At 55.0% G+C, this 57671-nt stretch carries 56 protein-coding genes (1 of these 56 only partly in view); 15 read left to right on the top strand and 41 right to left on the bottom strand.

Translation table 11 applies throughout. The features are described from left to right. The 3 genes in view from glpA to glpC are tightly spaced (each overlapping or abutting the next) and all read left to right on the top strand, a layout consistent with a single transcriptional unit that may run on beyond the window. A protein-coding gene (glpA, locus tag DFO56_RS13615) for an anaerobic glycerol-3-phosphate dehydrogenase subunit A (RefSeq protein WP_045514194.1) crosses the window boundary here: on the top strand, window positions 1–1191 show its 3' portion. It extends 432 nt beyond the left edge of the window; only the last 1191 of its 1623 coding nucleotides appear in the window; its start codon lies beyond the left edge, outside the window; it ends in the stop codon at window positions 1189–1191. Beyond that, window positions 1181–2437, top strand: a complete 1257-nt coding sequence (glpB, locus tag DFO56_RS13620; protein WP_045514196.1) for a glycerol-3-phosphate dehydrogenase subunit GlpB — start codon at window positions 1181–1183, stop codon at window positions 2435–2437. Before glpA ends, glpB begins: the two co-directional genes overlap by 11 nt. Next, window positions 2434–3624, top strand: a complete 1191-nt coding sequence (gene glpC, locus DFO56_RS13625) for an anaerobic glycerol-3-phosphate dehydrogenase subunit GlpC (RefSeq protein WP_045514198.1) — start codon at window positions 2434–2436, stop codon at window positions 3622–3624. Before glpB ends, glpC begins: the two co-directional genes overlap by 4 nt. A gap of 23 nt (window positions 3625–3647) precedes the next feature. Here the strand turns inward: glpC and DFO56_RS13630 are convergent, their stop codons facing one another. Continuing rightward, on the bottom strand, window positions 3648–4847 hold the full coding sequence (locus DFO56_RS13630; protein ID WP_020454508.1) for a nicotinamide mononucleotide deamidase-related protein YfaY: 1200 nt from the start codon (window positions 4845–4847) through the stop codon (window positions 3648–3650). Between the two features lie 93 nt (window positions 4848–4940). Further along, on the bottom strand, window positions 4941–5483 hold the full coding sequence (locus tag DFO56_RS13635) for a YfaZ family outer membrane protein (protein WP_045514200.1): 543 nt from the start codon (window positions 5481–5483) through the stop codon (window positions 4941–4943). Between the two features lie 172 nt (window positions 5484–5655). Here DFO56_RS13635 and nudI point away from each other — a divergent pair, with 172 nt between their 5' ends. Then, entirely contained in the window at window positions 5656–6081 is a 426-nt protein-coding gene (nudI, locus tag DFO56_RS13640) for a nucleoside triphosphatase NudI (RefSeq protein ID WP_045514202.1), read from the top strand. On the opposite strand, the gene menE is transcribed toward nudI, so the two are convergent. The 8 genes from menE to DFO56_RS13680 all read right to left on the bottom strand — a co-directional run bounded on the left by menE (window position 6078) and on the right by DFO56_RS13680 (window position 13973). Beyond that, entirely contained in the window at window positions 6078–7439 is a 1362-nt protein-coding gene (gene menE / locus DFO56_RS13645) for an o-succinylbenzoate--CoA ligase (protein WP_045514204.1), read from the bottom strand. The genes nudI and menE overlap by 4 nt on opposite strands. Further along, window positions 7436–8401 carry an o-succinylbenzoate synthase gene (gene menC / locus DFO56_RS13650; RefSeq protein ID WP_020454512.1) on the bottom strand — a complete coding sequence of 322 codons (966 nt, stop codon included), beginning with the start codon at window positions 8399–8401 and terminating at the stop codon, window positions 7436–7438. The genes menE and menC overlap by 4 nt, the downstream gene beginning before the upstream one ends. Next, window positions 8401–9258, bottom strand: a complete 858-nt coding sequence (menB, locus tag DFO56_RS13655) for a 1,4-dihydroxy-2-naphthoyl-CoA synthase (protein ID WP_045514207.1) — start codon at window positions 9256–9258, stop codon at window positions 8401–8403. The genes menC and menB overlap by 1 nt, the downstream gene beginning before the upstream one ends. Further along, a complete protein-coding gene (gene menH, locus DFO56_RS13660; RefSeq protein WP_045514210.1) occupies window positions 9255–10031 on the bottom strand; it encodes a 2-succinyl-6-hydroxy-2,4-cyclohexadiene-1-carboxylate synthase in 777 nt (258 codons plus the stop codon). The genes menB and menH overlap by 4 nt, the downstream gene beginning before the upstream one ends. After that, window positions 10028–11698, bottom strand: a complete 1671-nt coding sequence (gene menD / locus DFO56_RS13665) for a 2-succinyl-5-enolpyruvyl-6-hydroxy-3-cyclohexene-1-carboxylic-acid synthase (protein ID WP_020454515.1) — start codon at window positions 11696–11698, stop codon at window positions 10028–10030. Before menD ends, menH begins: the two co-directional genes overlap by 4 nt. A gap of 71 nt (window positions 11699–11769) precedes the next feature. Continuing rightward, on the bottom strand, window positions 11770–13065 hold the full coding sequence (gene menF, locus DFO56_RS13670; protein ID WP_045514213.1) for an isochorismate synthase MenF: 1296 nt from the start codon (window positions 13063–13065) through the stop codon (window positions 11770–11772). Window positions 13066–13152: 87 nt separating this feature from the next. After that, on the bottom strand, window positions 13153–13458 hold the full coding sequence (elaB, locus tag DFO56_RS13675; RefSeq protein WP_020454517.1) for a stress response protein ElaB: 306 nt from the start codon (window positions 13456–13458) through the stop codon (window positions 13153–13155). A 53-nt stretch (window positions 13459–13511) separates the two neighbouring features. Further along, the gene (locus tag DFO56_RS13680; protein WP_045514216.1) at window positions 13512–13973 is read right to left on the bottom strand and encodes a GNAT family N-acetyltransferase; all 462 of its coding nucleotides are present in this window, start codon (window positions 13971–13973) and stop codon (window positions 13512–13514) included. A gap of 62 nt (window positions 13974–14035) precedes the next feature. Between DFO56_RS13680 and rnz the strand changes: the two genes are divergently transcribed. Beyond that, complete coding sequence (gene rnz / locus DFO56_RS13685) at window positions 14036–14953, top strand: ribonuclease Z (protein ID WP_045514220.1); 918 nt, start codon at window positions 14036–14038, stop codon at window positions 14951–14953. 77 nt (window positions 14954–15030) lie between these two features. Next, window positions 15031–16056 carry a chemotaxis protein gene (locus DFO56_RS13690; protein WP_044489694.1) on the top strand — a complete coding sequence of 342 codons (1026 nt, stop codon included), beginning with the start codon at window positions 15031–15033 and terminating at the stop codon, window positions 16054–16056. A 74-nt stretch (window positions 16057–16130) separates the two neighbouring features. Here the strand turns inward: DFO56_RS13690 and nuoN are convergent, their stop codons facing one another. The 14 genes from nuoN to lrhA form a co-directional block, all read right to left on the bottom strand. Beyond that, window positions 16131–17588, bottom strand: a complete 1458-nt coding sequence (gene nuoN, locus DFO56_RS13695) for an NADH-quinone oxidoreductase subunit NuoN (protein WP_020454521.1) — start codon at window positions 17586–17588, stop codon at window positions 16131–16133. A 6-nt stretch (window positions 17589–17594) separates the two neighbouring features. Beyond that, on the bottom strand, window positions 17595–19124 hold the full coding sequence (nuoM, locus tag DFO56_RS13700; protein ID WP_045512990.1) for an NADH-quinone oxidoreductase subunit M: 1530 nt from the start codon (window positions 19122–19124) through the stop codon (window positions 17595–17597). A 235-nt stretch (window positions 19125–19359) separates the two neighbouring features. Then, window positions 19360–21201, bottom strand: coding sequence for an NADH-quinone oxidoreductase subunit L (gene nuoL, locus DFO56_RS13705; protein ID WP_020454523.1), 1842 nt, complete (start codon window positions 21199–21201; stop codon window positions 19360–19362). Next, window positions 21198–21500, bottom strand: coding sequence for an NADH-quinone oxidoreductase subunit NuoK (gene nuoK / locus DFO56_RS13710; protein ID WP_002463445.1), 303 nt, complete (start codon window positions 21498–21500; stop codon window positions 21198–21200). Before nuoK ends, nuoL begins: the two co-directional genes overlap by 4 nt. Further along, window positions 21497–22051: an NADH-quinone oxidoreductase subunit J gene (nuoJ, locus tag DFO56_RS13715; RefSeq protein WP_017458592.1), complete on the bottom strand. Its 555-nt coding sequence runs from the start codon at window positions 22049–22051 to the stop codon at window positions 21497–21499. Before nuoJ ends, nuoK begins: the two co-directional genes overlap by 4 nt. An 11-nt stretch (window positions 22052–22062) precedes the next feature. Further along, on the bottom strand, window positions 22063–22605 hold the full coding sequence (gene nuoI / locus DFO56_RS13720) for an NADH-quinone oxidoreductase subunit NuoI (protein WP_017458593.1): 543 nt from the start codon (window positions 22603–22605) through the stop codon (window positions 22063–22065). Window positions 22606–22619: 14 nt separating this feature from the next. Beyond that, window positions 22620–23597, bottom strand: a complete 978-nt coding sequence (gene nuoH, locus DFO56_RS13725) for an NADH-quinone oxidoreductase subunit NuoH (RefSeq protein ID WP_017458594.1) — start codon at window positions 23595–23597, stop codon at window positions 22620–22622. Beyond that, window positions 23594–26320, bottom strand: coding sequence for an NADH-quinone oxidoreductase subunit NuoG (nuoG, locus tag DFO56_RS13730; protein ID WP_020454524.1), 2727 nt, complete (start codon window positions 26318–26320; stop codon window positions 23594–23596). The genes nuoH and nuoG overlap by 4 nt, the downstream gene beginning before the upstream one ends. 89 nt (window positions 26321–26409) lie before the next feature. Beyond that, a complete protein-coding gene (gene nuoF, locus DFO56_RS13735) occupies window positions 26410–27747 on the bottom strand; it encodes an NADH-quinone oxidoreductase subunit NuoF (protein WP_020454525.1) in 1338 nt (445 codons plus the stop codon). Then, window positions 27744–28244, bottom strand: coding sequence for an NADH-quinone oxidoreductase subunit NuoE (gene nuoE / locus DFO56_RS13740; protein ID WP_017458597.1), 501 nt, complete (start codon window positions 28242–28244; stop codon window positions 27744–27746). The genes nuoF and nuoE overlap by 4 nt, the downstream gene beginning before the upstream one ends. 2 nt (window positions 28245–28246) lie before the next feature. After that, on the bottom strand, window positions 28247–30049 hold the full coding sequence (gene nuoC, locus DFO56_RS13745) for an NADH-quinone oxidoreductase subunit C/D (RefSeq protein ID WP_020454526.1): 1803 nt from the start codon (window positions 30047–30049) through the stop codon (window positions 28247–28249). Window positions 30050–30138: 89 nt separating this feature from the next. Further along, the gene (gene nuoB, locus DFO56_RS13750; RefSeq protein WP_007371088.1) at window positions 30139–30813 is read right to left on the bottom strand and encodes an NADH-quinone oxidoreductase subunit NuoB; all 675 of its coding nucleotides are present in this window, start codon (window positions 30811–30813) and stop codon (window positions 30139–30141) included. Between the two features lie 15 nt (window positions 30814–30828). Then, a complete protein-coding gene (nuoA, locus tag DFO56_RS13755) occupies window positions 30829–31272 on the bottom strand; it encodes an NADH-quinone oxidoreductase subunit NuoA (RefSeq protein WP_017458599.1) in 444 nt (147 codons plus the stop codon). A 625-nt stretch (window positions 31273–31897) separates the two neighbouring features. Next, window positions 31898–32836: a transcriptional regulator LrhA gene (lrhA, locus tag DFO56_RS13760; protein WP_045512998.1), complete on the bottom strand. Its 939-nt coding sequence runs from the start codon at window positions 32834–32836 to the stop codon at window positions 31898–31900. Window positions 32837–33783: 947 nt separating this feature from the next. On the opposite strand from lrhA, the gene DFO56_RS13765 reads away from it, so the two are divergent. Further along, window positions 33784–34998 (top strand): pyridoxal phosphate-dependent aminotransferase, encoded by a 1215-nt coding sequence (locus DFO56_RS13765; RefSeq protein ID WP_020454530.1) that lies wholly within the window; start codon window positions 33784–33786, stop codon window positions 34996–34998. Window positions 34999–35077: 79 nt separating this feature from the next. After that, entirely contained in the window at window positions 35078–35677 is a 600-nt protein-coding gene (gene yfbR, locus DFO56_RS13770) for a 5'-deoxynucleotidase (RefSeq protein ID WP_020454531.1), read from the top strand. A 31-nt stretch (window positions 35678–35708) separates the two neighbouring features. Here yfbR and DFO56_RS13775 read toward each other — a convergent pair whose 3' ends face one another. The 4 genes from DFO56_RS13775 to yfbV all read right to left on the bottom strand — a co-directional run bounded on the left by DFO56_RS13775 (window position 35709) and on the right by yfbV (window position 39409). Next, window positions 35709–37541, bottom strand: coding sequence for an SLC13 family permease (locus tag DFO56_RS13775; RefSeq protein WP_020454532.1), 1833 nt, complete (start codon window positions 37539–37541; stop codon window positions 35709–35711). A gap of 75 nt (window positions 37542–37616) precedes the next feature. Next, window positions 37617–38276 (bottom strand): sugar phosphatase, encoded by a 660-nt coding sequence (locus tag DFO56_RS13780; RefSeq protein WP_045513001.1) that lies wholly within the window; start codon window positions 38274–38276, stop codon window positions 37617–37619. A 10-nt stretch (window positions 38277–38286) separates the two neighbouring features. After that, complete coding sequence (locus tag DFO56_RS13785; protein ID WP_017458605.1) at window positions 38287–38781, bottom strand: YfbU family protein; 495 nt, start codon at window positions 38779–38781, stop codon at window positions 38287–38289. A 172-nt stretch (window positions 38782–38953) separates the two neighbouring features. Beyond that, the gene (gene yfbV / locus DFO56_RS13790; RefSeq protein ID WP_044489434.1) at window positions 38954–39409 is read right to left on the bottom strand and encodes a terminus macrodomain insulation protein YfbV; all 456 of its coding nucleotides are present in this window, start codon (window positions 39407–39409) and stop codon (window positions 38954–38956) included. A gap of 336 nt (window positions 39410–39745) precedes the next feature. On the opposite strand from yfbV, the gene ackA reads away from it, so the two are divergent. Together ackA and pta are read left to right on the top strand one after the other, a co-directional pair. After that, complete coding sequence (gene ackA / locus DFO56_RS13795; protein WP_020454536.1) at window positions 39746–40948, top strand: acetate kinase; 1203 nt, start codon at window positions 39746–39748, stop codon at window positions 40946–40948. A 78-nt stretch (window positions 40949–41026) separates the two neighbouring features. Beyond that, window positions 41027–43165, top strand: a complete 2139-nt coding sequence (gene pta / locus DFO56_RS13800; RefSeq protein ID WP_017458608.1) for a phosphate acetyltransferase — start codon at window positions 41027–41029, stop codon at window positions 43163–43165. Between the two features lie 62 nt (window positions 43166–43227). Here the strand turns inward: pta and DFO56_RS13805 are convergent, their stop codons facing one another. From DFO56_RS13805 to DFO56_RS13825, 5 genes are all read right to left on the bottom strand, one after another. Further along, window positions 43228–44181 (bottom strand): transketolase family protein, encoded by a 954-nt coding sequence (locus DFO56_RS13805; protein WP_045513014.1) that lies wholly within the window; start codon window positions 44179–44181, stop codon window positions 43228–43230. Continuing rightward, complete coding sequence (locus DFO56_RS13810; protein WP_020454538.1) at window positions 44174–45007, bottom strand: transketolase; 834 nt, start codon at window positions 45005–45007, stop codon at window positions 44174–44176. The genes DFO56_RS13805 and DFO56_RS13810 overlap by 8 nt, the downstream gene beginning before the upstream one ends. After that, window positions 45004–46395 (bottom strand): PTS ascorbate transporter subunit IIC, encoded by a 1392-nt coding sequence (locus DFO56_RS13815; protein WP_020454539.1) that lies wholly within the window; start codon window positions 46393–46395, stop codon window positions 45004–45006. The genes DFO56_RS13810 and DFO56_RS13815 overlap by 4 nt, the downstream gene beginning before the upstream one ends. A 52-nt stretch (window positions 46396–46447) precedes the next feature. Further along, the gene (locus DFO56_RS13820) at window positions 46448–46720 is read right to left on the bottom strand and encodes a PTS sugar transporter subunit IIB (RefSeq protein ID WP_020454540.1); all 273 of its coding nucleotides are present in this window, start codon (window positions 46718–46720) and stop codon (window positions 46448–46450) included. 81 nt (window positions 46721–46801) lie between these two features. Beyond that, window positions 46802–47245 (bottom strand): PTS sugar transporter subunit IIA, encoded by a 444-nt coding sequence (locus tag DFO56_RS13825; RefSeq protein WP_045513018.1) that lies wholly within the window; start codon window positions 47243–47245, stop codon window positions 46802–46804. 233 nt (window positions 47246–47478) lie between these two features. Between DFO56_RS13825 and DFO56_RS13830 the strand changes: the two genes are divergently transcribed. Further along, window positions 47479–48498 (top strand): LacI family DNA-binding transcriptional regulator, encoded by a 1020-nt coding sequence (locus DFO56_RS13830; RefSeq protein ID WP_020454542.1) that lies wholly within the window; start codon window positions 47479–47481, stop codon window positions 48496–48498. Here the strand turns inward: DFO56_RS13830 and yfcD are convergent, their stop codons facing one another. Genes yfcD through yfcF form a run of 3 tightly spaced genes read right to left on the bottom strand, consistent with a single transcriptional unit; the run spans window position 48499 to window position 50350 of the window. Then, window positions 48499–49044, bottom strand: coding sequence for an NUDIX hydrolase YfcD (gene yfcD, locus DFO56_RS13835; RefSeq protein ID WP_020454543.1), 546 nt, complete (start codon window positions 49042–49044; stop codon window positions 48499–48501). Window positions 49045–49098: 54 nt separating this feature from the next. After that, complete coding sequence (gene yfcE / locus DFO56_RS13840; RefSeq protein ID WP_045513021.1) at window positions 49099–49650, bottom strand: phosphodiesterase; 552 nt, start codon at window positions 49648–49650, stop codon at window positions 49099–49101. A 55-nt stretch (window positions 49651–49705) separates the two neighbouring features. Further along, the gene (gene yfcF / locus DFO56_RS13845) at window positions 49706–50350 is read right to left on the bottom strand and encodes a glutathione transferase (RefSeq protein WP_045513025.1); all 645 of its coding nucleotides are present in this window, start codon (window positions 50348–50350) and stop codon (window positions 49706–49708) included. A gap of 139 nt (window positions 50351–50489) precedes the next feature. On the opposite strand from yfcF, the gene yfcG reads away from it, so the two are divergent. The 4 genes from yfcG (at window position 50490) to DFO56_RS13865 (ending at window position 53314) form a co-directional block, all read left to right on the top strand. Further along, on the top strand, window positions 50490–51119 hold the full coding sequence (yfcG, locus tag DFO56_RS13850; protein ID WP_045513028.1) for a GSH-dependent disulfide bond oxidoreductase: 630 nt from the start codon (window positions 50490–50492) through the stop codon (window positions 51117–51119). Window positions 51120–51239: 120 nt separating this feature from the next. Continuing rightward, window positions 51240–52136 carry a TIGR01777 family oxidoreductase gene (locus DFO56_RS13855; protein ID WP_045513030.1) on the top strand — a complete coding sequence of 299 codons (897 nt, stop codon included), beginning with the start codon at window positions 51240–51242 and terminating at the stop codon, window positions 52134–52136. Window positions 52137–52204: 68 nt separating this feature from the next. Then, entirely contained in the window at window positions 52205–52696 is a 492-nt protein-coding gene (locus DFO56_RS13860; RefSeq protein WP_045513033.1) for a GNAT family N-acetyltransferase, read from the top strand. Window positions 52697–52747: 51 nt separating this feature from the next. Next, window positions 52748–53314, top strand: coding sequence for a hypothetical protein (locus tag DFO56_RS13865; RefSeq protein ID WP_045513038.1), 567 nt, complete (start codon window positions 52748–52750; stop codon window positions 53312–53314). Window positions 53315–53320: 6 nt separating this feature from the next. On the opposite strand, the gene hisP is transcribed toward DFO56_RS13865, so the two are convergent. From hisP to argT, 5 genes are all read right to left on the bottom strand, one after another. After that, window positions 53321–54094, bottom strand: a complete 774-nt coding sequence (hisP, locus tag DFO56_RS13870; RefSeq protein ID WP_017458616.1) for a histidine ABC transporter ATP-binding protein HisP — start codon at window positions 54092–54094, stop codon at window positions 53321–53323. 7 nt (window positions 54095–54101) lie between these two features. After that, window positions 54102–54818 carry an ABC transporter permease gene (locus DFO56_RS13875; RefSeq protein WP_020454550.1) on the bottom strand — a complete coding sequence of 239 codons (717 nt, stop codon included), beginning with the start codon at window positions 54816–54818 and terminating at the stop codon, window positions 54102–54104. Beyond that, window positions 54815–55501: a histidine ABC transporter permease HisQ gene (locus DFO56_RS13880; protein ID WP_045513041.1), complete on the bottom strand. Its 687-nt coding sequence runs from the start codon at window positions 55499–55501 to the stop codon at window positions 54815–54817. Before DFO56_RS13880 ends, DFO56_RS13875 begins: the two co-directional genes overlap by 4 nt. 83 nt (window positions 55502–55584) lie before the next feature. Next, window positions 55585–56367, bottom strand: a complete 783-nt coding sequence (hisJ, locus tag DFO56_RS13885) for a histidine ABC transporter substrate-binding protein HisJ (RefSeq protein WP_017458619.1) — start codon at window positions 56365–56367, stop codon at window positions 55585–55587. Window positions 56368–56633: 266 nt separating this feature from the next. After that, window positions 56634–57416: a lysine/arginine/ornithine ABC transporter substrate-binding protein ArgT gene (gene argT / locus DFO56_RS13890; protein ID WP_017458620.1), complete on the bottom strand. Its 783-nt coding sequence runs from the start codon at window positions 57414–57416 to the stop codon at window positions 56634–56636. Window positions 57417–57671 lie beyond the last annotated feature (255 nt).

The raw sequence follows: 57671 nt of genomic DNA on the forward strand, positions 1-57671 counted from the left end.
ACGGTTGATCCTTTCCGCCTCACCGCCAGCAATATGCTGGACGCGCGCGAGCACGGCGCCAAAATCCTCACCGGACATGAAGTGTGTGGCCTGATCCGCCATGGCGACAGGGTGAGCGGTGTGCGGCTTTATCATCCCGCCAGCGGCGAAACACAGGAGTTACATGCGCCTGTGGTGGTCAACGCCGCCGGGATTTGGGGCCAGCGTATCGCTGAATATGCCGATCTGAACATCCGCATGTTTCCGGCGAAAGGCGCGCTGCTGATCCTCGATCACCGCATTAACCAGCACGTCATCAACCGCTGCCGCAAACCCGCCGACGCCGATATTCTGGTGCCTGGCGACACGATTTCACTGATTGGCACCACCTCTACGCATATTGATTACGCCGATATCGATAACCTGCGCGTCACGCCTGACGAAGTGGATATTCTGCTGCGTGAAGGGGAAAAACTGGCACCGGTGATGGCGAAAACGCGCATTCTGCGTGCTTATGCCGGTGTGCGACCGCTGGTCGCCAGCGATGATGATCCGAGCGGGCGCAATGTCAGCCGGGGAATTGTGTTGCTGGACCACGCGCAGCGCGACGGACTGGAAGGGTTTATCACTATTACCGGCGGCAAACTGATGACTTACCGGCTGATGGCCGAATGGGCAACGGATGCCGTGTGTCGCAAGCTCAATCATCATGCCCCTTGCACCACCGCCACCGCGCCGCTGCCTGGCTCACGTGAGCCGACAGAACAGGCGCTCAAAAAAATCATTTCTCTGCCGACGCCGCTACGCGGTTCGGCGGTCTATCGCCATGGCGATCGCACGCCAGCCTGGCTTGGTAGTGACAGACATAACCGCAGCCTGGTTTGCGAATGTGAAGCCGTCACCGCCGGGGAAGTGCAGTACGCCGTCGAAAACCTCAATGTCCACTCGCTGCTGGATTTGCGCCGCCGCACACGCGTCGGGATGGGCACCTGCCAGGGCGAGCTATGCGCCTGTCGCGCCGCCGGGTTGCTTAACCGCATGCATGTCACGACCGAAAGTGAATCTCTGCATCAACTGGCCGGTTTTCTTAATGAACGCTGGAAAGGCGTTAAACCCGTTGCCTGGGGCGATGCGCTGCGTGAAAGCGAATTCACGCGCTGGGTTTATCAGGGGTTGTGCGGTCTGGAAAAGGAGGCGGAAGATGAGATTTGATACGGTCATTATCGGGGGCGGGCTGGCCGGTTTAGTCTGCGGGATCCGTCTTGCGCAGAGCGGCCAGCGCTGCGCCATTGTCAGCCGCGGACAGAGTGCTCTGAGCTTCTCTTCCGGCTCGCTGGATTTGCTTTCACACTTACCCGACGGCCAGCCCATCGATACGCTTGATAGCGCCATCGCGCACCTCCAACAGCACCATGCCAGTCATCCTTATGCCCGGCTCGGCGCAGACCAGGTTCGCCACTATGCACACCAGGCGCAAACGCTGCTGGCAGATTGCGGCCTGGCATTACAGGGCGATGTTGATACGCCGCACCAGCGCGTAACACCGCTTGGCACATTCCGCACCGCCTGGCTTAGCCCGCAGGAAGTGCCGGTAAAAACAGAAACCCACCAGCACACTGGCGTCGTTGGTATCAGTGGTTTTCTTGATTTCCAGCCGCAGCTTGCCGCTGGTGCCATGCGTAAACGCGGTATTGACGCGCAGGCAGAAGAGATAGATCTGCCGCTACTGGATCGGCTGCGTGATAACCCCAGCGAATTTCGCGCGGTGAATATCGCCCGCCTGCTGGACGCACCCGAGCACTACAACGCCCTGTACGAAGCGCTGCTGCCGCTAAGCCAGCACTACGCGATGCTCTATCTGCCCGCCTGCTTTGGTCTGACGGACAACAGCGTCTTTACGCGCCTTAACCAGCAACTGGCCTGCCCGCTGCGCCTGCTGCCTACGCTGCCGCCATCTGTACCGGGTATGCGCATGCAACAACGCCTGCAACAGGCGTTTATACGCAGCGGCGGTAACTGGATGCCCGGTGACGAGGTGCTGCGTGCCGATATCGCCGATCAGCGCGTAACGCAAGTGTGGACGCGTAAACATGAAGATATCCCGCTGCGTGCGCGCAATGTGGTGCTCGCCAGCGGCAGTTTTTTCAGTAACGGGCTGGTTGCCGGGCGCGATCGCGTGCGGGAAACGGTGTTTGATCTCGACGTGCTGCAAAGCGCGCAGCGTCAGGAGTGGTATCGCGATGATGTGTTTGACAGCCAACCGTGGCAGCAGTTTGGCGTGCAGACCGACGCGCAACTACACGGCCTGCGCGAGGGCGACGCCGTGAACAATCTCTATGTGGTTGGTTCCGTGCTGGGCGGTTTTGATGCCATCGCCCAGGGGTGCGGCGGCGGCGTTTGCGTCGTTACCGCGCTGCATGCCGCACAGCAAATTAGCGCACAGGGAGGCGAACAATGAACAATACGCAATTTGAAAGCTGCATTAAATGCACCGTTTGCACCACCGCCTGCCCGGTCAGCCGCGTCAACCCCGCTTACCCTGGCCCGAAGCAGGCAGGCCCTGATGGCGAGCGTCTGCGGTTAAAAGACGCCGCGCTGTATGATGATGCGCTGAAGTACTGCACCAACTGCAAACGCTGCGAAACTGTCTGCCCGTCCGGGGTAAAAATTGGCGATATTATTCAGCGCGCCCGTGCCCAGTACGCGCCGAAAAAGCTCTCCATACGTAATGCCATTCTCAGCCACACCGACCTGATGGGGACGCTATCAACACCGATGGCACCGCTGGTGAATGCGGCAACATCACTAAAACCCGTGCGCCAGTTGCTGGATACCGCATTAAAAATCGATCACCACCGCACGCTGCCAAAATATTCCAGCGGTATATTTCGCCGCTGGTATCGCAGCATTGCCGCGCAGCAACAGGCATTTGCGCAGCAGGTGGCGTTTTTCCACGGTTGCTACGTGAATTACAACCATCCCCAGTTGGGTAAAGATCTGATCCGTGTGCTGAACCATATGGGCATCGGCGTACAGTTATTGCAGCGGGAAAAGTGCTGTGGCGTACCACTGATTGCGAATGGGTTTTTCGATAAAGCGAAAAAACAGGCGCAGTTTAATGTGCGCTCGCTGGAGCAGGCTATCGGGACCGAGGGACTGCCGGTTATCGCCACCTCGTCCACCTGTGCTTTCACCCTGCGCGATGAATATCCTCACCTGCTGGATGTGGATAACAGCCATTTGCGCTCGCATATCGATTTAGCCACGCGCTGGATCTGGCGCATGCTCGACGAAGGTCGCGCGTTGCCGTTGAAAGAAACGCCGCTGAAAGTGGTCTACCACACACCGTGTCATATGGAAAAAATGGGCTGGACGCACTACACGCTGGAGCTGCTGCGGCGCATCCCCGGGCTTGAATTGACGGTGCTGGATTCGCGCTGCTGCGGGATTGCCGGCACCTACGGCTTTAAAAGCGAAAACTACCCGACATCGCAGGCGATTGGCGCGCCGTTGTTCGAGCAGATTGAAGCCAGCGGCGCGGATCTGGTGGTGACGGATTGTGAAACCTGCAAATGGCAAATTGAGATGTCCACCAGCAAACGCTGTGAACATCCCATTACGCTACTGGCAAACGCATTGGGGTAACGGCATGCCGTTACCCTCAGCGATCACTCTACCGACAGCGTTTCCACCACGTTGATCCAGCCGTGATCGCTGGCAATGTCTTTGCCCGCCAGCCAGCGGCGCAGGATGTTCAGCGCCATCATGGCGCATACTTCCTGGCGCACCACCAGCCCGTGGCGGTTGGTGTTGAATTTCACCCGCAGCGCGCGGGTGCCTTCCGGCGTCGCCAGCGCGAAGTTGAGATGATCCTCTTCAAGACCGGTCACCGTCAGCGCCAGCCCGGCGAGATGGCGATTGCGCAGCTCGGTGGTCCAGCGGGCACTCTGCGCCAGCGCTTCCGCCTGCGACGGTAACACTTCGCTGGCCAGCAGCGGCGCACCAGCGCGGGAAAGCTGTAAGGCCACCAGACCGCCGGTGAACTGTTCGCTCAGTGTCAGGCTGAGCTGACGTTCCCGCAGGGTTGCGGCAAGTGCTGCCGGTAAACCCTCGGTGCCTTCAAAAATCAAACTTTCCCCGGCGACACGTTTCACTTCCGGCCACAGCGCTTCCATCGCGGCGCGATGCTCTGCCGGGCCGGTCAGTTTTAATTCGATAATCGGCATCGAAGAGCGGTAGCCCATCACTACGCCTGGCGGCAGTTGAAGGTGTTGCAGGCTCTGCGCCAGATCGCTCTCTGAGCGACCGAAAGTGGTTAAACGCAGGCAAACCGGCGGCTCCGGCAAGGTAAAGCGTGCGCGCAGGCGCGGCAGAATTTCTTGTTCCACCATCACTTTAAATTCCGATGGTACGCCCGGCGTGAAGAACATCAGGCAACGGTTGAGCTGCAGAGCAAAACCACAGGCGGTACCGACCGGGTTATCCACCAGTTCGGCGCTGGCCGGGATCTCGGCCTGTTTGCGGTTACTCGGGGCCATTACGCGGCCACGTTCGGTAAAGAAGCGTTCCATTTGTGCCAGCCACGCTTCGTGTAACACCAGTGCTTCGCCTTTGGCGGTCGCCGCCGCCAGCGCGCTGAGATCGTCACTGGTCGGCCCCAGGCCGCCATTCACAATCAGCACATCCGCGTGCTCACTACGTTCACGCAGGATAGCGACCAAATCATCAAGGTTATCGCCCACGGTGTTACGGCGCGTGAGAGGCAACCCCTGGTTAAAGAAAAAGTCAGCCAGCCAGGCCGCATTGGTATCCACAATCTGGCCATGCAGCACTTCATCGCCGGTCGATAACATCTCCACATTTAACATCGTTAGCTCCTGCAATCGAGGTTGAAACACTATAGCGCATGCGCAGAGGAAAAACGGAGACAAACGGGCGCGGACAGAGGCCGCGCCAGGGGATTAGAAACTGGCGCTAACGCCAACATACGGGCCATCGGCAACCGCGTTATCGCGACGCCCTTCTTTACCGGTCATGTCGATGTAGCGGTAACCAGCCTCAACCGTCAGCGGGCGCATAATGGTATAACGCGCCCCGGCGTTCGCTTCCTGATACTCTTTCACGCCGCTGGAGAGTGAATCCGGCGAGTAGTAGTATTCACCGAAAATACTGAAGCTGCTGGCAATTTTCCACTGCAACCCGCCACCGACAGCAACGGCATAACCTTCGCTGCCCACATCCGGATTCAGATAAATGCCTTTACCGCCGACGGTCGCAAGGAACGGACCAAGCGGGATGTTGTAACCGAGCCCCAAACCGGCGATATCGCCGTCATCTTCACTGTGTGCCCAGTTACCGCTCACGGCGATCCCGCTGGTTTCAGTTCCCAAACCGAAACCAAAGTTGGTGTAATCTTTCCCAATCTGGCCGTTCAGACTCACGGCCTGCGCCCCAACAGAGACCAGCAACACGCTGGCTAAACCTAATAAAGCAACCTTCTTCATTTTTGATTTCCGCACATAACGGGCCTGATGCCCAAAAGCCTCTGATTGTACGCCTATTTTTCTGTCAGCAGAATGAATAAAAAGGCCAGTAACTATAGACGGGGTCAATTTTTCTACACCAGCGCTTGCGTTAACATGGCGCGTTATGTTCACCATGCTAAAGGAGTTAACCATGCGACAACGGACGATTGTGTGCCCATTGATTCAAAACGACGGCGCCTATTTGCTGTGTAAGATGGCCGACAATCGCGGTGTTTTCCCCGGTCAATGGGCATTATCCGGCGGCGGTATGGAACCTGGCGAGCGGATTGAAGAGGCGCTGCGCCGGGAGATCCGTGAAGAACTGGGCGACAAGCTGGAGCTGAGAGAAATCACCCCGTGGACATTTCGCGACGATATTCGGGTGAAAACCTATGCTGACGGCATAAAAGAGCAGATCTACATGATTTACTTAATTTTTGACTGCATCAGCACCAATCGCGACGTCAGTCTTAATGACGAATTCCAGGATTACGCATGGGTAAAACCTGCGGATCTGCACCGCTACGATCTGAACGACGCGACCCGCACTACGTTAAAGATGAAAGGCTTACTCTAAGAGTGGCTGGCGACCCATTGTGCCACTGCACTACGGGAGATTTTAATGCCGCCATTTTTAAGCGCTGCGGGCATCATTAGCCAGCGTACCGGCTGCTGGAAACGGGCCAGTTTATCGGCGACCCACTGGCTCAGCGCATCGGCATCAACATCGCCTGCGCACTCCACCACCGCCACCGGGCGTTGACCAAATTCGGCGTCATCGACAGGCACCACCAGCACCTGCTGCACCTGCGGGTGGCGGGCAATAACGCGTTCAACTTCTTCTGGCTGAATGCCTTCCCCGCCGCTGAAAAAAAGATTGTCCAAACGCCCGTGAATGGTCAGGCGACCATCGCTCAGCTCGCCGCGATCGCGCGTGGCAAACCAGCCTTCACTGTTTACCAGCGGGAGGAGTTCTCCGTTGCACCAGTAACCCGACGCCATGCTGGCCGCACGCAACCAGACTTCCTCGCCGACAATTTTCACTTCACGCCCTGGCAGCGCGTAGCCGACATCAGGCTTGCCATCGGCCTCTTTCGCACACACCGTCGAAGCGAATTCGGTTAAGCCGTAGCCGCACCAGCTGCGGACACCGCGCTCGCGTGCCTGCTGCGTGAGTTCAACAGGGATCGCGGCACCGCCCAGTAACACCGCTTTCAGCGAGACCGGAACGTTGTCATTTAACAAGCGCCACAGCTGCGTTGGAACCAGCGAGGCGTGGCTGCACCCGGCCAGCGCCTGCTCCAGCGGTGCTTTTTGCCGCACGGTGATCCGCGCCCCGGCCAGCAGCCAGCGCCACAAAATCCCCTGCCCGGAAACATGAAACAGCGGCAGCGAGAGAAACCAGTCGTCTTGCGCGGTAAACGGGATCAGCGCCAGCACGCCCTGCGCACTGGCAAGATGCGCTGCGCAGGTATGCACGGCGGCTTTCGGCAAGCCGGTAGAGCCGGAAGTCAGAGTCATTGAGGCCAGCCGTTGAGGCTGCCAGTCAACGGCATAATTGCCGTCAGCCTCGCTTAACGCCAGCGATGTTAAACCGGCATACGCCGCATGCGACTCCAGATCGAGCGCGAAACGCAGCGTCAACTGCCCTAACAGCGCCTCCAGTTGCGTGGCGGGTAACTGCGGGTTCAGCGGCAAAACCCGCGCGCCGCATTGCAACAGCGCCAGCCACGCCAGCAGCGTTTCCGGCTGATTGCGCGCGCGCAGCATAACGCCGTCGCCCGACTGCACGCCCTGGCGGGCAAACCCGCTGGCCAGCCTGTCAATACGCACACAGAGCTCATGCCAGTTAAGGCTTTGCTGCTCAAGGCGGATCGCCGCCTGCTCGCCTTGTAGCGTGCGCCAGTGACGCCAGGGCCAGTCGGGAAAAATCATAGCAATGGTTCCAGCGCATCAACCTGCAAGCAGGGTAAATCACTCTCAGGCCAGCGGCGGATCAACTGCGTTTGCATTAATTGCAGCGTATCCAGACCCGGCACCGTTCCCGGCGTCAGCCAGGCGGCGATACGCGCCAGTTGCGTCAGACCAAGGCTCGATTCGATTGACGAACTGATAACGGTCGTCAGCCCCAGCGCTTTCGCCGCTGCAACCTGCTGTTGGACTTTCTGCAAGCTGCCGGTCAACATCGGTTTAATCACCACGGCGCCGACGCCTGGCTGCTGCTCAAAACGAAAGTCTGCGTCACGCAGGCTCTCATCCCAGGCGAGAGTAATGCCGGTCTCGCGGGCAAACGCCAGTGACTCCTCGCGTGTCTTGCAGGGCTCTTCGAGAAAGGCAATGCGCGAGCGGTAAGCCGGGTTGACATACTTCGCAAACTGTTGCGCTTTCAGCGGCGTCCAGGCACGGTTAGCATCCAGCCGCAACCGGAGATCGGGAATGGATTCCAGCAGCAAGTTGACCACCATGCCGTCACGCACCGCTTCATACAGCCCCACTTTCACTTTCGCCAGCTTTTCACCCGGCAAAGCAGCAAGCGCGGCGAACAGCTCGTCCGGATCACCGCTACACAGCATCGCGGCGCGGTAATCCGCCGCCTGCGGCAGCGCATCACCAAGCTCTGCCAGCGCGCAACTCAAACCAAATGCCGCAGAAGGCACGTCCGGCAACGGTGGCTGTTCGCCATCGCACCAACTACGCGCCCACGCCATCACAACCGGTTGAACGTCATCCAGCGTTTCCAGGCTAAACCCCGGCAGAGGGGAAATCTCCCCCCAGCCTTCGCGCTCGCCTTCGGTGAGATGAACGAACAATCCGTCACGTGTTTTCAGGCGCCGCTCACGCAGCACCACACCCGCATCAAGCGGGATTTGCCAGCGATAAACCTGCGCCTGTCGCATTATGGATTCCGTTTGAATTTGCTGAAATCAGGCTGGCGTTTTTCGTTAAACGCATTGCGGCCTTCCTGCCCTTCTTCGGTCATGTAGAACAGCATGGTGGCGTTACCCGCCAGTTCCTGCAGCCCCGCCTGACCATCGCAGTCGGCGTTCAGCGCGGCTTTCAGGCAGCGCAGCGCCATCGGGCTGTTTTGCAGCATTTCGCGGCACCAGCGCACGGTCTCTTTTTCAAGATCGGCAACCGGCACAACGGTATTGACCAGCCCCATATCGAGTGCCTGTCTGGCATCGTACTGGCGGCAGAGGAACCAGATTTCGCGCGCTTTTTTCTGCCCCACGATGCGCGCCATGTAAGACGCCCCCCAGCCGCCGTCGAAGGAGCCGACTTTCGGGCCGGTCTGGCCGAAAATGGCGTTTTCCGCTGCGATAGTCAGATCGCACATCATGTGCAGCACGTGTCCGCCGCCGATGGAATAACCCGCCACCATCGCCACCACCGGTTTCGGACAGGTGCGGATCTGGCGCTGGAAATCCAGCACGTTGAGATGATGCACACCGGAGTCATCCTGGTAGCCGCCGTAATCGCCGCGCACTTTTTGATCGCCGCCGGAACAGAAGGCTTTTTCCCCTTCGCCGGTGAGAATAATCACGCCCACGCTGTCGTCATAGCGTGCGTCAGCCATGGCCTGAATCATCTCTTTGACCGTCAGCGGACGGAACGCATTGCGCACCTGCGGGCGGTTAATGGTGATTTTGGCAATACCATCGGCCGATTTCTGATAACGGATGTCGGTGTAACCTTCAGAACAGTCACGCCATTCAACCGGCGCATAAAGCATGTTTTCATCTGGGTGGATCATAGTGTGTCCTTTGTCTCAAGACGCAGAATACGCGCCAGGGCGGCAATAACGGCAGCGGGATTTTCCCGGTGCGCGTTGTGCCCGGCGGCAGGAATGGCGTGACAGTGGCGCGAGACTTGCGTCGCCAGCGCCTTAAATTTGCTGTCATGTTCACCGTATAAATAATGTACTGGCACAGAAAGTGTCTGAAGTACGGCGCGTAAATCGGGCTGGCAGGCAAGCGAGGTTGCCTCCAGCATCGCCGCCAGCCTCGCACCGTTATTCTCGCAGCGTGTCGCCACCAGCGCCGCCCGTTGCGATTCACTCAGCGTGGCAAAAACAGGCTGCCGGTACCAGGCGTCAAATACCTCACTCAATGGCTGCTGGCGAAAACGCGCAGCCCATTGCTGATCATTACGCAGCCGCTGTGCGCGATCATCCGCGGATGTCATCCCCGGATGACCACCTTCAACCACCAGGCCACACAGCCCGACAGGGTGCTGGCAGGCGTGGTACATCGCCACACGCCCACCAAGCGAATACCCCACCAGCCAGTAGTTGCGTATGTTGTAGTGCTCAAGGGTGGTGCGCAGCAGCGCGTCCAGCGCATCAAAGGAAGCAACGCCAGTATGGGCTGAACCACCATGTCCGGGCAGATCGAGGTACAAGCGCGGGAAATCACTCAGCGCGTTGCCAACGTGCTGCCATTCGCGGTTATCGCCGGAAAAACCATGCAGAAACACCAGCCACGGTTGCGGCTGGTGTCCACTAATGGCCTGGCCGTGCAGGATCACAGATGGCTTACCTGCGCCAGCAGCGTTTGTAACGTCTGCGCGCCGTCAGTTGCATTCACCACCAGTTCAATCACCGTCGCACCTGGCTTGCACCAGGCGCCTTCCAGCGCCTGCTCAAGCTCAGCCCAATTCTCCGGTTGATGGTAAGCAAGGCTAAACATCGCCGCTGCATGCGCAAAATGGACATTCTGCGGCATCAAATAAAACTGCTCGCGCTCGGCGGGCGGCGTGGGCAGTAACGAAAAAATTTGCCCGCCATTGTTATTCACCACCAGCAGGACGAATGGCGCAGAAGCCTGCCGCAGCAGCGCCAGCGCATTGAGGTCGTAAAGCGCGGAGAGATCGCCCACAATCGCCAGCGTAGGCCGCGCGGTAGCGCGCTGAACGCCCGCCGCCGTTGAAAGCAAGCCGTCAATACCACTGGCGCCGCGATTGCTGTAAACCGGATATCCCGCCGGGAGTTGCCCCAGCGCATCGACCAGCCGCACGACCAGGCTGTTGCCAAGAAAAAGCTGGCCCTGGGCTGGCAAATAATCCGCGATGCGGTGCGCCAGCTGTGCCTCGCCAAAAATATCACGCTTCGCACAAACGGTTTCCCAGGCCTGCGCCGAAAGGCGTGGGATCGCCTCGCACCAAGGGGCGCGCGGTTCAGCCGGATGCTGCTCCAGCCAGTCAGCAACGCTGGAAACCAGCCGACGCCCGCGATGGTGGGCCGGATCGAGCCGCCCTTGCAGGCGATCAATCAGCCAGTACTCTTCCGGTTCGCAGGTCGCCTGCCACTGCAACAGACGTTTGCCGGTCAGACTGCTGCCAAACTGCAACACAATCTGCGCCTGATTCAGCTCCGCCACTGCCTGGCCATTGCCGAGCCAGAGATCGGCACACGGCAGCGGTTGCCCGGTCTGCGAAAGCGCATCGCCAATCAGCGGCCAGCCGAGCGTTTTCGCCCATTCAGCAAGCAAACGGCCTTCAGCCGCGCTCATGCGACCAGCTACGATCACGCCGCGTTTTTGTCGCCAGAAAAACCAGTCGCGCTGCGTTTCGCTGTTCACCCTGTTCGGTGCGCGCAGCCATGGCGTGTCTGACTGCCACCAGTCACCCAGCGCCTGCTGCCAGGCAAGGCCGGTATCATCCATTTCACCGTACAGCGGCTCGGCAAACGGACAGTTAATGTGTACCGCGCCGCCCTGTAACGAACCCAGCAGGTTATCAAGGGTGGAAACCAGCCAGCGCGCAGGAATGTCCTGTGAGGGTCGCGGCAGCGCGAGAGATTCAGCGGGATGCGTGGCAAACATGCCCGGCTGGCGAATTGCCTGGTTGGCACCGCAATCAATCAACTCCGGTGGTCGATCTGCCGTCAGCAGCACCAGTTTTTCACCGGTCAGCCCTGCTTCAATCAGCGCGGGATAAAGGTTCGCCACCGCCGTGCCGGATGTCACGATCACCGCCACCGGCTCATTGCTGGCCTTTGCCAGCCCCAGCGCAAGATGGCCTAAGCCACGCTCATCAAAATGGGTGTGGTGAATAAAGGCGTGATTTTCCGCTGCGGCGAGCGTTAATGGGGTGGAACGGGATCCCGGGGCAATGCATACATGCCTGACGCCGTGACGGGTAAGAGCTTCGAGGATCACCGCCGCCCAGCGTCGGTTAAATGAGCTTATCGACATGAATTTGTCCGGTATCAATATTACGGCTTAGTATAAATAATCAGGAACTATGTATTTTTGATATGAGTCGGTTATGCGTGACTAAGTTGTAATAATGATCGTAATCCCGCCGCTTTGTTCTCAATTTCCTGCCACTCTTGCTCCGGGTCTGAACCGGAAACAATGCCCGCACCGGCGTAAAGACGCACGGTATTGCCGTCAATTTTTGCCGAACGCAGGGCAACGCAGAACTCACTCTGTTGCCGCGAAAGATAGCCCGCCGAACCGGCATACCACGCGCGCTGAAAAGGCTCATGACGCGCAATAAATGCCCGCGCTTCACGGCGGGGTAATCCCGCAACTGCCGCTGTCGGCTGGAGCATTTGCAGGCAGAGCGCGTCATCCGGCGTTTGCAGATCGGTCCAGATACAGCGGCGAAGATGCTGTACTTTACGCAGCCGGACCACCTTCGGCGGCAGCACCTCCAGCGCACCGGTCTGCTGTTGTAAACGCTGGCAGATATCCTCCACCACCAGCATATTTTCACGCTGGTTTTTATCATCGGCCATTAGCCAGTCGGCAAGCTGTTGCGCCTGCTGGTCATCTTCATGATTGGCCACCGTTCCGGCCAGCGCTTCGGTGCGCAAAGCCGTGCCGCGACGCCGCCAGAGCCGCTCGGGCGAGGAGCCTAAAAACGCCGTTTGCGCGTCGAACGCCATCATGAAATGAAAGCAGTGATGATTGAGGCGACGGCTGGCGGCCATCAATGCGGCGGCATCCACCGCGCTGGCAAAATGGTAATCCGTTGCGCGGGCGAGCACGACTTTATCCAGTTCGCCGCTTTCCAGCGTTTGCAACGCCTGCGCAATCAGCGTTCGCCAGCCATCGCGCTCGGGGATGTGATGCTGCTCAAGGCACGTTTGCTGCACGTTTTGCAGCGGTGTCGATTCCACCAGCGCCGAAAGAAATGCGATTGCGCGCTGTGCGTCATCACAGAGGGAAGTCTCGCTGAAAATGTACACGCGCAGAAAGGCGTGCCCGCCTTCCCGACGCCACTCCAGGCGCGGTAAAAACAGTTCGCCCTGCGTGGGATCAAAGGCGTTAAGCCCCCAGATGCGGACATCTTCAGCGCATTGCTGCATAAAATCTTGCGCCAGGGATAAAGAAGAGAAACGGCGCAATGCGCCAAGCGCGGCGGCTTCGTCATCGCCGCTACGTTGCTGCCAGTAAAATTGCGGCCACACGTGCTGGCTGGCAAGCCACGTCAGGGGATCAAAAGCGTCGTTTAACGGGAAAGGTGCATCAAAAAAGCACAATCCTGACGACCGGGGAATGGCGCCGGTCAGGCAGCGGTGTAAGTGTGAAAGCGCCGAGGAAATGGAGTACACGCGAGCCCCTCCCTGTTAAAAACCACATAGTATACGGGGTACTTAACGTAATAACAGTACCCCCTTCTAGGGAGGGGAAGTGAAACGTTAGCGGCGGGCTAACAGCAGACCGAGCACCAGACCCACTGCGGCACCGGCACCAATGCCCTGCCACGGTTTTTCATGCACGTAGTCGTCTGCGCGATAGACGGCTTTTTTCGCACGGTAGTAATACGTATCCGATGCGCTGCTGACGCGGTTTTTCACGTCATGCAGCGCCTGTTCGGCACGGGCTTTCAACTCAATGTACTTTTGATCGGCAGGATCGCCCGATGAGCGGAGAATTTCTTCCAGCGTTTCGCTCAGCAGGGTCAGGTCGTCATCAATATGTGATTCATAAGAATGATATGCCATCTGTTGTCTCCATGTTATGCACCTGTCCGCTAACTATAGACAAAGGCTGCCGGTTACGCCTGGCGGATCTCGCGCGCCATCCCGATATGCGCGATACCATCTTCGTCATACACATCCGTCACCGCCTGGAAACCAAAATGGGCATAGAAAGATTGGAGATGTGCCTGCGCACCCAGATATAGCGCGTGCTGCGGCCAGTGTTGCTCGCAGGAAAGCACCGCGTGTTCCATTAACTGATAGCCCAGTTTTTCGCCGCGAACCTGCGCACTGACAATCACCCGACCGATAGCCACCGGCGAGAGATCATCGTCACTTTTCAGAATCCTCGCATACGCCACCAGTTCGTCGCCTTTCCAGCCGAGAATATGGCGGTTCTCGCCCACCAGGTCATCACCATCCACATCCAGATAAGCGCAGGTCTGCTCAACCACAAACACTTCGCAGCGCAATTTCAGTAACGCATACAGCTCAGGAACGGTCAGTTCGGAATGGTGCACATCCTGCCAGCGGATCATGTTGTTCTCCTCATTTATAGTGACCTCGTTATACTAGATTCTTTTTCATTCGGGCAAAGATTGTGGAACTGATTTTCTTAGGCACCTCTGCGGGCGTACCTACACGGGCGCGTAATGTCACGGCGATGCTGCTCAATTTACAACACCCAACCCGCGCCGGGCTTTGGCTGTTTGATTGCGGCGAAGGAACCCAGCACCAGATGCTGCGCACCGCCTTTCACCCTGGCAAACTCGATAAAATTTTTATTACTCACCTGCATGGCGATCATCTTTTCGGGCTGCCTGGGTTGTTATGCAGCCGCTCAATGGCTGGCAATGTTCAGCCGCTACAGATTTACGGTCCGAAAGGGATTCATGAGTTTGTGGAAACCACGCTGCGGCTTAGCGGTTCATGGACCGATTACCCGCTGACGATTGAAGAAGTGACGCCTGGGCTGGTGGTTGATGATGGTTTGCGCAAAGTGACCGCTTACCCGCTGTCGCACCCGGTGGAGTGCTACGGCTACCGGATTGAAGAGCATGATAAACCCGGCGCGCTGAATGCGGCGGCGTTAAAAGCGCAAGGCATCCCGGCAGGGCCGCTGTTCCAGCAATTAAAAGAGGGGAAAACCGTCACGCTGCCTGACGGGCGCATCATCAATGGCGCGGATTATCTCGCCCCGGCAGAAAGCGGAAAAAAACTGGCGATTTTTGGCGACACTGCACCCTGCCCGGCCGCGCTGGAACTGGCGCAAGGCGTGGATTTACTGGTACATGAAGCCACACTTGAGCAGGCGATGGAGGAAAAAGCGAACAGCCGGGGACACAGCTCAACCCGCCAGGCGGCGCAACTCGCTGCCGATGCCGGTGCAAAAAAGTTGGTGATTACCCATCTCAGTTCACGTTATGACGAACAAGGCAGCCTGGCGATGCTCGCCGAGTGTAAAACGTACTTTTCGCAAACGACATTGGCTGAAGATTTTGCGGTAGTTCACATTTGATTTTAATTTAGGCACTCTATTTTTTCTCCACCATGCCGATAATAGATATACGCAGGCATTTCCTATTTGAGGGCATGATGGACAATTTCCAGAAAGACATCGATGACAGGGCGAATCTTACTCTGTCGAACCGGTTTGAGCTGTTGCTGTTTCGCCTTGGCACATCGTTAGATGCCACCAAATCCGAGTTATTTGGCATCAACGTATTTAAGCTACGCGAAATCGTACCGATGCCCACCTTTACCCGTCCCGCAGGGATGAAAGCTCCACTGATGGGGATGGTCAACATTCGCGATCAGGTGATCCCGGTGATTGACCTTGCCGCCGTAGCGGGTTGTAAACCTGCAAGCGGTCTGAACATCTTACTGATTACGGAATATGCCCGTAGCGTGCAGGCATTTGCCGTTGAGTCCGTGGAAAATATTATTCGCCTGGACTGGAAACAGGTGCACACGGCCGAAAAAGCGATCAATGGTCGCTATATCACCAGTATTGCCTGCCTGGATGACGATAAGGATACCAACAACCTGGCGATGGTGCTGGACGTTGAGCAGATCCTGTATGACATCGTGCCTGCGGATCATGACGTACATGGCGATCATGTGCCGGACAAGAAATTCAACCTGAAACCGGGTTCTGTTGCCATTGTGGCCGAAGATTCCAAAGTGGCGCGCGCCATGCTGGAAAAAGGCCTCAACGCGATGCAGATCCCGAGTGCGATGCATATCACCGGTAAAGACGCATGGGAGAAAATCCAGTTGCTGGCGCAGCAGGCCGATGCGGAAGGTGTTGCAGTTAGCGATAAGATCTCCATGGTCCTGACCGACCTTGAGATGCCGGAGATGGATGGGTTTACCTTAACGCGTCTTATCAAAACCGATCCGCGTCTGAAAAACATCCCGGTGGTGATCCACTCATCGCTCTCGGGTAGTGCTAACGAAGATCACGTGCGTAAAGTGCAGGCAGACGGTTACGTGGCGAAGTTTGAGATTAACGAACTCTCGTCCGTGATTCAGGAAGTGCTGGATCGCGCTGCGAATAATATTCGCGGCCCGCTGATTAGCCACCACCAGGTAACGTCTACCCCGCTGCTGGCGAAGTAATCGTTCCGCATTTATCTGGTTAGCCCATAAAAAAACCGCCGATATCGGCGGTTTTTCTTTACCTGTTTCCAGGCTTACATCATCGGCATCGCCAGTTGAACGATGCTGATCAGCGGCTGCGGATAGATACCTAACAGCAGCACCAGCAACGCGGAGATAAGTACCACAATCCCGCCTGCGCTGTAAGCCCAGTTAGACGGTGCATCGCGGTTCAACTGTTGCGGTGCGTTCAGGTAGAGGCTCACCGCCACGCGCAGGTAGTAATACAAACCAATCGCCGAGCCAAGCACCACCGCGGCAGTCAGCCACCACAGATGCGCTTCAACACCGACCGCCAGAATGTAGAACTTACCGATAAAGCCCAGCGTCATCGGAATACCCGCCAGCGACAGCATCATCACCGTCATTACCGCAGACAGGATCGGACGGTGCCAGAACAGGCCACGGTAGGAGTAAAGCGACTCTGCATCCGGGCCGCGATACGGGCTGGACATCAGGCTGACCACACCGAACGCGCCAAGGCTGCTGAACAGATAACCGGCCAGGTAAACACCAACAGTTTCCATCGACATCTGGCCGCCTTGCAGCGCAATCAGCGCCACCAGCAGGTAACCCAGGTGCGAAATAGAGGAGAAGCCAAGCAGACGTTTAATGTTGGTCTGGCTCAGCGCCATCAGGTTACCGAAGATGATGGAGACGAAGGCGATGATCCCCAGAACCACGCGAACCGCTTCGCTTTCACCCACCGGTGCGTAGAGGAACAGACGCATCACCACGCCAAAAATGGCGATTTTGCTGGCGGTGGCCAGGAAGGTGGACACCGGCGCAGGCGCGCCCTGGTAAACATCTGGCGTCCACAGATGGAACGGCACCAGCGAGAGTTTAAAGCCAAGTCCGACAATCATCATGCCCAGACCCGCCAGCAGCAGCGGTTCATGCAGCATCCCTTCGCCCAGGCTTTTACCGATCGCGACAAACGACAGGTTGCCAGTTTGCGCATAAACCAGCGCGATACCGAACAGCAGGAACGAGGAGGCGGCAGCGGACAAAATGGTGTATTTGATACTGGCTTCCAGCGAACGTTTCTGGCGGAAGGCGTAGCCCACCAGCCCGAACAGCGGCAGAGAGATCAGCTCAATACCGAGGAACAGCGCCGCCATGTGATTCGCGTTCGCCAGCAGAATGCCGCCGAGCGCGGCAATCAGTACCAGCAGATAAAACTCTTCTTTGTTATCGCTATACCCTTCCAGCCATGGATAGGCAAAGGTGCAAGTGGCGAGGCTCGCCAGCAGCACCAGCCCGGTGTAAAGCATGGCGTAGCCATCGACGCGCATCAGCGGGGTGACATCCATCGCCCCCGCCTGGCCGACGAACCACAAAGAGAGCAGCGCGACGTTCAGGCCAATGACCGACAGCGTGGCATTGAGAAAATGGTTGCGTCGCCACGCAATGGAGAGCATCACAACCACCACCGTCAATCCGACGATTAGCAGCGGCAGCAGCGCAATCAGGTGTTGTGGAGTTATCGTCATGGCGATTTACGGCCTTGTAGTAGTAACAGAATTAACAAACCACTGCTGGATATTGCCCATCGCGGCATGCGATGTATCCAGAATCGGCTGCGGATAGAAGCCAAGCAGTACCAGAAGCACAACCAGGATCAGAATCATAAACAGCTCGCGCAGCGACAGACCCCGCAGTTCCTGGCTGGCGAGTTCGCTTTTCGCCTTGCCGAAGTAAGCACGATGCAGCATCGCCAGCGAGTACACCGATGCGAACACCAGGCCGAAGGTGGAAATCACCGTGATCGTCGGCACAACCTGATAGCTGCCGAACAGGATCATGAATTCACCCACGAAGTTACCGGTACCCGGCATCCCAAGCGTTGCGACGGCAAAGAACATTGACAGCGCCGGCAGCCACTTAATTTTGCTCCACAAGCCGCCCATCATACGCATATCGCGCGTATGCAGACGTTCGTACAGCTGGCCGCACAGAATAAACAGACCCGCAGCGGAAAGACCGTGGGCAATCATCTGAATCACCGCGCCCTGGTAAGCAAGCTGGCTGCCGGTGTAGATAGCAATCAGTACAAAGCCCATGTGAGACACAGAGGTATACGCGATCAGACGTTTGATATCGGTCTGGGTGAAGGCCATCCACGCGCCGTAGAAGATACCGATCACGCCAAGCCACATGGCGATAGGGGCAAACTCTGCCGACGCGTTCGGGAACAGCGGCAGCGAGAAGCGCAGCAGACCGTAAGCGGCGGTTTTCAGCAAGATGCCCGCGAGGTCAACGGAACCGGCGGTCGGTGCCTGCGAGTGCGCGTCTGGCAGCCAGCCGTGCAGCGGCACCACCGGCATTTTTACCGCAAAGGCGATAAAGAAACCGAGCATCAGCAGATATTCGACATTGCCGGACATCGGCGTCTTCAGCAGATCTTCGTAAGCGAAAGTCCATACGCCGGTCGCGTTGTAGTGCACCAGCACCAGCGCCAGGATGGCAATCAGCATGACCAGGCCGCTCGCCTGGGTATAAATGAAGAACTTGGTCGCCGCGGTAATACGCGTCTTCCCGTCGGAGGCTTTATGGCCCCACAGCGCGATCAGGAAGTACATCGGCACCAGCATCATTTCCCAGAAGAAGAAGAACAGGAACATGTCGATGGCAAGGAACACGCCGATAACGCCGCCGAGGATCCACATCAGGTTCAGGTGGAAGAAGCCCTGATATTTCTCGATTTCACGCCAGGAGCAGAGCACCGCCAGCACGCCGAGGAAGCCGGTCAGCACCACCATCAGCAGCGACAAACCATCGATCGCCAGATGAATGCTAATGCCAAAGCGCGGGATCCAGTCATGCTTGAACGTTTCCTGCCACTGCGGAAGGCCGGTGACTTGCGTCAGAGAATAGCCGCCCTGCAACCAGAGTTGCAGAGAAAGCGCCAGCGTCAGTCCCATGGTGATCAGCGCGATCCAGCGCGGCACCTTCACGCCGAAGCGCTCGGTCTGCCAGCAGAGGAAGCCGCCGATAAAGGGAATCAGAATTAGCCAGGGTAGTAACATGGCGATTTTTGTTCCTTGTTTAAGTCCGTCTCAGGCTATCTTGCTCGTCATAGCGAACCCCGGCTGTGCTCGCAATCCTCACGTACATCTGTACGCTCCGGTTGCTCTGCGCAGGCGGTGTCCACTCTGACTTCACCGATAACGCCTGTCCATTCGGACCAGATTTTCAACGAATTTCTAAAAATTCTCTTTCCGTTTGCAGGCCGGATAAAGCGCACTCAACCGGCCAACAAACTCAGCGCAATACCATCAACAGCGCCAGCACGACAACCGCGCCAATGCTCATGGATGCCACATACCAGCGCAGGTAGCCGTTCTCGCTAAACAGCAGACCTTTGCCTGCGAAGCGGGAAAGGATCGCCGGGATGTTCATCAGTGCATTGAGCGGATCGCTCTTCAGCAACCATGCGATACCGAGGTATGGCTTCACAAAGACGCGATCGTAAAGCCAGTCGAAGCCCCAGGCATTGAACCACCAGGTACCGAAGAAACGCCCCGTTGCGCTGTTGGCAATCGAATGCACCAGTGTGCGGTTACCCAGCCACAGCCAGGCTGCCAGCAGGATACCGATAATCGCTACCGCACCGGATGCCACTTCCAGCATCACGACGCTGCTGTGCGCAAGCTCGGTGGTTTCCGGCAACACGCCTTTCAGCGGCGGCACGATCATCGCGCCAACAAAGGTAGACAGCACCAGCAACACGATCAGCGGCAGATGATGGGTAATCCCCTTCCCTGCATGCGCGTGGATTTGTTCTTTTCCGTGGAAAACAATGAAAATCAGACGGAAGGTGTAGAGCGATGTCATAAAGGCACCGACCAGGCCTGCAATCATCAGATTGATATGACCATTTGCTACCGCACCGGCAAGGATTTCGTCCTTACTGAAGAAGCCTGCGGTGATCATCGGCAACGCGGACAGCGCCGCACCACCAACCAGGAAGCAAACATACACCAGCGGAATCGACTTACGCAGGCCACCCATTTTGAAGATGTTCTGCTCGTGATGACACGCGAGGATCACCGAACCGGAGGAGAGGAACAGCAGCGCTTTAAAGAACGCGTGCGTCATCAGGTGGAAAATCGCCGCATCCCACGCCTGTACGCCCAGCGCCAGGAACATGTAACCAATCTGGCTCATGGTGGAGTAAGCGAGCACACGTTTGATATCGGTCTGCACCAGCGCGGCGAAACCCGCCATCAGCAGCGTTACGGCACCCACAATACCCACCAGATGCAGCACTTCCGGCGTCAACAGGAACAAGCCGTGCGTACGAGCAATCAGGTAGACACCGGCGGTAACCATCGTCGCCGCGTGGATCAGCGCAGAAACCGGGGTCGGGCCAGCCATCGCATCCGCAAGCCAGGTCTGCAACGGCAGCTGCGCGGATTTACCCACCGCACCACCCAGCAGCATCAGTGTCGCCCACATCAGCATGTTATTGCCGTTGGCGAAGTGCTGCGGTGCCAGTTCAACCATTTCGCGGAAGTTCAACGTGCCCAGTTCGTTGTAAAGAATGAACAGTGCGAAAGCGAGGAACACGTCACCCACGCGGGTAACGACGAACGCTTTCATCGCCGCGGCGCCATTCTTCGGATCGGTGTAGTAGAAACCAATCAGCAGATAGGAGCACAGACCCACGCCTTCCCAGCCGAGGTACATCAGCAGCAGGTTATCACCCAGCACCAGAACGACCATGCTGGCGATAAACAGGTTGGTGTAGGCGAAGAAGCGGGAGTAACCCTCTTCACCACGCATATACCAGGAGGCGAACATGTGGATCAGGAAGCCAACACCGGTGACCACGGAAAGCATGGTCAGGGAGAGTCCGTCCAGCACCAGATTGAAGCCGATGTTGAAATCACCGACCGCCATCCACGTCCACAGCGGTTTTGCGAAAGGTTGCTGACCGTGATTGAAGAAATCAACGCCCGCATACGCGGTAACCAGCGCAGCCAGACCAATCGACCCGACACCCACGGTTGCGGAAACATTTTCCGACCAGCGGCCACGGGAAAACGCCAGCAGCACAAAGCCAATAAAAGGAAAAATAATGGTTAAGGCGAGCATGTTCATCCACGCATCTCACTTACTGAATCGATATTCAGATTCTGGCGGCGACGATGGAGTTGCAGCAGCAACGCCAGGCCAATGCTCGCTTCGGCAGCCGCGAGGCTAATGGCGAGAATATACATCACCTGTCCGTCGGTCTGACCCCAGTAGCTGCCCGCGACCACAAAGGCCAGCGCAGCGGCGTTAATCATGATTTCCAGCCCAATCAGCATAAAAAGCAGGTTGCGGCGGATAACCAGACCGGTCAGCCCCAAAACAAACAAAATCGCAGCGAGGATCAATCCATGTTGCAACGGGATCATGCGTGCTCCTCCGTTTTTCTTTTCGCGCGGTCTTCCGTGCGATTGCTCAGCACTTCGCCCGGGCGGTCTTCGCGTCCCAGATGGAAAGCAACAACCAGCCCCGCCAGCAGCAGCATCGAAGCCAGTTCTACCGCCAGTACGTAAGGACCAAACAGCGTAATACCAACCGCTTTCGCGCCAATCGCCGTCCCCTCGATACCCTGATCGTTAACGCCGAGGATGGCGTAAATCATTACCACCAGCAGCACTGCGGAGAGCAGCGCCGGGCCAATCCAGATTTGCGGCGACAGCCAGTTGCGCTCCTGCTCGACCACGGTATTGCCGAGGTTCAGCATCATCACCACAAACACAAACAGCACCATGATGGCCCCGGCGTAGACGATGATCTCCAGCGCCCCGGCGAAGTATGCGCCGAGTGAAAAGAAGACCCCGGCAATCGCCAGCAGAGACACAATCAGATACAGCAACGCGTGTACCGGGTTGGTATGCGTAATCACGCGTACCGTCGTCAGGATGGCGACCAGGCCACAGATATAAAAAGCGAACTCCATTGCCCCTCTCCTTACGGTAACAGGCCCTTGACGTCGATAGGCTTGGCTTCATTTTCCGCTTCGCCTTTATCTTTGCCGTCGATTGCCATACCTGCCATCCGGTAGAAGTTATATTCCGGGTATTTGCCCGGACCGGAGATCAGCAGATCCTCTTTTTCGTACACCAGATCCTGACGTTTGTATTCGCCCATCTCGAAATCCGGGGTGAGCTGAATCGCCGTTGTCGGGCACGCTTCTTCGCACAGACCGCAAAAAATGCAGCGCGAGAAGTTGATACGGAAAAATTCCGGATACCAGCGGCCGTCCTGCATCTCCGCTTTTTGCAGCGAGATACAGCCGACAGGGCAGGCTACCGCACACAGGTTACAGGCAACGCAGCGCTCGGAACCGTCCGGGTCGCGCGTCAGCACGATACGGCCACGGTAGCGCGGTGGCAGATAGACCGGCTCTTCCGGGTACATACGCGTTTCGCGTTTGGCGAACGCATGCAGGCCAATCATCCAGATACTACGAACCTGGGTGCCGAAGCCCACGAGTAATTCTTTTAAAGTCATGGTCTTTTCACCCCTTATTGCGCTTGCCAGAGAATGACAGCCGCCGTTCCCAGCAAGTTAATCAGCGTCAATGGCAGGCAGACTTTCCAGCCGAAGGACATCACCTGGTCATAACGCGGACGCGGCAGCGCGGCGCGGATCAAAATGAACATCATCATAAAGAACGCGGTTTTCAGCGCGAACCAGATGAATGGCGGTAACAACGGTCCTTGCCAGCCACCGAAGAACAGCGTGACCATCAGCGCGGAAATGGTGACGATACCGATGTATTCCCCGACAAAGAACAGGCCGAACTTCATACCGGAATATTCGATGTGGTAACCATCCGCCAGCTCCTGCTCCGCTTCCGGCTGGTCAAACGGGTGACGGTGACACACCGCAACGCCCGCGATCGCGAAAGTCACAAAGCCAAAGAACTGCGGGATAACGTTCCACAAACCGGCCTGGTTGTTAACAATGTCGGTCATGTTGAATGAACCGGCCTGCGCAACCACACCCATCAGGGAAAGCCCGAGGAACACTTCATAGCTCAGAGTCTGCGCGGAGGCACGCATCGCACCGAGCAACGAGTATTTGTTGTTACTCGACCAGCCAGCGAACAGCACCGCGTAAACTGCCAGACCCGCCATCATCAGGAAGAACAGGATCCCGATATTGAGGTCGGCCACCACCCAGGTGGGGCTGACCGGCACAATGGCGAACGCTAACAGCAACGAGGTAAAGGCAATCATTGGCGCAAGAGTAAAAATCACGCGGTCCGAAAAGCGCGGGATCCAGTCCTCTTTAAAGAACATCTTGATCATGTCCGCCACCAGCTGGAGTGAACCACCCCAGCCTACGCGGTTCGGCCCGTAACGGTTCTGGAACAGACCGAGCAGACGACGTTCACCAAAGCTCATGAACGCACCGCAGGTGACCACCACCAGCAGAATGACGACCGCTTTCAGAATGCTTAACAGAATGTCGATAACATCCGGTGTTAACCAGCTCATGCTTGCGCCTCCTGCAGATTTTCAAGACGTGCTCCGGCCAGTACCGGCGCGATACCCGGCATCCCCATTGGCAGACCAACCTGCCCTGCCACCAGACCTTCCGAAACCTGCAACGGCAGGCTGATCGTCTGCCCTTCGTAAGTGAAGGAGATATGCGCGCCCGCGTTCACGCCAAGCTTCGCGGCGTCTGCCGGGTTCAGCTTGATGTACGGCTGCGGCATGCGGCTCTGGAACACCGGAGAGCGCTGCGACAGTTCATCACTGCCAAACAGGTGATAGTAAGGCGCGATACGCCATTTGCCATCCTGCGCTTCGAACGCGCCTGGTACGGTAGTGAAATAATCAAGACCGCTTTCAGACGCTTCGATCAGGCGTACGCCCGGATCGCCGTGACGCAGGTGACCACCCACTTCGTCCTGGAATTTATTCCAGGCCTGCGGGGAGTTCCAGCCCGGCGCCCATGCAAACGGAATTTGCGAACGCGGCGCAGACGGCTGGTTGTTCCCTTCCATTGAGAAAGCGAACATGGTGTCTTTGTCCTGCGGCTGACGCGGTTCGTGCACGCTGATATTGGCGCGCATCGCGGTGCGTCCACTGTAGCGGTGCGGTTCACGCGCCAGTTTCTGACCACGAATGCGGAAGCTGGCATCCGGCGCGGCGTCTTTAATACCGGCCAGCTGCGGCAGCGCTTCAATAGCCGCGTCGATCACATGATCAAGCTGCGTCCAGTCCACTTCGCGGTTTTGCACGGTGCTGTGCAGCGAGTGCAGCCAGCGCCAGCTTTCCAGCATCAGCGTTTTGCTGTCGTAATAGGTCGGGTCATACACCTGGAAGAAGCGCTGCGCGCGGCCTTCGTTGTTGATGACCGTACCGTCACTTTCAGCGAAGCTGGCTGCGGAGAGCACAAGATGGGCGCTGTCCATAATGGCGGTGCGCTGATGATCAACCACCAGCACCAGCGGCGCTTTCGCCAGCGCCGCGTCAACGCGGGCAGCAGAAGCGTGACGGTGCAGATCGTTTTCCAGCACGACAACGGCGTCAGCACTGCCGCTTTCCAGCTCAGCCAGCGCATCATCGAGGCTACCGCCACCGATAAGCCCCAGCCCCATGCTGTTTACCGAACGGGCAATCATGGTGATGCCGACATCAGAACCACGGCCTTTCAGCGCTTTAGCTACGTTTGCCGCCGCCTGAATCACCGCTGTGCTACCGGCGTTAGTTCCGGAGATAATCAGTGGCTTTTTCGCCCCGGCTAATGCCTGAACAATCACATCCACTTTGCTTTTCAGGTCGTTGCTCAGACCGTCAACCGCAGGAGACGCGTCATCCAGCGCATGCGCGATGGCGAAGCCTAAGCGAGCCTGATCTTCTACCGGTGCGCAGTAGGTCCATGCTGCGATATCGTCCAGACGGGTACTGTCAACGTTGGTAACGAACAGCGGATGTTTAGCACGCTGACCAATGTTCATAATCGCCGCGATCTGCCAGTCGGCCACTTTCTGCGCCGCCGCCATTTCGCGGGCTTTGCCTTTCACCGCCTGACGAACCGCCAGCGCGACGCGCGCGCCGGTCTGGGTGATATCTTCCCCAAGAACCAGAACCGCATCATAGGATTCAATTTCACGCAGTGCCGGTGTACGGATGCCGCCTTCGCGCAGCACTTTCAGCGCCAGCTCAAGACGTTCCTGCTCACCTTTGGCAATGCCGGTGTAGAAGTTTTCCGCACCAACCAGTTCACGCAGCGCGAAGTTGCTCTCTACGCTTGCGCGCGGAGAACCGATACCGATCACTTTCTTCGACTGACGCAGAATATCCGCCGCACCCTGCATCGCCTGTTCGGCGTTGAGGGTGATCAGATCGTCGCCACGGCGCTGAACCGGCTGGCGCGGTCTGTCTTTCAGGTTGACGTAGCCATAGCCAAAACGACCACGGTCACAAAGGAAGTAGTGGTTAACAGTACCGTTGTAACGGTTTTCGATGCGGCGCAGTTCGCCATAACGTTCGCCAGGGCTGGTGTTACAACCCAGTGAACACTGCTGGCAGATGCTCGGCGCGAACTGCATATCCCACTTACGGTTATAACGCTCGGAGTGGGTTTTATCGGTGAATACGCCGGTCGGGCAGATTTCCACCAGGTTGCCGGAGAATTCGCTCTCAAGCACGCCGTCTTCCGGGCGACCGAAGTAGACGTTGTCATGGGCGCCATACACACCAAGATCCGTGCCGTCCGCATAGTCTTTGTAGTAACGCACGCAGCGGTAACAGGCGATACAGCGGTTCATTTCGTGAGAGATGAACGGGCCGAGATCCTGATTACGGTGCGTACGTTTGGTGAAACGATAGCGACGGAAGCTGTGACCGGTCATTACGGTCATATCCTGCAGGTGGCAGTTGCCCCCTTCTTCGCAGACCGGGCAGTCGTGCGGGTGGTTGGTCATCAGCCACTCGACCACGCTTTCACGGAACTGCTTCGCTTCGTCGTCATCAATAGAGATAAAAGTACCGTCGGATGCCGGTGTCATACAGGACATCACCAGGCGGCCACGCGTGTCTTCCGCGTTTTGATATTGCTTCACCGCACACTGGCGGCACGCACCCACGCTCCCCAGCGCCGGATGCCAGCAAAAATAAGGAATATCAAGGCCTAAAGAGAGACACGCCTCAAGAAGGTTGTCTGCTCCGTTTACCTCGTATTCTTTGCCGTCTACATGAATAGTAGCCATTAGCATGCTTCCAGTTGTCTCAGTCAGCGACTAAGAGTTAATCAAAATTCTGTTCGCGTTCCCCTCATCTGCTGATGAGGGGAGAACCATTACCAGCGCGCTTTCAGCAAGTTTGGCTGGATACCGCCAATTGCATGGGTATTGCTGAATTGCTGTTTAATGCCCGCTTCGAACTCTTCGCGGAAATATTTAATCGCGCTCTGTAACGGTTCAACCGCACCTGGCGCATGCGCGCAGAAGGTTTTACCCGGCCCGAGTTGTCGACACAGTTGCTCAAGTGTCTCGATATCTCCAGGCTGGCCTTCGCCGCGCTCCAGCGCACGCAGGATTTTCACGCTCCACGGCAGACCATCGCGGCACGGCGTACACCAGCCGCAGGACTCACGAGCGAAGAACTCTTCCAGGTTGCGTACCAGCGACACCATGCCAATTTCATGGTCAACGGCCATCGCCAGCGCCGTACCGAGACGGCTGCCCGCTTTACCGATGCTTTCAAACTCCATCGGCAAGTCGAGGTGCGCTTCGGTCAGGAAGTCAGTACCTGCCCCGCCCGGCTGCCAGGCTTTAAATTTCAGGCCATCGCGCATACCGCCCGCGTAATCCTCAAGGATTTCACGCGCGGTGGTGCCAAACGGCAGCTCCCACAGACCCGGATTCTTCACGCGGCCAGAAAAGCCCATCAGCTTGGTGCCCGCATCTTTGCTGGTCGAAATGTTCTGATACCACTCAACGCCGTTCGCCAGAATCGCCGGGACGTTGCACAGGGTTTCGACGTTGTTAACACACGTCGGTTTACCCCACACGCCGGAACTGGCCGGGAACGGTGGTTTGGAGCGTGGGTTAGCGCGGCGGCCTTCCAGCGAGTTAATCAGCGCCGTTTCTTCGCCGCAGATATAACGTCCCGCACCGGTATGCACGAACAGTTCGAAGTCGAAACCGCTGCCAAGAATGTTCTTGCCGAGCAAACCGGCTTCGGTTGCTTCCGCAATCGCGCGGCGCAGATGCACCGCCGCTTCAATATATTCACCGCGCAGGAAGATGTAGCCACGGTAGGCTTTCAGCGCGAATGCCGAAATCAGCATCCCTTCCACCAGCAGGTGTGGCAGTTGCTCCATCAGCAGGCGGTCTTTATAGGTGCCCGGCTCCATTTCATCGGCGTTACACAGCAGGTAACGGATGTTCATGGATTCGTCTTTCGGCATCAGGCTCCACTTCAGCCCCGTGGAGAAGCCTGCGCCACCGCGGCCTTTCAGACCAGAATCTTTAACCGCATTGACAATCTCATCCGGCGCCATGCCGGTCAGCGCTTTGCGCGCACCGGCGTAACCGTTTTTGCTCTGGTACTCTTCGAGCCAGACCGGCTGTTTGTCATCGCGCAGACGCCAGGTCAGCGGATGCGTTTCAGGAGTACGGATAACTGTTTTCATTTATACCGCTCCAGCAAGTCAGGGATCGCGTCCGGCGTCAGATGGCTGTGAGTATCCTCATCAATCATCATGTTCGGGCCTTTATCGCAGTTACCCAGACAGCAGGTCGGCAGCAGCGTAAAGCGACCATCGAACGTTGTCTGGCCCGGTTTGATCTTCAGGTGGCTTTCAATCGCTGATTGAATGCCCTGATAGCCGGTGATGTGGCAAACCACGCTGTCGCAATAGCGAATAACATGGCGGCCAACCGGCTGGCGGAAGATCTGGCTGTAGAAGGTTGCCACGCCTTCGACATCGCTCGCCGGAATACCCAGCACATCAGCGATGGCGTAAATTGCGCCGTCCGGCACCCAACCACGCTGTTTCTGAACAATCTTCAGCGCTTCAATGGACGCCGCACGCGGGTCTTCGTAGTGGTGCTTCTCGTGCTCAATTGCCTCACGCTCTGCCGCACTCAGCTCAAAAGCCTCGGTTTGTGGTTGTTGATTCTCGTGCATAATTAGCGATCCACATCTGACATAACAAAATCGATACTACCCAGATAGACAATCAAGTCTGATACCAGGCTGCCGCGGATGGCCGACGGGATTTGCTGCAGGTGCGCAAAACTCGGGGTACGAACGCGGGTGCGGTAGCTCATGGTGCTGCCGTCGCTGGTCAGGTAGTAACTGTTAATACCCTTGGTTGCTTCAATCATCTGGAAGGATTCGTTGGCCGGCATTACCGGGCCCCACGACACTTGCAGGAAGTGAGTAATCAGGGTTTCGATATGTTGCAGCGTGCGCTCTTTCGGCGGCGGCGTAGTCAGCGGGTGATCCGCTTTGAACGGGCCTTCCGGCATGTTGTTGAGGCACTGCTCAAGAATGCGCAGGCTCTGGCGCAACTCTTCAACTTTCAGCATCACGCGGGTGTAACAGTCGCTCACGCCACCGCCAACCGGGATTTCAAAGTCGAAATTCTCGTAACCGGAGTACGGGCGCGCTTTACGCACGTCAAAATTGATGCCGGTCGCACGCAGGCCAGCACCGGTCGTGCCCCACTCCAGCGCTTCTTTTGCGTTGTAAGCGGCAACGCCCTGTGAGCGGCCTTTCAGAATGGTGTTACGCAGTGCCGCTTTCTCGTAAGAGGCCAGACGTTTTGGCATCCAGTCGAGGAATTCACGCAGCAGACGATCCCAGCCACGCGGCAAATCGTGCGCCACGCCGCCAATGCGGAACCAGGCCGGGTGCATACGGAAACCGGTGATCGCTTCCACCAGATCGTAGATTTTCTGACGATCGGTAAAGGCGAAGAACACCGGCGTCATTGCGCCTACGTCCTGGATGAAGGTTGAGATATAGAGCAGGTGGCTGTTGATGCGGAACAGTTCAGACAGCATCACGCGGATCACGTTGACGCGATCCGGCACGGTGATACCGGCCAGTTTTTCTACCGCCAGCACGTAAGGCATTTCGTTTACGCAACCGCCGAGATATTCGATACGGTCGGTGTAAGGAATGTAGCTGTGCCAGGACTGGCGCTCACCCATTTTCTCCGCGCCACGATGGTGGTAACCGATATCCGGCACGCAGTCGACGATCTCTTCGCCGTCCAGTTGCAGGATGATACGGAACGCACCGTGCGCAGAGGGGTGGTTCGGACCGAGGTTGAGGAACATAAAGTCCTCGTTTTCGGTGCCGCGTTTCATGCCCCAGTCTTCCGGCTTGAAGGTCAACGCTTCCATTTCCAGATCCTGTTTGGCTTTGGTCAGCTCAAACGGATCGAATTCGGTTGCGCGCGCCGGGTAATCTTTACGCAGCGGGTGACCCGTCCAGGTTTGCGGCATCATGATGCGCGTCAGGTGCGGGTGACCATTAAAGGTAACGCCAAACATCTCCCAGGTTTCACGCTCATACCAGTTGGCGTTCGGGAAAAGTTTGGTCATCGTCGGCACATTCAGATCGTTTTCGGCCAGCGCCACTTTCAGCATGATGTCGCGGTTGCGATCGATGGAAATGAAGTGGTAGAAAACGGAAAAATCCGCGGCGGGCAACCCGGCGCGGTGTGTGCGTAGACGTTCATCCATGCCGTGCAAATCGAACAGCATGACGTACGGTTTCGGTAATTTCTTTAAGAAATCGACCACTTCCAGCAACTGCTCACGCTTAACCCAAACAACGGGTACCCCGGTGCGGGTCGCCTGAACGGTAAAGGCATCCGGCCCAAAACGGTTGCGCAATTCGCCAATGACCGGATCATCCAGATGATCCCGGGTCTGCCATGCGGCTTCTTGCGCAGTTAAATCGGTCATATTGTTCACCATTGCAAAGGGTCCGTGGTGACTGTTGGGTATGGCTTCGCGTTATTGGATTATTGAAATGCGAAGTTTCTTCCATTACCCACAGGCGCAAATTAAATCTCGTCCGGCGTACGCAGATTGGTCACGGCGATACGCTCGCCACGCTTACGGTCGCGTTCCGACTGCATATTGGCGCGATAAACACCCTGATCGCCAACCACCCATGAGAGCGGACGACGCTCCTTGCCAATCGACTCCTGCAGCAGCATCAGCGCCTGCATATAGGCTTCAGGACGCGGCGGGCAGCCAGGGATGTAAACATCCACCGGGATAAATTTGTCGACGCCTTGTACGACTGAGTAGATGTCGTACATACCGCCAGAGTTGGCACAGGCTCCCATGGAGATAACCCATTTAGGTTCCAGCATCTGGTCGTAAAGGCGCTGAATGACCGGCGCCATTTTGGTAAAGCATGTGCCCGCTACCACCATCAGGTCTGCCTGACGCGGAGAAGCACGCAACACTTCCGCACCAAAACGCGCAACGTCGTGCACCGCCGTAAAGGATGTCACCATCTCTACGTAACAGCACGACAGGCCAAAGTTATATGGCCAAATTGAGTTTTTACGTCCCCAGTTCACCATATCGTGCAGGGCATTCTCGAGTTTGCCCATGTAAACGCTACGGTTAATTTCTTGTTCCAGGGGGTCGGTTACGATCTCCTGTTTCTGCAGGGGGTAACGGTCGTTCTCACCGTTAGGATCTATGCGGGTGAGCGTATAATCCATCTTATTGCCTCGCGGTTAGCGTTGACTGTCAGTGTAGCTGTTAGTCTCTGGGTTGATTTGCTCACGGCGCGAACGCACGGGCGTCCAATCCAGCGCGCCAATACGCACCAGATAAACCAGACCAGCCAGCAGCACTAATATAAAAATTGCGGCTTCGACAAACCCGACCCAACCACTCTCGCGAATGGAGGTTGACCATGCGTATAAATAGAGCGCTTCCACATCGAAGATGACGAAGAACATGGCCACCAGGTAGAACTTGGCGGATAGACGTAAGCGAGCGGAACCGACGGAGTCGATACCCGATTCGAAAGGAACGTTTTTGTGCCTCGCGCGTGCGCGACCGCCCAAAAACCGACCGCCGATCAGCATCAGGCAACACAGGCCAATGGCGACAATAAGAAAGATAGCGAATGCCCAGTGATGAGCGATGATTTCAGTGGATGTTGACATACGCATTGCTTAACTCAAAAGGTAGCGTTATTACCTCTGCTCTTGCTGGCAGATGACGCCACATCGATTCACGGGGAGGAATAAAAAACCACACATTAACTGTGTAAAAGGCGAAAACAGCTAAACGATGTGGGTTTTTACTCCTTTCTATAACCTTTTGTCAACTTTAACAAAGGTTTCCTCACATTAGTTTACATCGGCAGCAATTCATTAACATTTAGTGCCGTTTTCTTGAACGGCTTCAAACATTCACAAGAAATATCCAGGTGTTGAATCGTGTCCGTAGCGAGGTTTTACACTAATTACCCGCTTATTTTGACAGGATTTTGTCCGGATTCCTCCCCCTCAACGGGAGTATTTTCTTGATCTGAGACACGCTTTTGTTAATTCATTCAGTGAAACAGCAACAATCCGCCTTGATTTTTAACATGACCAGCAGGCATGAAAGACTATAGTTGAAAAAAGGAGATCTTGCTGTGAGTGATATTAAATTATTGAAAGAAAGAATAATTTTCAGGAATGGGGTTTCTGTGATTCATCATCTGTGCGCAAAATGAACCGATAACCGCTTTTTTGCCGCCAGCGGTTCATTTTTGCACTTACATTTTGTTACCAGATTTGGCAGGGGATGTTAGCTAAAATCCCCTTCGATAACCAGCGGATCGCCTCCTCCTTCAGGAGTACCGCCGCTGTAATGCCAGGGGTTTTGATAATGCTCCATGGCCTGGAAAATTACCTGTGCCAGCTCATTGCGGCTTTGCGGGTTATAACAGAGCAAATATTCCGTATCCGGCAACAACGGCAGCCCTTCGGCTCTGCCCAGCACACGCAAATCCGGGCTCATCATTTCCACCGGCCGCGCGGTTACACCTAATCCGGCTTTTACCGCAGCTTTGACCGCCGACAACGACGAAGCAACATAAGCCATACGCCAGGGAATATCCGCATCATTCAGCGAATTGATGACCATATCGCGAAATGGGCTGGGCTCATCCAACAGAACCAGTGGTATCGCCTCACTTTTCTGTAACACGTACTCAGCCGAGCAGTACCAGTGCGTGGGCGATGTGCGTAACGTCAGGCAATCGAATTGCGCGGAACGGTGAGTCGTCACCACGAGATCAACATCGTGCTCTTGTTCGCGTTCGTCAGAAAAGGGGTTGCGTTTCACGCGCACATCAAGAGCCAGCTTCGGATATACCGAGCTAATACGATTAAGCAAAAACGGTAAAATGGTGTCTGCGGACTCATCAGAAGCACCAATAGTTAAGACGCCCTGAAGGTTGCTAAACATTAACGACGTGCATGCTTCGTCATTGAAACGTAAGATCTTTCGCGCATATCCCAGTAACTGAATACCATGTTCAGTTAACAGTTTATTGCGGCCATGACGGGCAAATAATTCTTTTCCCACTAATTGTTCAAGCCGCTGCATTTGCTGACTTACGGCGGATTGTGTGCGACAAACTGCAGCAGCGGCCGCAGCAAAAGTGTTTAGATCGGCGACCGCAACGAAAGTTCTCAGCAGATCGAGGTCGAGATTCAATATCGGACGATTTGCATTTATCATAATTTTTCACTTACGGGTCGTTCGCGCGGAGTGACCCGGGTTTATGCTGTGCTCGTAAGATTAAGTAATTCCATTTAAAAAGTGCATCCAGCAGGTTTATAACCAGGTAAAGCTGGCAGTCGTTCAGGTGTTTATAGTTCGCTGTCTAACGCAAGCTGAACTCGATGGCTTTATTTCGCCTTCTGCCATTCCTTTTAGATATATAAAAGATGCCAAAGCGCGTTATTCCTTTTAAGAAAAACATGTTTGTGCAACGTTCATAGGCTATACATAGCACTGCGCCATATAGAACCAGCCTATATAACTGGTCAGAATTAAAAGCGAGTAATAACAATCAACTACAATTAAGAAATAAACCTTAACTAAAGCAAGGCTTTTGGTATCAGTTCCATTTCTTGCCCCACGAGTTTAACCTAAAACCTTTATATTTATAAGCATTATTACGAATTATCTTAAGCAAACAAATGGCTTCCACCACACCATCTACTTATTAATATTAGTGATAGTCATCGTTCCCATTCTCAATATTAAATAGCTATTAATTAAGTGAAGAACTAACTATTAATAATGCTTAACATTGCGTTCACAGCCAACTCACCTCTTCGCCAGGCCGAATGAGGAGGTAATCTATCGCGCTGCTTTTAAGCAGAAAGCGAATTCTACCGTAGCACAACGGCCTCAAACCGAGACTAAACGAACGCTTTTAGGCGGTAAAAAATCTCACCTAAAAACACAAAATCAGCATTAAAAACCAAAAAATAAAACAAACACAGGAAAAATAAAAAACATAAAGCCCAATAAATAGTTAAAAAATCGTTAACCATCAGAGACATTAAGACAAAATCTTCTCCTGCTAACCCTTCAAAACGGACCGAGGGGGGAGTACATTGTTCCGTGCTCACTTCCACGGCAGGCAGTGGCTATTCCAGCTAAAAGGTCAAAGGTTCATGTCCTCCATCGAAAAATCCAGCAAATTAGATAACGTCTGTTACGACATCCGTGGCCCGGTTCTGAAAGAAGCAAAACGTCTTGAAGAAGAAGGCAACAAGGTCCTCAAACTCAACATCGGCAACCCAGCACCTTTCGGCTTCGAGGCACCGGATGAAATTCTGGTTGATGTGATCCGCAACCTGCCCAGCGCGCAAGGTTACTGCGATTCAAAAGGGCTCTATTCCGCGCGCAAAGCCATCATGCAGCACTACCAGGCGCGCGGCATGCGCGAAATCACTGTAGAAGACATCTATATTGGCAACGGTGTTTCCGAGTTGATTGTGCAGTCGATGCAGGCGTTGCTGAACAGCGGTGACGAAATGCTGGTGCCCGCACCGGATTACCCGCTGTGGACCGCTGCCGTCTCACTCTCTGGCGGCAAAGCGGTGCACTATTTATGCGATGAATCGGCAGGCTGGTTCCCCGATCTCGACGATATCCGCGCCAAAATTACGCCGCGTACGCGCGGGATTGTCATTATCAACCCGAACAACCCAACCGGCGCGGTCTACTCAAAAGAGCTGCTGCTGGAAATCGTTGAGATTGCGCGTCAGCACAACCTCATCATCTTTGCAGATGAAATCTACGACAAAATTCTTTACGACGAAGCGCAGCATCACTCCATTGCCGCACTCGCGCCGGATCTGTTCACCATCACCTTTAACGGGCTGTCGAAAACCTATCGCGTCGCGGGATTTCGCCAGGGCTGGATGGTGTTGAGCGGGCCGAAAAAGCACGCGAAAGGCTACATTGAAGGACTGGAGATGCTGGCGTCGATGCGCCTGTGCGCCAACGTTCCGGCTCAACATGCGATTCAGACCGCGCTCGGCGGCTACCAGAGCATTAGTGAATTTATTGTGCCTGGCGGTCGCCTGTATGAACAGCGTAACCGCGCGTGGGAGCTGATCAACGAGATCCCGGGCGTTTCCTGCGTGAAACCAAGCGGCGCGTTGTATATGTTTCCGAAAATCGACGCCAAACGCTTCAATATTCACGACGACCAGAAAATGGTTCTCGACTTCCTGTTGCAGGAAAAAGTGCTGCTGGTACAAGGCTCTGCGTTTAACTGGCCATGGCCGGATCACGTGCGAATTGTGACGTTACCGCGTGAAGACGATCTGGAAATGGCGATTACCCGTTTTGGTCGTTTCCTCTCGGGTTACCATCAGTAAGGATACCGGGGGAGGATTTGCATCTTCCCCCACTCTCTGCGCACAATGGCTCAGGTCGCAGTCACAGACAAGGTAAACCATGAGTCAGAGCCACTTTTTCGCCCACCTTTCTCGCCTTAAACTTATCAATCGCTGGCCACTGATGCGCAATGTGCGCACAGAGAATGTCTCCGAACATAGCCTGCAAGTCGCGATGGTCGCCCACGCGCTGGCGGCCATTAAAAACCGTAAATTCGCAGGCCAACTCAATGCCGAGCGCATCGCACTGCTGGCGATGTACCACGATGCATCGGAAGTGCTGACTGGCGATTTGCCAACGCCGGTAAAATATTTCAACTCGCAAATCGCCCAGGAATATAAAGCCATTGAGAAGATCGCCCAGCAGAAGCTGGTCGAGATGGTGCCGGAAGAACTGCGTGATATTTTTGCGCCGCTGATCGATGAGCATCACTACACCGCAGAAGAAAAATCGATCGTGAAACAGGCAGATGCCCTGTGCGCTTATCTGAAATGTCTGGAAGAGCTCTCCGCTGGCAACAACGAATTCTTGCTGGCAAAATCACGGCTGGAAAAAACGCTCGATGCGCGCCGCAGCCCGGAAATGGATTACTTTATGCAGGTGTTTGTGCCGAGCTTCCATCTGTCGCTGGATGAGATCAGCCAGGATTCGCCGCTGTAGCTGAATATGCCGGGCCAACAGCCCGGCCAGGTCAGAACGGAAATAGCACCGGGATTAATAATGCGCAGACCACCATCACCAGTAACGTGAACGGCACGCCAATTTTTACGAAATCACTGAACTGATAGTTACCCGGCCCTAAAACCAGCGTATTCACCGGTGAGGAAACAGGCGTCATAAACGCCGCCGAGGCCGCCATCGCCACGACCATGGCAAACGGATAAGGTGACACGCCCATCGATTTCGCCGCCGCCAGCGCAATCGGCGCCATCAATACCGCAGTGGCGGTGTTAGAGATAAATAACCCAATCGTGGCGCACATCACGAACAGACATATCAGCATCAGATGTGGGCCATAGCCGCCGCCCAAATCCATCAACCCTTTCACCACCAGATCCACACCGCCGGTTTTTTGCAACGCCAGCGCGAACGGCATCATGCCGACAATCAAAATAATGCTCGGCCAGTGGATCGCTTTATACGCACTTTCTGCATCAATACAGCGGAACTTGCCCATCAGCATACAAGCAATGATCGCGGCAACCGGATTGGGAATTTCATCGGTCAGCATCAATGCAATCATCAATACCAGACAAAAAATAGCGTGTGCCGCCTGGCTGTGCGCCGGGGAAGCGGCGCTCTCTTCCACCGGTAAGTTGAGCACCACAAAGTCGCGCCCGTGCGAACCAAGCTGGCTGATGAGTTTCCAGTTGCCGACCACCAGAAAAACGTCGCCCAGTTGCAACGTTTCATCCGTCACTGCGCCTTCCAGCGCCTCGCCGTTGCGTTTCAGACCAACAACATTAAGACCGTAGCGGGTGCGAAAACCGATTTCGCGCACGGTTTTACCAATCAGTTCCGAATCGGGGATCAACGACACCTCCGCCATTCCAACATCCAGCGCCTGGTCGGAAAAATACTCACCGCGCAGGATCATCGGCTCAAGCAATTGTTCAGCACAAAACTGGCGCAAATCGACTTCGGCGGCAGACATATCAATCAGCAGCACATCGCGGGCACGAAATTCGGACACCCCATTAACGTTAACAATGACACGCCGGAAATGTCGCCAGCGCTCAACACCGATAATGTTGGCACCATAGCGTTCACGCAGTTGTAAATCATCCAGGCGCTGCCCAATCATTGGCGAACCGGGGCGAATCGCCAGACGGCGCGCCCGTCCGGCAAGACGATACTCCTTAATAAGATCGCGAAAACTGCGACGTTTCCAGCTTTCACGCGCGGTATCGTCACTCTCCCCTTTCAACGTGAAACGCATCAACAGCATATAAATAATGCCAAGCAGCAAGATCACCAGCCCTAAAGGCGTCACGCTAAAAAAGCTGAACCCGCTAAAGCCTTCGCGTAGCAATTCGCTGTTAACGACAAGATTTGGCGGCGTCGCTACCAGCGTCATCATGCCGCTAATAAGGCCGGCGAAGCTGAGCGGCATCATCAGCCGTGACGGCGAAATCTGCATGCGCATTGACACACTGAGCACTACCGGGATGAAGATCGCCACCACGCCGGTCGAACTCATAAACGCGCCAAGCCCGGCAACGGTAACCATCAACAGCACCAGCATTTTGATTTCGCTGCTGCCCGCCATGTTGACCAGCCACGTCCCCATATTCGTCGCCACACCGGTGCGCACCAGGCCATCGCCGATGATAAACAGAGCGGCAATTAATACGACGTTCGGGTCGCTAAAACCAGAGAACGCTTCGGAAAGCGTCAGCGTTCCACTGAGAACGAAGGCAACAATAACAAACAGCGCAACAGCATCCATACGCACTTTGCCCGTCGCAAAAAGCACCACCGCGATGCCCAGCAGACACAGTACCCAGATAAGTTCACCGTTCACAACGAATCCTTGTCAGTTGATAGTGGAGAAATAGTGCCATAAAAAACCCCACAAAAGTGGGGTTAAATCATGGAATCAGGCCTTTAGCGTGACATCCACCAGGCCGTCCGGCCGTTTTGCGACATCGAGCGCGTCGAGTGTGGTGAGCCGGAAATCTACTTCATCAAGCCGGGGCGCATCTGCAGGAACATTTACCGCAATCACATGGCAACCTGCAGCAAGGCCGGAAAGGACACCCGCCGGCGCATCTTCCACCACCACGCACTCTTGCGGTTCCAGCCCCAGCAGCTGAGCGCCGAGGAGATAAGCATCAGGCTCAGGTTTGCCGCGTGTGACCTGCTCGGCGGTGACGAACACTTTCGGCGTCGGCAACCCGGTCGCACGATGTCGCGCGTGCGCGACAGGCACCGACCCGGAAGTGACAATGGCCCACGGAATCGCTGACTCATCTAAGTGCTGAAGCAACACAATCGCGCCAGGCAGCGCGGTAATGCCATCGGTATCTGCCGCTTCAATTTGTTCAAGCCAGGTAAACTCAGCCGCAATCTCTGCTTCAGACTTGCCCGGTGAGAAATGCCGCAGCGAGGTAATCGCCTGTTTGCCATGGATAAAATTCAGTACTTCATCATGCGCGATACCAAATCGATCAGCCCAGTTACACCATGCCCGCTCCACGGCAGGCAGCGAATTCACCAGGGTGCCATCCAGGTCAAACAGAAATCCTTTACACTGCACACTCACCTCCTCAGGCGTTAATAATCTGATTAATTTCGTTACTGCTCAGGTGGTACTGACGCGGGCAGGAGTGCCACACGCTCAGCATGCGCTGATATTTTTCCCACATTGGGGTTTGCGCGTTAAAGCCATGGGTTCCCGCGTCGAAATGGGTATAACGACCTTCGATGTTGACCATAAAACGCACATAGCCGAGATAACGCGCTTCCGTTGCGGCGTCAAAGCCAAGGAAAGTCACGCGGCGCTCATCAATGGCGCTGGTGTCTTTCAGGTTGGCCCAGGAGACATGCAGTGCGTGGTACATCTCCATGATGTCGATAACCGTGCGACAGGTCTCTTCTTTCAACTCGCCGAATTCACGATCCAACTCACGCATTTGCAGGCCATATCCACGCTCAATAATGGTTTGCAAACGGCGATAGCGCTCCGCATTTGCCGGGTCCATCATGGTCATCATTTTGTACTGGTTGGATAAGATCAGACGTTGGGCATTAGTCATTTCCATCTTTCGACTCCTGTGGCACATCGGCGCATTAAAAAAGATGTCTTGAGTTTACCTGCTGAAAAAGACGGCTTTTTTGATTTGCCGGGGGTTTTGGGTAGAACACGATGAAAAATAAAAAAGAAGACATCGCAAAAATGCCTTCTTTTATAGAGATTACGAAATTTGCTCAAATTCACAAATCATCAAGAAATGTTTTATCGAGCTGTTTAAAAGCACGTTTAAGCGTGTCGGCCAGCGCCTGGTAATCAGGCTTACCCTCTACAGGTGCCAGCGCCTGACCCGCTTCTTGCAGCTTGCCGCGCACTTCATAAAACCAGTGCAGAATCGACGGCGGTAGCGGCGTCACGGAACGCTTACCCAGCCACCAAAGCCCTTGCATTGGCAGGCTCAGCGCAAACAACGCGGTAGCCACCGCCGGGCCAAGCTGGCCACCGAGCGCAATTTGCCAGCAGAGAGTAAACACTGCCACTGGCGGCATAAAGCGCGTGGCATAACGCATTGCGCGGATCACGCGGTTTTCAACGAACATCGGAGCGAGGCGTTTTTCCATAGGCCAGGTCTTCGCATAGTGCTGACCCCGACGAAACAAACTAAAAAAAGTGACGGGTCGATTCTCTGAAGTGGACATGGTTTACCTCAACTTCACATATAAAAATTAAAAAAATTGTGCAAAACAACAACTGCGAATGACATCGTTAAAATTTTTTGTCAATCCCACCTGGTATCAGGTATCCTGTGGCGGCCTTGACCGGTTCATTAGACGAATATCTTTAAGTCGTCAAATTTAAGCTCATTATGCCACTGCCTGAAATTTGCGCAAAATAGCTTAAAATTTTATGTATTCTTCTCATCATGCCAGAAAGTAAACCCGGCATGATGTTAATCATAATTGTCAGTGTCCACCTGCGCTACGCTGTGCGACTCACTGACCTTTTTTAGCCACGTATCATAAATAGGTACTTCCATGTCGAGTAAGTTAGTACTGGTTCTGAACTGCGGTAGCTCCTCACTGAAATTCGCAATCATCGATGCAGTTAATGGTGACGAGTACCTTTCTGGTTTAGCCGAATGTTTCCATCTTCCTGAAGCGCGCATCAAGTGGAAAATTGATGGCGGTAAACAAGAAGCGGCTTTAGGTGCAGGTGCCGCTCACAGCGAAGCGCTGAACTTTATCGTTAACACTATTCTGGCACAAAAACCAGAACTGTCTGCACAGCTGACCGCAATCGGTCACCGCATCGTGCACGGTGGCGAAAAATACACCAGCTCTGTGGTTATCGACGAATCCGTTATTCAGGGCATCAAAGATGCAGCCTCTTTCGCACCGCTGCACAACCCGGCTCATCTGATCGGTATCGCCGAAGCGCTGAAATCCTTCCCGAACCTGAAAGACAAAAACGTGGCTGTCTTCGACACGGCGTTCCATACCACCATGCCGGAAGAATCCTACCTGTATGCGCTGCCGTACAAACTGTACAAAGAGCACGGCGTTCGTCGCTACGGCGCACACGGCACCAGCCACTTCTATGTGACTCAGGAAGCAGCCAAAGTCCTGAACAAACCGGTTGAAGAACTGAACATCATCACCTGCCACCTGGGCAACGGTGGTTCTGTTTCCGCTATCCGTAACGGCAAATGCGTTGACACGTCCATGGGTCTGACCCCGCTGGAAGGCCTGGTAATGGGTACCCGTTCTGGTGATATCGATCCGGCTATCATTTTCCATCTGCATGACACTCTGGGCATGAGCGTTGAAGCTATCAACAAAATGCTGACCAAAGAGTCCGGTCTGCTGGGTCTGACCGAAGTCACCAGCGACTGCCGTTATGTAGAAGACAATTACAAAGATAAAGAAGACGCGAAACGCGCAATGGACGTTTATTGCCACCGTCTGGCGAAGTACATCGGCTCTTACACTGCGCTGATGGACGGTCGTCTGGACGCGGTTGTCTTCACCGGCGGTATCGGTGAAAACGCCGCCATGGTACGTGAGCTGTCTCTGGGCAAACTGGGCGTTCTCGGCTTTGAAGTTGATCACGAACGTAACCTGGCTGCCCGTTTTGGTAAGTCTGGCTTTATCAACAAAGAAGGCACCCGCCCGGCTGTCGTTATCCCGACAAACGAAGAGCTGGTCATCGCGCAAGACGCGAGCCGCCTGACTGCCTGATTCCACACACCGCCAGCCCACGCTGGCGGTGCTGTTTTGTAACCCGTCTCGCAAGACGGTAACGAAAGAGGATTAACCGTGTCCCGTATTATTATGCTGATCCCTACCGGAACCAGCGTCGGCCTGACCAGCGTCAGCCTTGGCGTTATCCGTGCTATGGAACGCAAAGGCGTTCGTCTGAGCGTCTTTAAACCGATCGCTCAGCCGCGCGCCGGTGGCGATGCGCCAGACCAGACCACCACAATCGTGCGTGCCAACTCTGGCCTGACTGCAGCAGAACCGCTGAAAATGAGCCACGTTGAGTCGCTGCTCTCCAGCAACCAGAAAGACGTGCTGATGGAAGAGATCATCGCCCGCTACCACGAAAGCAGCAAAGACGCTGAAGTGGTGCTGGTTGAAGGTCTGGTTCCGACGCGTAAACATCAGTTCGCGCAATCGCTGAACTTTGAAATCGCGAAAACGCTGAACGCAGAAATCGTATTTGTCATGTCTCAGGGCACCGACACGCCAGAGCAGTTGAAAGAGCGTATCGAACTGACCCGCAACAGCTTCGGCGGCACGAAAAACACCAACATCACTGGCGTTATCGTTAACAAACTGAACGCACCGGTTGATGAACAAGGCCGTACCCGCCCTGACCTGTCAGAAATTTTTGATGACTCGTCCAAAGCTAAAGTTATTCATATCGATCCGGCGAAACTGCAAGAAGCCAGCCCGCTGCCGGTGCTGGGCGCTGTGCCGTGGAGCTTCGATCTGATTGCTACCCGCGCAATCGACATGGCCCGCCACCTGAATGCGACCATTGTTAACGAAGGCGATATCAAGACCCGCCGTGTGAAATCCGTGACCTTCTGTGCGCGCAGCATTCCGCACATGCTGGAACACTTCCGCCCGGGTTCACTGCTGGTGACCTCCGCAGATCGTCCGGACGTGCTGGTTGCTGCTTGCCTTGCCGCGATGAACGGCGTGGAAATCGGGGCGCTGCTGCTGACTGGCGGTTACGAAATGGACGCCAGCGTGCGCAAACTGTGTGAACGTGCATTCGCCACCGGCCTGCCGGTATTTATGGTGAATACCAACACCTGGCAGACCTCCCTGAGCCTGCAGAGCTTCAACCTGGAAGTTCCGGTTGATGATAACGAGCGTATCGAAAACGTTCAGGAATACGTAGCTGGCTACATCAATGCCCAGTGGATCGATTCTCTGACCGCAACTTCCGAACGCAGCCGTCGTCTCTCTCCGCCGGCATTCCGTTACCAGTTGACTGAGCTGGCGCGCAAAGCGGGCAAACGCGTTGTTCTGCCGGAAGGCGACGAACCGCGTACCGTGAAAGCTGCCGCTATCTGTGCTGAACGTGGTATCGCAACCTGTATCCTGCTGGGTAACCCGGACGAGATCAATCGCGTTGCCGCTGCGCAAGGCGTTGAGCTGGGCACCGGGATTGAAATCGTCGATCCGGACGTGGTACGTGAAAGCTACGTTGCTCGCCTGGTTGAGCTGCGTAAGAGCAAGGGCATGACCGAAGCCGTCGCCCGCGAACAGCTGGAAGACAACGTGGTTCTCGGCACGCTGATGCTGGAACAGGACGAAGTTGACGGTCTGGTTTCCGGTGCTGTGCACACCACCGCGAATACCATCCGTCCGCCGCTGCAGTTGATCAAAACCGCACCGGGCAGCTCACTGGTTTCTTCCGTGTTCTTTATGCTGCTGCCGGAACAGGTTTATGTGTACGGTGACTGCGCCATCAACCCGGATCCGACCGCTGAACAGCTGGCAGAAATCGCGATTCAGTCTGCGGATTCCGCTATCGCGTTCGGTATCGAACCGCGTGTGGCAATGCTCTCCTACTCCACCGGTAACTCCGGCGCAGGTAGCGATGTAGAGAAAGTGCGCGAAGCAACGCGTCTGGCACAGGAAAAACGTCCTGACCTGGTGATCGACGGTCCGTTGCAGTACGACGCTGCCGTTATGGCTGACGTTGCGAAATCCAAAGCGCCGAACTCTCCGGTTGCAGGTCGCGCTACCGTGTTCATCTTCCCGGATCTGAACACCGGTAACACCACCTACAAAGCGGTACAGCGTTCTGCCGACCTGATCTCCATCGGGCCGATGCTGCAGGGTATGCGCAAACCGGTTAACGACCTGTCCCGTGGCGCGCTGGTAGACGATATCGTCTACACCATCGCACTGACCGCGATCCAGGCTTCACAGCAGTAATCTGCTGTAACCGGCAACAAAAAGGCGACCTGATGGTCGCTTTTTTATTTACACCTGCTTATTTACAACAGCTCGCGTGCCGCCGCCACGATGTCATTCGCTGTGAGTCCATACTCTTGTTGCAGAAAATCCTGTGTCCCTACTTGGCCATAACGCTCCTTCACGCCGACACGGCGCATCGGCACCGGGCAGGTTTCCACTAACACTTCCGCCACGGCTGAGCCCAGCCCGTTATGAATGCTGTGGTTCTCACAGGTAACAATCCGCCTGGTCTTCTCTGCGTAGTTCTTCACCAGCTCACGGTCGATAGGTTTTAAAGTAAACATATCGATCACCGCCACGCTGATACCTTCTTGCGCCAGTTGCTGCGCGGCGGTCAGGGCTTCGGCAACCATAATGCCATTAGCAATTAACGTAATGTCTGTCCCCTCGCGCAGCACATTACCTTTACCGATGGTGAAGCGTGAGCCCGGCTGGTAGATGGTCGGCGCCTGTTTGCGGATGGTGCGCACCCAGTAAAAACCTTCCAGCTCCGCCAGTTGATGCAAAATATCGGAGAACATTACCGCATCTGTCACTTCCAGCACGACCGAATGCGCCAGCCCGCGCACAATCCCCATATCCTCAAATGACATGTGCGTCCCGCCGTTGTGGCACGCGGTGACACCCGCATCGGAGGCGATAACCTTGACATTGTTGCGCTGGTAATCGAGCGCCATAAACAACTGGTCGAAACAGCGTCGGCTGGCAAAAGCGGTGAACGTGTGCACAAACGGTTTACGTCCAGTCAGTGAAAGCCCTGCCGCCGTGCCGATCACGTTAGCTTCCATGATGCCGCAATTGATCACCTGCTGCGGATACGTTTTATGGACGCCATCCATCGCCATCGAACTCATCAAGTCGGCTTCCAGGGCGATAATATCGCTGCCTGCCTCGATCTGCTCGCTGATAAAACCGGCATAGACTTTGCGCATTTCGATACTGTCTTTGCCGCCGGGTTCAGCCACCTTAATCATGTGCCGCCTCCAGTTGTTTAATGGTGTCGTTTAGCGCCTGCTTCATCTCATCTGTCAGGCGTAAGTGGTGAGAATTACTGAGACTTTCGAGGTACGGCACCCCCTGCCCTTTAATGCTATCGAGGATCACCAACCGCGGCCGTGCATCGGCTGGCGGAACAGGCTTCACCACCTCCAGAAGGGCAGCAATGTCGTCCCCCTTCACCGTACAGACATCAAAACCGAAGGCGCGGAATTTCCCTTGCAGATCGAAGGCGCAGATAATTTCATCCAGCTCGCCATCCAGTTGTTGCTTGTTCCAGTCAACAAACACCGTCAGATTGTTGAGCCGATGATGGGCAATAAACTGGAATGCTTCCCAGCACTGCCCTTCATTTAACTCACCATCGCCAACGATACAAAACACGCGATTAGGCCTGCCCGCTAGCTTATGGCCTAGCGCTATTCCCCCCGCGATGGAAATGCCCTGCCCCAGCGATCCGGTTGTGGCATCTACGCCCCTCGTTTTTAAGCGATCCGGATGGCTTGGCAAACGGGTTCCATTTTCGTTGAGCGTCATTAGCGCTTCCTGAGGAAAATAGCCTTTCAATGCCAACGTGCTATACAGCGCCGGGCCAGCGTGACCTTTCGAGAGCACAAAGTAGTCGCGTTCCGGCCAGTCCGGGTCGGCCGGGTCAATCCGCATGACCTCGCCATACAACACCGCGAGGGTTTCTACCACCGACATGCTGCCGCCATAGTGCCCAAAACCAAGATGCGTTAAGGCCCTGAGAGTGGCGACACGAATGTCCCGCGCAAATTGTGTTACTTCTGCAATTGTGCTCATGACTTCGCTCCGTTCTTTTCATCTGCATCACTGGCAGCCGACTTGCCTTTTGACATCACATTCCAGATCACTAAGGCAATGAACAACGCCACCACCAGACCGGTAATGGCCATCGGTGACAGATAACGCGCCAGGTTGCCCAGCACAATGCCAATAAAGCCAAAGTCGGCATCGGAGAAAGTGGTATTGGCAAAGCCGAGCGCGCCCAGTACAGGCAGCAGCAACACCGGCAGGAAGGTGATCAGCAAACCGTTGGCGAAGGCACCGATCATCGCGCCCCGTCGCCCGCCGGTAGCGTTACCAAACACGCCCGCCGTTGCACCGGTGAAGAAATGCGGTACCACGCCAGGCAGAATCAGCACCAGCTTCATCTGACCGAGCAGGAACAGCCCCACCAGCCCGCCGAGAAAACTGAACAGGAAGCCAACCAACACTGCGTTTGGCGCATAGGGATAAACCACCGGGCAATCCAGCGCCGGACGAGCATTGGGAACCAGTTTTTCAGAAAAACCAGTAAAGGCAGGCACGATTTCCGCCAGGATCAAGCGAACGCCTTGCAGGATAATGAACACACCTGCGGCAAAGGTAATAGCCTGAATAATCGCGTAGACGAGGAAGTTCTGCCCGGCGCTCAGTTGTCCCTCAACATACTCACGCCCGGCACATACGGCGAGGATCATATAAATAATGATCATTGTCAGCGAGATAGAGATGGAACTGTCTCGCAGGAAGCTCAGGTTTTTCGGCAGGTTCATCTCTTCGGTTGAACGTGACCCTTTACCGCATTTACTGCCGATCCAGCCGGATAACACGTAGCCCAGCGTACCAAAATGACCAAAAGCGATATCGTCGTTGCCGGTGATCCGCTTCATATAACGCTGTGCAATCGCCGGGAAAAACGCCATCACCAGGCCGAGAATCAGCGAACCGGTAAACACCAAACCGATACCTTCAAATCCGGCAACGGTGAGGATCACCCCAATCATGCAGGCCATATAAAAGGTGTGATGTCCGGTAAGGAAAATGTATTTCAGCCGCGTAAAGCGCGCGACAATAATATTCGCCACCATACCGAACGCCATGATCAGCGCTGTAGAAGCGCCATATTTTTCAAGTGCAATTGAAACAATCGCTTCGTTATTCGGAATAATCCCCTGAATATTAAAAGCGTGCTCAAACATACCGCCCAACGGATTTAACGACCCAACTAATACCGTTGCACCGCCGCCGAGTACGATAAAACCAAGAATGGTTTTCACCGTACCTTTAACGACATCCGAAAAAGATTTTTTCTGCGCAACCAGGCCAATCAGCGCAATTAACCCCACCAATACTGACGGGACTTTCAAAATATCAACAACAAAGTTTAGCGTTTCAAGGATAAACATATCCACCTCGCTTTATGCATGTCGCACCGTGGTGCGCTGCATCCGGTTGATGTTAACGGCTGGCGAAGAAAGCGCTGATTTTCGCTTCCAGTTCATTGATATCAATAATGTTATTAAGCACAACCAACTGGTTTTCCGGCACGCTGGCGCTGGCTGCAATATCTTTTGCCATTACAAACACATCGGCGGCACCTGGTGTGGCAGAAGAGAGGTCGGAATGTTCGACTTCCGCTTCAATATTTAATTTTTTAAGCACTTTTTTAATATTCATTTCGACCATAAAACTACTGCCCAGGCCGGATCCGCAAATTGCCATTATTTTCATTGTGTTTACCTTTTTTGAGTAGAGTACAACCGCATCGCCCATAGCAGGCAATGTTTCATCACTGGTGAAATAAAATAAAAATCAGAAACGATGAATAATGTTTTTAATTTCCTCCAGAGTGTTTGCACGATGTAATTGTGCCATATCTTCATCGCTGGAAAATAACTCTGCCAGCGCGGCGATCATTTCAATATGGCTGTGTTTATCCGGTGCGGCCAACATAATAATGGTGTCAACCGGATCGGATTCTTCAGATCCAAAATTCACCCCTTGAGACAATTTTAATAATGACAGGCCTAAACCTTTTGCCCCTTCCTCTGGCCTGGCATGCGGCATGGCCAGCCCTGGTGCCAGCACATAATACGGTCCCAGTTTGTGATGTTGCGCGACAATGGCCGTCACATACTCCGGCGTAATGGTGCCGGACACGAGCAGCGGTCTGGCGCAAATCTCCAGCGCTTGCGGCCAGTTTTCCACGCTTTCTAACACCTGAATAGTTTTGTCGTTAAGCCATTGGTTTAACACTTCGCACTCCTTATCGGGATGAGATGGGCAAACTTTATGCAACTCTGCAGCGCTTATCCGTGATGATAGTCGCAAAGATAGCGCTACCAACAGGAATGATCGAAAAATGTGATAGCGCTATCAGATATGAAAACGCAGGGGAATTCGCAGAAAAAGCAGGCATTTCCGGCGTATACTCCCTTGAGATGACTCATAACTCAGCGCCTGAGCTATCAGGGCTTTCAGGAAACGGAATGACAATTACCCGAAAACGTCGGAGCACAGGAAAAGTCACCCTTGCCGATGTGGCGCAACTGGCGGGCGTCGGCACCATGACCGTCTCCAGGGCATTACGTACCCCGGAGCAGGTTTCAGATAAATTGCGCGAGAAAATAGAAGCTGCCGTGCAGGAACTGGGGTACATGCCTAACCTCGCGGCCAGCGCGCTGGCTTCCGCCTCATCGTGGACGATTGCCATGGTGGTGCCGAGCCTTGCCGAATCCGGCTGCTCGGAAATGTTCGCCGGTTTGCAGCAGGTGTTACAACCTGCGGGCTATCAAATCATGCTCGCCGAATCACAGCACCGGCTGGAGCAGGAGGAGAAGCTGCTGGAAACGCTGCTCGCCTCCAATCTGGCCGCGGCCATTTTACTTAGCGTCGAACATAGCGATACCGTACGCCACTGGCTGAAAAACGCCTCTATTCCGGTAATCGAAATCGGTGCGGTGCGCGCCGATCCCATTGATATGAATATCGGTATTGATAACGTTGCGGCAATGTTCGAACTGACGCAAATGCTGGTGCAGCGCGGTTATCAGAATATCGGCTTATTGTGTGCCAACCAGGAGCAGTGGATTTTTCAGCAACATTTGCAGGGTTGGTATAAAGCGATGCTACGTCACCATCTTTCACCAAACAGGGTGATCAATGCCGCCGCACCGCCCATCTTTTCTACGGGAGCGGCACAATTGCCGGAATTTCTGCTGGCGTGGCCGGAACTGGATGCATTGGTGTGTGTCTCGGATGAGCTGGCCTGCGGCGCACTTTACGAGTGCCAGCGGCGCAGAATTAAGGTTCCGGACGATTTAGCGATTGTCGGCTTCGGCGACAGCGATGTCAGCCGGGTATGTGTGCCACCGTTAACGACAATTTCCGTGCCGCATCGCAAGATTGGTATTGAAGCAGGACGCGCGCTGCTGGCGCGACTGAATGATGAAACCTGGGAAAACAAAACGCCGATTGCACCGACGTTTTGCTTGCGGGATAGCTGCTAGTTATTCCGTTTCCTGCGCTATTTCCACATCATTGCTGGCATTGCGCGTCATCCACAGCGCCAGCGCTTTCAGTGAATCAGGGGTGAACTCGTCGCAGCGGGCGGTGATCTCTTCCGGCGTCATCCAGCATACTTCGCTGACCTCTTCTTCCTGTAACGCGAATGGACCGTGGGAAACGCAACTGAACAGCCCGCCCCAGACCCGACAGTGTTCATCTTCAAAGTAAAACTGGCCATGCTCGGCAAACGGCACACCCGCAATACCTAACTCCTCTTCCGCTTCGCGGCGCGCGGAATCCAGCAGGTTTTCCCCTGCCTGCACCACACCACCGGCGGTGGCATCCAGCATACCGGGCATAAAATCTTTGATCTCTGTGCGACGCTGTACCAGCACTTTGCCCATCCCATCATGCACCACAATGTAGGTTGCGCGGTGACGCAGACATTGCGCCCGCATTTGCTGCCGGCTGGCCTGCGCTATCACCTCATTGTCTTCATTGACAATATCCACCCACTCCATGCCTGCAAAATGACTCTGTTCCACCATCGGGAAATCTTCTCTTTAGGGCGCTCTGTTGGCGCGTTTCGGTTGAAAGGTAACTTACGGATTAATCGTGATCTGCGCAATAACCCGCTGATCATTTAGTGTGATAACGCGCAATACGTCCTCTTCCAGCATGCCGTAGCTGGCCGCGAACCCGCCTTTTGGGATACTGACCGAACCGGGGTTGAAGTGGAAAATATCACCTCGTTTCTCAGCAACCGGAATATGCGTATGACCATAGACCAGCACATCGCCCGCCGCCAGCGGCGGCTCGTCATCCGGCCCAAAGAGATGACCGTGCGTCAAAAAAAGGCGGCGTTCAGGCAGTAAAACCTGCTGCCAGGGCGCCGTAATCGGGAACGTCAGTAGCATCTGATCCACTTCACTGTCGCAGTTGCCGCGCACGGCAACAATCCGGCTGGCCTGTTCGTTCAAACGTTCCGCCACCTGCGCTGGCGCGTAGCCTTCTGGTAAGGCATTGCGCGGGCCGTGATTCAGCACATCGCCAAGGATCACCAGCCAGCGGGCATCACTTTGCGCGAACAGTTCCAGTACGCGTTCCGTCGCGGGCAACGACCCATGAATATCCGATGCAAACATCAGTTTCATCACTGCACCTCATGTGGAAGAAAACGCCCCATAATAACGGAAGTTGTCGGGCTTATCAGCCCGCGCGCTTAGCGGAAAGTGCAACAAAGCGCTGGACCGACGAGCGTTGCCACTGGAAGGTAGCGTAATCCGCCAGCCGCTCCGGGACGTTGTCGCCGTTCAACACAAGCCGATTCAGCATCAATGCCAGGTCAACATCAGCGATACACCATTCGCCAAACAGATTCGGTTTATCGTGCGCCAGCAGCTCACCGGCAATCGCGAACAGCTTGGCGGCGCTCGCCTGCCCGGCAGCACTGAGCGGCGCTTTTTTGGCACCGGCAAACACCACCGTTGTCGAACGCTCGTCGCGGATAGGCATCAAATCGCTGCGCAGCCAGGCCTGAATTTGCCGGGCGCGCGCACGTTTTTGCAGATCAAGCGGATAAATACGTTCCCACTCCGGCGGAGCGAAGCGCTCCTCCAGATATTCATCAATCGCCGTGGATTCACTGAGCTCAAACCCTTCAATCTCCAGCACCGGCACACGTTGTGTCAGGCTGAAACCCGGCCAGTCTGGCGCACGTTGCGCACCACTATCGAGATCAACGGTTTTCAGGGTAAAGGGCAGTCCTTTTTCATGTAGTGCGACATAGGCCGACAGCACATACGGGGAAAAATACTCTGCGTCAGACCATAAGGTAATAGCCGGTTCGCTCATAACATCCTCGTTCAGTAGTTGGGATTTTTCTTCAAAATATAACGTCCTGTGCGCCCTGTCACTTGATGAAAGTTCACGCATCAGAGGTAACACCTATACTCAAACTCAGACGTTTCTTTTCCGCTTAACGGGAGCTTTGATGATAGACCTCTATTTTGCGCCCACACCAAACGGTCATAAAATAACGCTTTTTCTGGAAGAGGCGGAGCTGGAATATCGCCTGATCCGTGTGGATATCAGCAAAGGCGATCAGTTTCGCCCCGATTTTCTGACTATCTCACCTAACAACAAAATTCCCGCCATTGTCGACCATCTGCCCGCCGACGGCGGTGCGCCGCTTAGCATATTCGAATCCGGGGCGATCCTGCTTTATCTGGCGGAAAAAACGGGGAAATTGCTTAGCGGTGAACTCCGCGAGCGCCATCTTACGCTGCAATGGCTGTTCTGGCAGGTTGGCGGGCTGGTGCCAATGCTCGGACAGAACCACCACTTTAACCACTTTGCGCCGCAGCCGGTGCCCTATGCTATTGAGCGCTACCAGGTAGAAACCCAGCGTTTATATCAGGTGCTGAATAAGCGTCTTGAACGCGTACCGTGGCTGGCAGGCGAGCATTACAGCATTGCCGATATTGCCGCCTGGCCGTGGATCAATGCCCACGCACGCCAGCGCGTCGATCTGGAGGATTACCCGGCGGTATTTAACTGGTTTGAGCGCATTCGCACTCGCCCGGCGACTGAGCGGGCGCTTCAGAAGGCGCAACAAGTATAAGCATTGCGGGTAACCTCTTCACATTGCTGAAAAATTTGATGCAAAATGTGCCCGCCATCGCATGCGGGTTTTGCTGAGTCACATATGCTGAGGAAAAGCACACACATCCTGGAGGGAAGCATGAAGATACTGATTACCGGCGGAACTGGCCTGATTGGTCGTCATCTGATCCCCCGCCTGCTGGAGCTAAAACACAGTGTGACGGTGGTAACGCGCAACCCCGCCAAAGCACAACAGTTGCTTGATGCACGCGTCAGCCTGTTAAAAGGGCTGAACGAGCTGAGCAACCTGGATGATGTCGATGCGGTGATCAATCTGGCCGGTGAGCCCATTGCCGATAAGCGCTGGAGCGAGGAGCAAAAACAGCGTCTGTGCAACAGCCGCTGGCAGATAACCCAGCGGATAGCCGATCTGATCAACGCCAGTGACACACCGCCGCAGGTGCTGATTTCCGGTTCAGCTTCCGGTTACTACGGCGATCTCGGTGAAGTGGTGGTCACAGAGGAAGAGCCGCCCCACAACGAATTTACTCATAAGCTGTGCGCCCGCTGGGAGCAAATCGCCTGTGAAGCGCAAAGCGATCGCACCCGGGTTTGCCTGCTGCGCACAGGCGTGGTGCTCGCACCGAAAGGCGGCATTCTCGCTAAGCTGCTGCCGCTGTTTCGTCTTGGCCTTGGCGGCCCGATTGGTGATGGTCGCCAGTATCTGGCGTGGATCCATATAGACGACATGGTTAATGGCATACTCTGGCTGCTGGATAACGATCTGCGCGGGCCGTTCAATATGGTTTCACCCTATCCGGTTCGTAATGAGCAGTTCTCGCATACGCTCGGTCATGTGTTGCACCGCCCAACCATCATGCGCGCCCCGGCGTTTGCCGTGCGCCTGATGATGGGTGAATCTGCGGTGCTGGTGCTTGGCGGTCAACGCGCGTTGCCAAAACGCCTCGAAGCCGCCGGTTTTGCCTTCCGCTGGTACGATCTGGAAGAGGCGCTGGGGGATGTGGTTCCCTCCTAATTTTCGTGGCATCCGTACGTCGCTGGCGGTGGTAAGCTAAAGCGCCTTACCACCGCAAAGGCGATTTCATGACGTTGCACACGCCCCGCTTTACGCTCTCTTCATTTCAGGAATCCGACTGGCCGTTTTTTCTGCAGCTGCGTTCAAACGACAGCGTGATGCGCTATATGGCCGAAATCGCCTCAAGGGCACAAATCCGCACCCTGTTTGACGATCGCCTGCGGGACAGCAACGCCTTTATCATTCGTGACCAACACAGCGCGGTTGGCGATATCGGCCTGCGTATCAGCCAGCATAACCCACACGAAGCCGATGTTGGTTATTCGGTTGCGCCAGCAGCCCAGGGGCGCGGCATCGCCTCCGAAGCCCTGCAAGCGCTCTGCGATTACGTCTTTTCACAGGGTAAAGTGAATGCGCTGAATGCATGGGTACTGGCGGACAATCAGGGTTCCGTACGGGTGCTGGAAAAGAGCGGTTTTACCCGCGTACAAGTGCTGGAAAAAGTGTATCTGCTCCATGGCGAGTATTATGACGACTGGGTTTACCGGCGTGAAAAATAAGGCTTACACGCGGCGCTGACAGGCACGTTAAAAGAGAGGGATACGGACGGGATGAAATCCGGCAAAACGCGATTTTGGCTTTATCTGGTGCTGTTTACCGCCTGGATTATCTGGATACTGTTTGCCAGCAGGCTTAGCCATAAAGTCTACCTGCAAGCGGGCGCGCCCGACACGCGGGTGATGCTGGCAATTGCCGTGCTGGTGGCGTTATTAGCGACATGGTGTAGCAGGAAAAAAGTCACCCACAATAAAACCCGGCTGCTGACGTTTTTGGGCCTTGTTTTGTTCGCAGAGATGACGTTGTGGAATGTGCCGGAAGCGTGGGTGCGCTATAGCGCAAACGAGATGGTGCACAGTGAAGTGGCTTTCTCGATTGGTCACCCTGGTCCACCGGTAAGTAAGAGTAAGCACTGCGAAGCCGGGTTACGTTTCTATGACGAGTGGCTTCAGCGTCCGATTGAGCTGTGCACGCGCGATGCCATCGTTGTGCCCGGCGCACAGAAAGTGCAGCTGGAAAAACGCGTCAGCGCCAGGGGCGTCGTGTTTACCCACTATCGTTTTATCTCAGCGAACGGCATCCCGCAGGGATGGTGGCCTGTCTCGCCACCTTCCCGTTAAGGCACTTTATTTCAGCGAACCTTTGAGGAACTGCTGCAAACGCGGGCTTTTCGGATTGCCGAATAATTCATCCGGTGTGCCTTCCTCTTCAATCTTGCCCTGATGCAGGAAGATAACGTGCGTGGAAACATGGCGGGCAAACCCCATTTCATGGGTCACCACCACCATTGTTTTCCCCTCTTCCGCCAGCTGTTGCATGATGCGCAGCACTTCGCCCACCAGTTCCGGATCCAGCGCCGAAGTGGGCTCATCAAACAGCAACACTTCCGGCTCCATCGCCAGCGCACGGGCAATGGAGACGCGCTGCTGCTGACCACCGGATAAATGCACCGGGTATTTTTGCTGCTGCATCGTATCAATGCCGACCTTCGCCAGATATTTCACCGCACGTTCGCGGGCTTCCTGCTTGCTCAGACCGAGCACCTGAATGGGCGCTTCCATGACGTTTTCTAATACCGTCATATGGCTCCACAAATTGAAGTGCTGGAACACCATCGTCAGACGGGTACGCAGCAGACGCAGCTGGTTTTTGTCGGCGACTTTTAACTGGCCATCTTTGTCGCGCACCAGATTGATATTCTGTCCGTTAACCACAATCGAGCCTTCGCTCGGTTTTTCGAGAAAGTTAATGCAGCGCAGAAACGTACTTTTACCGGAGCCGGAGGAGCCAATGATGCTAATCACATCACCAGCGTTCGCCTGCAACGACACCCCTTTCAGCACTTCATGCTCGCCGTAGCGCTTGTGTAGATCGATAACGTTTAATTTATTCTCAGACATCGTGTTCTCAGTGCGTCGAAGAAGGTTTCATATGCTGAAGCCAGCGCTTTTCCGCTTTACGAAAGAGGCTTATCAGCACATAAGAGATAATCAGATACAGCACTGCGGCAAGACCAAACGCGGTAAACGGCTGGTAGGTCGCAGAGTTAATATCGCGAGCAATTTTCAACAGATCCGGCACGGTGGCAGTAAATGCCAGTGCGGTGGAGTGCAGCATCAAAATCACCTCGTTGCTGTAAGCGGGCAGCGCGATGCGCAACGCCGAGGGCAGGATAATGCTGCGATACATTTTGAACGAGGAGAAACCGTAGGCGCGCGCCGCTTCAATTTCACCGTGCGGCACAGAGCGGATCGCCCCGGCGAAAATCTCGGTTGTATAGGCGCAGGTGTTGAGCGTGAGCGCCAGCACCGTACAGTTAAGGCCACTGCGGAAAAAGGCGTTCAGCAGTTCGGTACCCTTCACCACTTCCAGCGTGTACATCCCGGAGTAGAACACCAGCAACTGCACATACAACGGCGTGCCGCGAAACACATAGGTGAATAACCAAATCGGGAAACAGATAAATTTGTTGCTGGAAACGCGCCCGATAGCCAGAAACACCGCCATCACGCCGCCCATCACCACCGAGGAGATCAGCAACCACAGCGTGATAGCCACGCCGGTCAGGCGATAGCCATCGCTCCACAGCAGGGATTTCCAGTACTCCTGAATAATCTCGATCACAGGTCAGCCCTCTTCACACCCACCGAGTAGCGACGTTCGAGCAGAAGCAGTACGCCATTGGAAGCCGTTGTAAAAATGAGATAAATGACGCCGCAGACAATGGCGAAATAGAAAGGCTCCCAGGTGCTTTTCCCGGCGAGCTGAGTAGCTTTAACCACATCTTCCAGCCCCAGCAACGAGACCAGCGCAGTGGCTTTGAGGATCACCTGCCAGTTATTGCCAATGCCCGGCAGCGCGTAACGCATCATCGCCGGAAACAGGATGCGGCGGAAAGTCTGACGACCGGTAAAACCGAAGGCGGTTGCGGCTTCAATGTGCCCCTTCGGCACCGCCATATAAGCACCGCGGAAAGTTTCAGTGAAATAGGCGCCGTAGATAAAGCCGAGCGTGATGATACCCGCCACCATCGGATCAATATCCAGCTGTTCCATACCCAGCGCATCAGTAATGCCATTGAGCGCAATTTGCAGGCCGTAAAAAATAAGCAGCATCAGCACCAGATCCGGTACACCGCGAATAAGCGTGGTGTAGCCTTCAAAGATCAGCGCGAGAAACCGGTTTTTCGAGAGCTTCGCTCCCGCGCCCGCAAGGCCAATCAGCACCGCCAGCACCACGGAACTGAGAGCCAGCTCCAGCGTGACCAGCGCGCCTTGTAAAATAACTTGAGAAAACCCGTACAGCATGCAGCCAGTCCTGTCGTGTGTGGTGTTGCCGTGTCTCTTCCCCTCCCGCAGCGGGAGGGGCCGCACGTTAATCACGCGTGGTGTTAACCACCGTAAACATCAAAATCAAAGTATTTCTTCGCCAGCTTTTCGTAAGTCCCGTCAGCGCGCATCTCTGCAAAGGCTTTGTTCAGCGCGTCGCGCAGTTCGGTGTCGCCTTTACGCACACCCATACCGGTACCGACGCCAAACAGTTTTTCGTCTTTAATGGAAGGACCACCAAACTTATAGGCTTTGCCCTGCGGGGTTTTCAGGAAACCTTCGCTGGCGGCCACTTCATCCTGAAACGCGGCGTCTATACGGCCTGCGGTCAGGTCGGAGTAAATATTGTCCTGCCCCTGATAGGAGACAATTTCCACGCCTTTCGGCGCCCAATGTACGTTGCCGTAGGTCTCCTGCGTGGTGCCTTGCAGTACGCCAATGCGTTTGCCTTTCAGTTTGTCCAGCTCCGGCTGAACATCAGAATCTTTCGCTACCACCAGGCGGGAATCTGCCGCGTAGAGCTTGTCGGTAAAATCAATTTCCTGCTGGCGTTTTTCCGTAATGGAGAGCGACGACATAATGGCATCGATTTTTTTCGCTTTCAGAGACGGGATCAGCGCGTCGAGTGGGTTCTCGATAAACACACATTGCGTATTAATGCGTTTGCAGAGCTCTTTTGCCAGATCGATATCAAAACCCACTAATTCCCCCTGCGCATTCTTCGATTCAAATGGCGCATAGGTCGGATCGGTACCGATACGTAATTTTTGCGGAATGGCGGCGAACACGTTGGAAACGCTGGAGAAAGCGAGCACCAGAGAAAGAGATAACACCAGTTTTTTCATCATTATCCTCAACAGACTGTCTTCCCTAAGGGAATTCTCATCACAATACGATGCCGCTATCGTGCCACTTTATGCCCCGTTAAGGCAAAAAATTATGGCTGTCCAATGGCTTTTATTTGCATTCTGAATGCTTAATTATGCACTCATGCACCATTACGAAGCATTCGACGCACTGTTCTGGAGCATTCACCGTATCTCTGCACCATGCCGATTTTCCGGCATGGCACAGTTTTCCCTTTTGACCCGGCATAACGGGTCGGCCAGTCTTAATCGCCGTAGACGTTAAAGTCGAAGTATTTCTTGGCGAGTTTGTCGTAGGTGCCGTCTTTGCGCAGTTCGGCAAACGCTTTGTCGAAAGCGGCTTTCAGCTCGGTATCATCTTTACGCAAGCCGATACCGGTGCCGTCACCAAAGTATTTTTTGTCTTTTACTGACGGGCCAGCAAAAGCAAAATCTTTCCCGGCGGGCTGTTTCAGGAAGCCTTCGCTGGCGGCGACTTCATCCTGGAACGCAGCGTCCAGACGACCTGCGGCGAGATCAGAATAAATCAGATCCTGGTTCTGATAAGCCACCACATCAATGCCTTTACTGCGCCAGTTGTCATTGGCGTAACCTTCCTGCGTTGAGCCTTGAAGCACGCCAACATGCTTGCCTTTCAGCGACTCCAGCGTCGGTTGAATCGGCGAGCCTTTAGCGGCGATCAGGCGGGAATCTGCGGCGTAGAGCTTGTCAGAGAAGGCGATCTCCTGCTGACGTTTTTCGGTAATCGACAGAGAAGAGATAATGGCATCGATTTTTTTCGCTTTCAGCGACGGGATCAGCGCGTCGAAATCGCTGCCCACCCAGGTGCATTTCACATGAATGCGTTTGCACATTTCATTGCCGAGATCGATATCAAAACCCACGAAGTTCCCTTTCGCATCTTTCGATGAGAACGGCGCGTAGGTCGCATCCGTACCGATGCGTACCGTCTGGGGAAGCGCTGCATAAACGCTGGCCGTCGCCGACAGGCCCAGCAGTAAAGACAGAGCGAGAACCGTCTTCTTCATACATTACCCTCAAGTGTTCTGTTTTTATTTTGTATTACGTTGTGTTGTGTGTGTTGCTGACAGTTACCTTGCACGTCTTATGCCACTTTCCCGGGCGTTAAAAAACACCGCGTTAAATATGTTAATAAAACGTTGCAAACTTACTTAATGATGAAAGATAGCAGCTCTGCTGAACGAACCGCAGTGCTAACACAGCGAAAAGAGGATTAAATGTTGAGGATATGATCGCGCTTGCAGAATTGCCCCAAAAAAGCG

It is taken from the genome of Kosakonia sp. AG348 (genome assembly GCF_003337365.1).
GTDB lineage: Bacteria > Pseudomonadota > Gammaproteobacteria > Enterobacterales > Enterobacteriaceae > Kosakonia.

What these genes read in the sequence shown, in the direction of transcription:
- menC (WP_020454512.1), bottom strand. Translation starts at nt 8,401, where the DNA reads ATGCGACAGGCGCAGGTTTATCGCTGGCAAATCCCGCTTGATGCGGGT.
- DFO56_RS13830 (WP_020454542.1), top strand. Translation starts at nt 47,479, where the DNA reads ATGACAATTACCCGAAAACGTCGGAGCACAGGAAAAGTCACCCTTGCC.
- DFO56_RS13630 (WP_020454508.1), bottom strand. Translation starts at nt 4,847, where the DNA reads ATGTTAAATGTGGAGATGTTATCGACCGGCGATGAAGTGCTGCATGGC.
- yfcF (WP_045513025.1), bottom strand. Translation starts at nt 50,350, where the DNA reads ATGAGCGAACCGGCTATTACCTTATGGTCTGACGCAGAGTATTTTTCC.
- yfcE (WP_045513021.1), bottom strand. Translation starts at nt 49,650, where the DNA reads ATGAAACTGATGTTTGCATCGGATATTCATGGGTCGTTGCCCGCGACG.
- menB (WP_045514207.1), bottom strand. Translation starts at nt 9,258, where the DNA reads ATGATCCACCCAGATGAAAACATGCTTTATGCGCCGGTTGAATGGCGT.
- yfcD (WP_020454543.1), bottom strand. Translation starts at nt 49,044, where the DNA reads ATGGTGGAACAGAGTCATTTTGCAGGCATGGAGTGGGTGGATATTGTC.
- DFO56_RS13855 (WP_045513030.1), top strand. Translation starts at nt 51,240, where the DNA reads ATGAAGATACTGATTACCGGCGGAACTGGCCTGATTGGTCGTCATCTG.
- DFO56_RS13690 (WP_044489694.1), top strand. Translation starts at nt 15,031, where the DNA reads ATGGACAATTTCCAGAAAGACATCGATGACAGGGCGAATCTTACTCTG.
- DFO56_RS13865 (WP_045513038.1), top strand. Translation starts at nt 52,748, where the DNA reads ATGAAATCCGGCAAAACGCGATTTTGGCTTTATCTGGTGCTGTTTACC.
- yfbV (WP_044489434.1), bottom strand. Translation starts at nt 39,409, where the DNA reads ATGTCCACTTCAGAGAATCGACCCGTCACTTTTTTTAGTTTGTTTCGT.
- elaB (WP_020454517.1), bottom strand. Translation starts at nt 13,458, where the DNA reads ATGGCATATCATTCTTATGAATCACATATTGATGACGACCTGACCCTG.
- nuoG (WP_020454524.1), bottom strand. Translation starts at nt 26,320, where the DNA reads ATGGCTACTATTCATGTAGACGGCAAAGAATACGAGGTAAACGGAGCA.
- nuoN (WP_020454521.1), bottom strand. Translation starts at nt 17,588, where the DNA reads ATGACGATAACTCCACAACACCTGATTGCGCTGCTGCCGCTGCTAATC.
- DFO56_RS13805 (WP_045513014.1), bottom strand. Translation starts at nt 44,181, where the DNA reads ATGATTAAGGTGGCTGAACCCGGCGGCAAAGACAGTATCGAAATGCGC.
- argT (WP_017458620.1), bottom strand. Translation starts at nt 57,416, where the DNA reads ATGAAGAAGACGGTTCTCGCTCTGTCTTTACTGCTGGGCCTGTCGGCG.
- yfcG (WP_045513028.1), top strand. Translation starts at nt 50,490, where the DNA reads ATGATAGACCTCTATTTTGCGCCCACACCAAACGGTCATAAAATAACG.
- hisJ (WP_017458619.1), bottom strand. Translation starts at nt 56,367, where the DNA reads ATGAAAAAACTGGTGTTATCTCTTTCTCTGGTGCTCGCTTTCTCCAGC.
- DFO56_RS13815 (WP_020454539.1), bottom strand. Translation starts at nt 46,395, where the DNA reads ATGTTTATCCTTGAAACGCTAAACTTTGTTGTTGATATTTTGAAAGTC.
- nuoC (WP_020454526.1), bottom strand. Translation starts at nt 30,049, where the DNA reads ATGGTGAACAATATGACCGATTTAACTGCGCAAGAAGCCGCATGGCAG.
- lrhA (WP_045512998.1), bottom strand. Translation starts at nt 32,836, where the DNA reads ATGATAAATGCAAATCGTCCGATATTGAATCTCGACCTCGATCTGCTG.
- nuoI (WP_017458593.1), bottom strand. Translation starts at nt 22,605, where the DNA reads ATGACTTTAAAAGAATTACTCGTGGGCTTCGGCACCCAGGTTCGTAGT.
- DFO56_RS13680 (WP_045514216.1), bottom strand. Translation starts at nt 13,973, where the DNA reads ATGATCCGCTGGCAGGATGTGCACCATTCCGAACTGACCGTTCCTGAG.
- menE (WP_045514204.1), bottom strand. Translation starts at nt 7,439, where the DNA reads ATGATTTTTCCCGACTGGCCCTGGCGTCACTGGCGCACGCTACAAGGC.
- nuoL (WP_020454523.1), bottom strand. Translation starts at nt 21,201, where the DNA reads ATGAACATGCTCGCCTTAACCATTATTTTTCCTTTTATTGGCTTTGTG.
- glpC (WP_045514198.1), top strand. Translation starts at nt 2,434, where the DNA reads ATGAACAATACGCAATTTGAAAGCTGCATTAAATGCACCGTTTGCACC.
- menD (WP_020454515.1), bottom strand. Translation starts at nt 11,698, where the DNA reads ATGTCGATAAGCTCATTTAACCGACGCTGGGCGGCGGTGATCCTCGAA.
- nuoA (WP_017458599.1), bottom strand. Translation starts at nt 31,272, where the DNA reads ATGCGTATGTCAACATCCACTGAAATCATCGCTCATCACTGGGCATTC.
- hisP (WP_017458616.1), bottom strand. Translation starts at nt 54,094, where the DNA reads ATGTCTGAGAATAAATTAAACGTTATCGATCTACACAAGCGCTACGGC.
- DFO56_RS13635 (WP_045514200.1), bottom strand. Translation starts at nt 5,483, where the DNA reads ATGAAGAAGGTTGCTTTATTAGGTTTAGCCAGCGTGTTGCTGGTCTCT.
- nuoB (WP_007371088.1), bottom strand. Translation starts at nt 30,813, where the DNA reads ATGGATTATACGCTCACCCGCATAGATCCTAACGGTGAGAACGACCGT.
- DFO56_RS13765 (WP_020454530.1), top strand. Translation starts at nt 33,784, where the DNA reads ATGTCCTCCATCGAAAAATCCAGCAAATTAGATAACGTCTGTTACGAC.
- nuoK (WP_002463445.1), bottom strand. Translation starts at nt 21,500, where the DNA reads ATGATCCCGTTGCAACATGGATTGATCCTCGCTGCGATTTTGTTTGTT.
- nuoH (WP_017458594.1), bottom strand. Translation starts at nt 23,597, where the DNA reads ATGAGCTGGTTAACACCGGATGTTATCGACATTCTGTTAAGCATTCTG.
- DFO56_RS13880 (WP_045513041.1), bottom strand. Translation starts at nt 55,501, where the DNA reads ATGCTGTACGGGTTTTCTCAAGTTATTTTACAAGGCGCGCTGGTCACG.
- yfbR (WP_020454531.1), top strand. Translation starts at nt 35,078, where the DNA reads ATGAGTCAGAGCCACTTTTTCGCCCACCTTTCTCGCCTTAAACTTATC.
- nudI (WP_045514202.1), top strand. Translation starts at nt 5,656, where the DNA reads ATGCGACAACGGACGATTGTGTGCCCATTGATTCAAAACGACGGCGCC.
- nuoM (WP_045512990.1), bottom strand. Translation starts at nt 19,124, where the DNA reads ATGTTACTACCCTGGCTAATTCTGATTCCCTTTATCGGCGGCTTCCTC.
- DFO56_RS13820 (WP_020454540.1), bottom strand. Translation starts at nt 46,720, where the DNA reads ATGAAAATAATGGCAATTTGCGGATCCGGCCTGGGCAGTAGTTTTATG.
- nuoF (WP_020454525.1), bottom strand. Translation starts at nt 27,747, where the DNA reads ATGAAAACAGTTATCCGTACTCCTGAAACGCATCCGCTGACCTGGCGT.
- nuoJ (WP_017458592.1), bottom strand. Translation starts at nt 22,051, where the DNA reads ATGGAGTTCGCTTTTTATATCTGTGGCCTGGTCGCCATCCTGACGACG.
- DFO56_RS13785 (WP_017458605.1), bottom strand. Translation starts at nt 38,781, where the DNA reads ATGGAAATGACTAATGCCCAACGTCTGATCTTATCCAACCAGTACAAA.
- ackA (WP_020454536.1), top strand. Translation starts at nt 39,746, where the DNA reads ATGTCGAGTAAGTTAGTACTGGTTCTGAACTGCGGTAGCTCCTCACTG.
- glpB (WP_045514196.1), top strand. Translation starts at nt 1,181, where the DNA reads ATGAGATTTGATACGGTCATTATCGGGGGCGGGCTGGCCGGTTTAGTC.
- DFO56_RS13860 (WP_045513033.1), top strand. Translation starts at nt 52,205, where the DNA reads ATGACGTTGCACACGCCCCGCTTTACGCTCTCTTCATTTCAGGAATCC.
- nuoE (WP_017458597.1), bottom strand. Translation starts at nt 28,244, where the DNA reads ATGCACGAGAATCAACAACCACAAACCGAGGCTTTTGAGCTGAGTGCG.
- DFO56_RS13810 (WP_020454538.1), bottom strand. Translation starts at nt 45,007, where the DNA reads ATGAGCACAATTGCAGAAGTAACACAATTTGCGCGGGACATTCGTGTC.